The sequence below is a fragment of the Streptomyces sp. NPDC058663 genome (assembly GCF_042716745.1).
Taxonomy (GTDB): domain Bacteria; phylum Actinomycetota; class Actinomycetes; order Streptomycetales; family Streptomycetaceae; genus Streptomyces.
In genome coordinates, this window is record NZ_JBHXRV010000019.1 from 77922 (window position 1) to 132685 (window position 54764).

General features: G+C 72.3%; 57 protein-coding genes (2 of these 57 cut by a window edge). 18 read left to right on the forward strand and 39 right to left on the reverse strand.

Annotation, left to right across the window (positions count from 1 at the left end; all coding sequences use genetic code 11):
* The 7 genes from ACFWVV_RS16125 to ACFWVV_RS16155 form a co-directional block, all read right to left on the reverse strand.
* Positions 1-106: the 5' end (the start) of a sugar phosphate isomerase/epimerase family protein gene (locus ACFWVV_RS16125; RefSeq protein WP_384352697.1), read on the reverse strand. Its footprint begins 899 nt before the window's first position; only the first 106 of its 1005 coding nucleotides appear in the window; its start codon is at positions 104-106; its stop codon lies beyond the left edge, outside the window.
* A 15-nt stretch (positions 107-121) separates the two neighbouring features.
* Positions 122-1258: a Gfo/Idh/MocA family protein gene (locus tag ACFWVV_RS16130; protein ID WP_384352820.1), complete on the reverse strand. Its 1137-nt coding sequence runs from the start codon at positions 1256-1258 to the stop codon at positions 122-124.
* A gap of 155 nt (positions 1259-1413) precedes the next feature.
* A complete protein-coding gene (locus ACFWVV_RS16135; protein WP_384352695.1) occupies positions 1414-2472 on the reverse strand; it encodes a substrate-binding domain-containing protein in 1059 nt (352 codons plus the stop codon).
* Between the two features lie 83 nt (positions 2473-2555).
* Complete coding sequence (locus tag ACFWVV_RS16140) at positions 2556-3572, reverse strand: ABC transporter permease (protein WP_384352692.1); 1017 nt, start codon at positions 3570-3572, stop codon at positions 2556-2558.
* Positions 3569-5068 (reverse strand): sugar ABC transporter ATP-binding protein, encoded by a 1500-nt coding sequence (locus ACFWVV_RS16145; RefSeq protein ID WP_384352689.1) that lies wholly within the window; start codon positions 5066-5068, stop codon positions 3569-3571. The genes ACFWVV_RS16140 and ACFWVV_RS16145 overlap by 4 nt, the downstream gene beginning before the upstream one ends.
* 264 nt (positions 5069-5332) lie before the next feature.
* A complete protein-coding gene (locus tag ACFWVV_RS16150; RefSeq protein ID WP_384352817.1) occupies positions 5333-6517 on the reverse strand; it encodes an ROK family protein in 1185 nt (394 codons plus the stop codon).
* Between the two features lie 264 nt (positions 6518-6781).
* A complete protein-coding gene (locus tag ACFWVV_RS16155; protein WP_384352686.1) occupies positions 6782-7774 on the reverse strand; it encodes a beta-ketoacyl-ACP synthase III in 993 nt (330 codons plus the stop codon).
* A 222-nt stretch (positions 7775-7996) separates the two neighbouring features.
* Between ACFWVV_RS16155 and fdhD the strand changes: the two genes are divergently transcribed.
* Entirely contained in the window at positions 7997-8833 is an 837-nt protein-coding gene (gene fdhD, locus ACFWVV_RS16160; protein ID WP_384352683.1) for a formate dehydrogenase accessory sulfurtransferase FdhD, read from the forward strand.
* Between the two features lie 16 nt (positions 8834-8849).
* On the opposite strand, the gene ACFWVV_RS16165 is transcribed toward fdhD, so the two are convergent.
* The gene (locus ACFWVV_RS16165) at positions 8850-9257 is read right to left on the reverse strand and encodes a (2Fe-2S) ferredoxin domain-containing protein (RefSeq protein WP_384352680.1); all 408 of its coding nucleotides are present in this window, start codon (positions 9255-9257) and stop codon (positions 8850-8852) included.
* A complete protein-coding gene (locus tag ACFWVV_RS16170) occupies positions 9254-10279 on the reverse strand; it encodes a bile acid:sodium symporter family protein (RefSeq protein ID WP_384352677.1) in 1026 nt (341 codons plus the stop codon). Before ACFWVV_RS16170 ends, ACFWVV_RS16165 begins: the two co-directional genes overlap by 4 nt.
* Before the next feature lie 87 nt (positions 10280-10366).
* Between ACFWVV_RS16170 and ACFWVV_RS16175 the strand changes: the two genes are divergently transcribed.
* The 3 genes from ACFWVV_RS16175 to ACFWVV_RS16185 all read left to right on the forward strand — a co-directional run bounded on the left by ACFWVV_RS16175 (position 10367) and on the right by ACFWVV_RS16185 (position 15098).
* Entirely contained in the window at positions 10367-11272 is a 906-nt protein-coding gene (locus ACFWVV_RS16175) for a LysR substrate-binding domain-containing protein (RefSeq protein ID WP_384352674.1), read from the forward strand.
* 174 nt (positions 11273-11446) lie between these two features.
* A complete protein-coding gene (locus tag ACFWVV_RS16180) occupies positions 11447-13270 on the forward strand; it encodes an AMP-dependent synthetase/ligase (protein WP_384352671.1) in 1824 nt (607 codons plus the stop codon).
* Positions 13271-13496: 226 nt separating this feature from the next.
* Positions 13497-15098 carry an ABC-F family ATP-binding cassette domain-containing protein gene (locus tag ACFWVV_RS16185; RefSeq protein ID WP_384352669.1) on the forward strand — a complete coding sequence of 534 codons (1602 nt, stop codon included), beginning with the start codon at positions 13497-13499 and terminating at the stop codon, positions 15096-15098.
* Positions 15099-15222: 124 nt separating this feature from the next.
* Here the strand turns inward: ACFWVV_RS16185 and ACFWVV_RS16190 are convergent, their stop codons facing one another.
* Positions 15223-16014, reverse strand: coding sequence for a class I SAM-dependent methyltransferase (locus tag ACFWVV_RS16190; RefSeq protein ID WP_384352666.1), 792 nt, complete (start codon positions 16012-16014; stop codon positions 15223-15225).
* Positions 16015-16143: 129 nt separating this feature from the next.
* Between ACFWVV_RS16190 and ACFWVV_RS16195 the strand changes: the two genes are divergently transcribed.
* The 5 genes from ACFWVV_RS16195 (at position 16144) to ACFWVV_RS16215 (ending at position 20993) form a co-directional block, all read left to right on the forward strand.
* Positions 16144-16974, forward strand: coding sequence for an aldo/keto reductase (locus ACFWVV_RS16195; RefSeq protein WP_384352663.1), 831 nt, complete (start codon positions 16144-16146; stop codon positions 16972-16974).
* A 288-nt stretch (positions 16975-17262) separates the two neighbouring features.
* A complete protein-coding gene (locus ACFWVV_RS16200; protein WP_384352660.1) occupies positions 17263-17715 on the forward strand; it encodes an RICIN domain-containing protein in 453 nt (150 codons plus the stop codon).
* 117 nt (positions 17716-17832) lie between these two features.
* A complete protein-coding gene (locus tag ACFWVV_RS16205) occupies positions 17833-18738 on the forward strand; it encodes a serine protease (protein ID WP_384352657.1) in 906 nt (301 codons plus the stop codon).
* A gap of 168 nt (positions 18739-18906) precedes the next feature.
* Entirely contained in the window at positions 18907-19782 is an 876-nt protein-coding gene (locus ACFWVV_RS16210; RefSeq protein ID WP_384352654.1) for a serine protease, read from the forward strand.
* A 230-nt stretch (positions 19783-20012) separates the two neighbouring features.
* Positions 20013-20993 (forward strand): LysR family transcriptional regulator, encoded by a 981-nt coding sequence (locus ACFWVV_RS16215; protein ID WP_384352651.1) that lies wholly within the window; start codon positions 20013-20015, stop codon positions 20991-20993.
* Between the two features lie 99 nt (positions 20994-21092).
* On the opposite strand, the gene ACFWVV_RS16220 is transcribed toward ACFWVV_RS16215, so the two are convergent.
* Both ACFWVV_RS16220 and ACFWVV_RS16225 read right to left on the reverse strand, forming a co-directional pair.
* Positions 21093-21398, reverse strand: a complete 306-nt coding sequence (locus ACFWVV_RS16220) for a 4a-hydroxytetrahydrobiopterin dehydratase (RefSeq protein WP_384352648.1) — start codon at positions 21396-21398, stop codon at positions 21093-21095.
* A 123-nt stretch (positions 21399-21521) separates the two neighbouring features.
* Entirely contained in the window at positions 21522-22118 is a 597-nt protein-coding gene (locus tag ACFWVV_RS16225; RefSeq protein ID WP_384352645.1) for a GNAT family N-acetyltransferase, read from the reverse strand.
* A gap of 74 nt (positions 22119-22192) precedes the next feature.
* On the opposite strand from ACFWVV_RS16225, the gene ACFWVV_RS16230 reads away from it, so the two are divergent.
* Together ACFWVV_RS16230 and ACFWVV_RS16235 are read left to right on the forward strand one after the other, a co-directional pair.
* Entirely contained in the window at positions 22193-23014 is an 822-nt protein-coding gene (locus tag ACFWVV_RS16230) for a helix-turn-helix domain-containing protein (RefSeq protein WP_384352642.1), read from the forward strand.
* 199 nt (positions 23015-23213) lie between these two features.
* On the forward strand, positions 23214-23942 hold the full coding sequence (locus ACFWVV_RS16235) for a hypothetical protein (RefSeq protein ID WP_384352639.1): 729 nt from the start codon (positions 23214-23216) through the stop codon (positions 23940-23942).
* A 55-nt stretch (positions 23943-23997) separates the two neighbouring features.
* Here the strand turns inward: ACFWVV_RS16235 and ACFWVV_RS16240 are convergent, their stop codons facing one another.
* The 3 genes from ACFWVV_RS16240 to ACFWVV_RS16250 all read right to left on the reverse strand — a co-directional run bounded on the left by ACFWVV_RS16240 (position 23998) and on the right by ACFWVV_RS16250 (position 28187).
* Positions 23998-25383, reverse strand: a complete 1386-nt coding sequence (locus ACFWVV_RS16240; protein ID WP_384352637.1) for an amino acid permease — start codon at positions 25381-25383, stop codon at positions 23998-24000.
* Positions 25384-25464: 81 nt separating this feature from the next.
* Positions 25465-27633, reverse strand: coding sequence for an alkaline phosphatase family protein (locus tag ACFWVV_RS16245; RefSeq protein WP_384352634.1), 2169 nt, complete (start codon positions 27631-27633; stop codon positions 25465-25467).
* A 128-nt stretch (positions 27634-27761) separates the two neighbouring features.
* A complete protein-coding gene (locus ACFWVV_RS16250; protein ID WP_384352631.1) occupies positions 27762-28187 on the reverse strand; it encodes a hypothetical protein in 426 nt (141 codons plus the stop codon).
* Between the two features lie 153 nt (positions 28188-28340).
* On the opposite strand from ACFWVV_RS16250, the gene ACFWVV_RS16255 reads away from it, so the two are divergent.
* Positions 28341-29114, forward strand: a complete 774-nt coding sequence (locus tag ACFWVV_RS16255) for an MBL fold metallo-hydrolase (protein WP_384352628.1) — start codon at positions 28341-28343, stop codon at positions 29112-29114.
* Between the two features lie 41 nt (positions 29115-29155).
* Positions 29156-29785 (forward strand): DedA family protein, encoded by a 630-nt coding sequence (locus ACFWVV_RS16260; protein WP_384352815.1) that lies wholly within the window; start codon positions 29156-29158, stop codon positions 29783-29785.
* A gap of 130 nt (positions 29786-29915) precedes the next feature.
* Here the strand turns inward: ACFWVV_RS16260 and ACFWVV_RS16265 are convergent, their stop codons facing one another.
* The 5 genes from ACFWVV_RS16265 to ACFWVV_RS16285 all read right to left on the reverse strand — a co-directional run bounded on the left by ACFWVV_RS16265 (position 29916) and on the right by ACFWVV_RS16285 (position 34045).
* The gene (locus ACFWVV_RS16265; RefSeq protein ID WP_384352625.1) at positions 29916-30974 is read right to left on the reverse strand and encodes an MBL fold metallo-hydrolase; all 1059 of its coding nucleotides are present in this window, start codon (positions 30972-30974) and stop codon (positions 29916-29918) included.
* A gap of 49 nt (positions 30975-31023) precedes the next feature.
* Positions 31024-32298 (reverse strand): aminotransferase class I/II-fold pyridoxal phosphate-dependent enzyme, encoded by a 1275-nt coding sequence (locus ACFWVV_RS16270; protein ID WP_384352622.1) that lies wholly within the window; start codon positions 32296-32298, stop codon positions 31024-31026.
* Positions 32299-32466: 168 nt separating this feature from the next.
* Positions 32467-32676 carry a hypothetical protein gene (locus ACFWVV_RS16275; protein ID WP_384352620.1) on the reverse strand — a complete coding sequence of 70 codons (210 nt, stop codon included), beginning with the start codon at positions 32674-32676 and terminating at the stop codon, positions 32467-32469.
* Positions 32673-33464 carry an RNA polymerase sigma factor SigF gene (locus tag ACFWVV_RS16280; RefSeq protein ID WP_384352618.1) on the reverse strand — a complete coding sequence of 264 codons (792 nt, stop codon included), beginning with the start codon at positions 33462-33464 and terminating at the stop codon, positions 32673-32675. The genes ACFWVV_RS16275 and ACFWVV_RS16280 overlap by 4 nt, the downstream gene beginning before the upstream one ends.
* A gap of 320 nt (positions 33465-33784) precedes the next feature.
* Positions 33785-34045 (reverse strand): DUF4235 domain-containing protein, encoded by a 261-nt coding sequence (locus ACFWVV_RS16285; RefSeq protein WP_384352615.1) that lies wholly within the window; start codon positions 34043-34045, stop codon positions 33785-33787.
* Positions 34046-34359: 314 nt separating this feature from the next.
* Between ACFWVV_RS16285 and ACFWVV_RS16290 the strand changes: the two genes are divergently transcribed.
* Positions 34360-34749: a DUF2795 domain-containing protein gene (locus tag ACFWVV_RS16290; protein WP_384352613.1), complete on the forward strand. Its 390-nt coding sequence runs from the start codon at positions 34360-34362 to the stop codon at positions 34747-34749.
* Positions 34750-34866: 117 nt separating this feature from the next.
* Entirely contained in the window at positions 34867-36387 is a 1521-nt protein-coding gene (locus ACFWVV_RS16295; RefSeq protein ID WP_384352610.1) for a bifunctional phosphatase PAP2/diacylglycerol kinase family protein, read from the forward strand.
* On the opposite strand, the gene ACFWVV_RS16300 is transcribed toward ACFWVV_RS16295, so the two are convergent.
* The 11 genes from ACFWVV_RS16300 to ACFWVV_RS16350 form a co-directional block, all read right to left on the reverse strand.
* Positions 36365-37411 carry a cation diffusion facilitator family transporter gene (locus ACFWVV_RS16300; protein ID WP_384352607.1) on the reverse strand — a complete coding sequence of 349 codons (1047 nt, stop codon included), beginning with the start codon at positions 37409-37411 and terminating at the stop codon, positions 36365-36367. The genes ACFWVV_RS16295 and ACFWVV_RS16300 overlap by 23 nt on opposite strands.
* Before the next feature lie 5 nt (positions 37412-37416).
* On the reverse strand, positions 37417-37647 hold the full coding sequence (locus tag ACFWVV_RS16305; RefSeq protein WP_384352813.1) for a gas vesicle protein K: 231 nt from the start codon (positions 37645-37647) through the stop codon (positions 37417-37419).
* Between the two features lie 244 nt (positions 37648-37891).
* On the reverse strand, positions 37892-38107 hold the full coding sequence (locus ACFWVV_RS16310) for a gas vesicle protein (protein WP_384352604.1): 216 nt from the start codon (positions 38105-38107) through the stop codon (positions 37892-37894).
* Positions 38104-38964, reverse strand: coding sequence for a GvpL/GvpF family gas vesicle protein (locus ACFWVV_RS16315; RefSeq protein ID WP_384352810.1), 861 nt, complete (start codon positions 38962-38964; stop codon positions 38104-38106). The genes ACFWVV_RS16310 and ACFWVV_RS16315 overlap by 4 nt, the downstream gene beginning before the upstream one ends.
* 5 nt (positions 38965-38969) lie before the next feature.
* Positions 38970-39320: a gas vesicle protein gene (locus ACFWVV_RS16320; RefSeq protein ID WP_384352600.1), complete on the reverse strand. Its 351-nt coding sequence runs from the start codon at positions 39318-39320 to the stop codon at positions 38970-38972.
* A complete protein-coding gene (locus tag ACFWVV_RS16325) occupies positions 39317-40582 on the reverse strand; it encodes an SRPBCC family protein (RefSeq protein ID WP_384352597.1) in 1266 nt (421 codons plus the stop codon). The genes ACFWVV_RS16320 and ACFWVV_RS16325 overlap by 4 nt, the downstream gene beginning before the upstream one ends.
* On the reverse strand, positions 40575-41267 hold the full coding sequence (locus ACFWVV_RS16330; protein ID WP_384352594.1) for a DNA primase: 693 nt from the start codon (positions 41265-41267) through the stop codon (positions 40575-40577). The genes ACFWVV_RS16325 and ACFWVV_RS16330 overlap by 8 nt, the downstream gene beginning before the upstream one ends.
* 57 nt (positions 41268-41324) lie before the next feature.
* Positions 41325-41570 carry a gas vesicle protein GvpG gene (locus ACFWVV_RS16335; RefSeq protein WP_384352591.1) on the reverse strand — a complete coding sequence of 82 codons (246 nt, stop codon included), beginning with the start codon at positions 41568-41570 and terminating at the stop codon, positions 41325-41327.
* Positions 41571-41576: 6 nt separating this feature from the next.
* Positions 41577-42293 (reverse strand): GvpL/GvpF family gas vesicle protein, encoded by a 717-nt coding sequence (locus ACFWVV_RS16340; protein WP_384352589.1) that lies wholly within the window; start codon positions 42291-42293, stop codon positions 41577-41579.
* Complete coding sequence (locus tag ACFWVV_RS16345; protein WP_384352586.1) at positions 42290-42709, reverse strand: gas vesicle structural protein GvpA; 420 nt, start codon at positions 42707-42709, stop codon at positions 42290-42292. Before ACFWVV_RS16345 ends, ACFWVV_RS16340 begins: the two co-directional genes overlap by 4 nt.
* A gap of 79 nt (positions 42710-42788) precedes the next feature.
* On the reverse strand, positions 42789-43154 hold the full coding sequence (locus ACFWVV_RS16350) for a gas vesicle protein (RefSeq protein WP_384352584.1): 366 nt from the start codon (positions 43152-43154) through the stop codon (positions 42789-42791).
* 138 nt (positions 43155-43292) lie between these two features.
* Here ACFWVV_RS16350 and ACFWVV_RS16355 point away from each other — a divergent pair, with 138 nt between their 5' ends.
* Positions 43293-44723, forward strand: coding sequence for an MFS transporter (locus tag ACFWVV_RS16355; protein WP_384352807.1), 1431 nt, complete (start codon positions 43293-43295; stop codon positions 44721-44723).
* A 107-nt stretch (positions 44724-44830) separates the two neighbouring features.
* On the opposite strand, the gene ACFWVV_RS16360 is transcribed toward ACFWVV_RS16355, so the two are convergent.
* The 3 genes from ACFWVV_RS16360 to ACFWVV_RS16370 all read right to left on the reverse strand — a co-directional run bounded on the left by ACFWVV_RS16360 (position 44831) and on the right by ACFWVV_RS16370 (position 48226).
* Positions 44831-46702: a transketolase gene (locus ACFWVV_RS16360; protein WP_384352581.1), complete on the reverse strand. Its 1872-nt coding sequence runs from the start codon at positions 46700-46702 to the stop codon at positions 44831-44833.
* Between the two features lie 487 nt (positions 46703-47189).
* Positions 47190-47525: a hypothetical protein gene (locus ACFWVV_RS16365; protein WP_384352578.1), complete on the reverse strand. Its 336-nt coding sequence runs from the start codon at positions 47523-47525 to the stop codon at positions 47190-47192.
* Positions 47526-47695: 170 nt separating this feature from the next.
* A complete protein-coding gene (locus tag ACFWVV_RS16370; RefSeq protein WP_384352575.1) occupies positions 47696-48226 on the reverse strand; it encodes a phage holin family protein in 531 nt (176 codons plus the stop codon).
* A 150-nt stretch (positions 48227-48376) separates the two neighbouring features.
* Here ACFWVV_RS16370 and ACFWVV_RS16375 point away from each other — a divergent pair, with 150 nt between their 5' ends.
* The gene (locus ACFWVV_RS16375; protein ID WP_384352572.1) at positions 48377-49189 is read left to right on the forward strand and encodes a methyltransferase domain-containing protein; all 813 of its coding nucleotides are present in this window, start codon (positions 48377-48379) and stop codon (positions 49187-49189) included.
* A gap of 107 nt (positions 49190-49296) precedes the next feature.
* Positions 49297-49665 carry a VOC family protein gene (locus ACFWVV_RS16380; RefSeq protein WP_384352570.1) on the forward strand — a complete coding sequence of 123 codons (369 nt, stop codon included), beginning with the start codon at positions 49297-49299 and terminating at the stop codon, positions 49663-49665.
* Positions 49666-49790: 125 nt separating this feature from the next.
* Here the strand turns inward: ACFWVV_RS16380 and ACFWVV_RS16385 are convergent, their stop codons facing one another.
* From ACFWVV_RS16385 to ACFWVV_RS16405, 5 genes are all read right to left on the reverse strand, one after another.
* Positions 49791-51761, reverse strand: a complete 1971-nt coding sequence (locus ACFWVV_RS16385) for a DUF5107 domain-containing protein (protein ID WP_384352568.1) — start codon at positions 51759-51761, stop codon at positions 49791-49793.
* A 161-nt stretch (positions 51762-51922) separates the two neighbouring features.
* Entirely contained in the window at positions 51923-52489 is a 567-nt protein-coding gene (locus ACFWVV_RS16390; RefSeq protein ID WP_384352567.1) for a GNAT family N-acetyltransferase, read from the reverse strand.
* A gap of 70 nt (positions 52490-52559) precedes the next feature.
* A complete protein-coding gene (locus ACFWVV_RS16395; RefSeq protein WP_384352565.1) occupies positions 52560-52958 on the reverse strand; it encodes a hypothetical protein in 399 nt (132 codons plus the stop codon).
* Positions 52959-53137: 179 nt separating this feature from the next.
* Entirely contained in the window at positions 53138-54100 is a 963-nt protein-coding gene (locus tag ACFWVV_RS16400) for an LD-carboxypeptidase (protein WP_384352562.1), read from the reverse strand.
* A protein-coding gene (locus ACFWVV_RS16405) for a prolyl oligopeptidase family serine peptidase (RefSeq protein ID WP_384352559.1) crosses the window boundary here: on the reverse strand, positions 54097-54764 show its final stretch. The gene runs 1333 nt beyond the window's last position; 668 of the gene's 2001 nt are visible here — the last part of the coding sequence; its start codon lies off the right edge, out of view — the gene reads right to left on this strand; it ends in the stop codon at positions 54097-54099. The genes ACFWVV_RS16400 and ACFWVV_RS16405 overlap by 4 nt, the downstream gene beginning before the upstream one ends.

Consider the following 54764-nt stretch of genomic DNA (forward strand, 5'->3'; position numbering starts at 1 on the left):
AAGCGAGTTCGAGACCGTCGTAGCCGAAGTCGCGGGCGTGGGCGCAGACCTGTTCGAGGGGGAGGTCGGCCCACTGGCCGGTGAAGAGGGTGAACGGGCGGGGCATGACAGAACCTCCTGGTCAGCGCGCGACGGGTGTGTAGACGGCGTTCCTCTCCGCGCTCTCCTCCACCGCGGCCAGCACCCGCTGCACCTGGAGTCCGTCGGCGAACGACGGCTCGGGGTCCGTGCCCCGTGCGACTGCGGTCAGGAGGTCGCGGGCCTGGTGGACGAAGGTGTGCTCGTAGCCGAGCGCGTGGCCCGGCGGCCACCAGGCCTTGAGATAGGGGTGGCCGGGCTCGGTGACCAGGATCCGGCGGAAGCCGGCCGTGGCGGCGGGTTCGGTGTGGTCGTGGAAGGAGAGCTCGTTGAGCCGCTCCATGTCGAAGGCCACCGAGCCCTTTTCCCCGTTGAGTTCGACGCGCAGTGCGTTCTTGCGGCCGGCCGCCATGCGGGTCGCCTCGAAGGAGACGAGTGCCCCGGAGGCCATCCGGCCGGTGAACAGCGCCGCGTCGTCGACGGTCACCTCACCACGGGGCGGCGCTCCCGCCCGCCCGGCCGCCTCCGGATCGGGGCGCAGCCGTACGAAGGTCTCGGTCAGCGCGGAGACCCCCACCACCGGCTCCCCCGCCAGGTACTGCGCGAGGTCCACGATGTGCGCCCCCAGGTCACCCAGTGCGCCGGAGCCCGCCCGGTCCCGCTTCAGGCGCCAGCCCAGCGGGGCGTCCGGGTCTACCAGCCAGTCCTGGAGGTAGCCGAGCCGCAGATGGCGCAGGGCGCCGAGTCTGCCGTCGGCGATCAGCGTACGGGCGTGCGCGAGGGCGGGCACCCGCCGGTAGTTGAAGCCGACCATCGCCAACTGGCCTCGGGCGCGCGCCTGTCGGGCTGCTTCGGCCATCACCTCGGCTTCCTCGACGGTGTTGGCGAGCGGCTTCTCGCACAGCACGTGCTTGCCGGCCGCCAGTGCGGCGACCGCGATCGCCGCATGGCTGTCGCCCGGGGTGCAGATGTCCACGAGCTGGACGTCGTCGCGGGCGATCAGTTCTCGCCAGTCCGTCTCCGTCGCCGCCCATCCGTGCCGGTCCGCCATGGCCCGTACGGCGGTGGCGTCGCGCCCGCAGACCGCCGCGAGGACCGGGCGTACGGGCAGGTCGAAGACCCGGCCCACCGTGCGCCAGCCCTGGGAGTGGGCGGCGCCCATGAAGGAGTAGCCGACCATGCCGATGCCGAGCGGCGGGGGGCCTGCACCCGCTTCCGGCGTCGTGCCCGCCGGGTCCGCGGGTTCCTCCGTCCGGTCGCTCCGGTTCGTCCCGTCCGTGCCGTCCATCCGGGTTCCTCCTCGCTGTGCGTACGGTGCGGCCTTGCCGGGCGGGATCAGGTGAACGCCTGCGGCAGGTACTCGTCGACGTTGTCCTTGGTGACGACAGCCGAGTAGAGGGTGATCAAGGCCGGTATCTCCAGCTCCGACATGCCGCCGACGCCCTTGCCCTGGCCGAGCGCTCGCGCCAGGTCGATCGCGGAGGCCGACATCGTGGGCGGGTAGAGCACGGTTGCCTTGAGGACACCCGTGTCGGCCTTGATGGCGTCCATCGCGGACTTGGCGCCCGCACCGCCGACCATCAGGAAGTCCTTGCGGCCGGCCTGCGCGATGGCGCGCAGGGCGCCCACGCCCTGGTCGTCGTCGTGGTTCCACAAGGCGTCGAACTGCGGTTGCGCCTGAAGGAGTTGCGCCATCTTGGCCTGCCCCGACTCAACGGTGAAGTCCGCTGCCTGACGGGCCACCTTCTTGATGTTCGGGTAGTTCTTGAGGGCGGCGTCGAAGCCCTCGGTGCGGAGCTTGGTGAGTTCGAGGCTGTCGACCCCGGCGAGTTCGATGACCTTGGCGTTCGGCTTGTTCTTGAGCTGTTCGCCGATGAAGCGTCCGGCGTTGAGGCCCATGCCGTAGTTGTCGCCGCCGATCCAGCAGCGGTAGGCCTGCTGCGAGTCGAAGACCCGGTCCAGGTTGACGACGGGAATGCCCGCCTTCATGGCCTGGAGCCCGATCGCGGTGAGCGCCTTGCCGTCGGTCGGCAGGATGACCAGGACGTCGACCTTCTTGTTGATCAGGGTCTGTATCTGGCCGATCTGCGCGGCGGTGTCGTTGGAGCCCTCGGTGATGTCGAGGGTGACGTCCGGGTACTTCTTGGCCCGCTCGCGGGCGTTCTCGTTGATCGCGTTGAGCCAGCCGTGGTCGGCCTGCGGCCCGGCGAAGCCGATGGTGACCTTCTTTCCCGGCTTGTCGTCGGCGACGGGCTGGTTGTTGGTTGCCGGGGCGTCCGGCTTGCTGGGCTCGTTGCTGGTGCAGGCGGACAGGAGGGCGGTCGCCGAGACGGCGGCGCCGCCGAAGAGGATTCCTCTGCGGGTGGTTCCCGGGCTCGCGGAGTTTCGTGGCATGGCGGTGGAACCCTTCGACTCGGGCGGTCAACTGGATTGACGTGTACGCGTGTTGAGGTTGCGGCGGTGAGGGTGCGCGGAGGTTACGTGGCGTCGTCGCGGGCGGTGCGCCGCTGGACCAGGACGGCGGCCACGATGATCGCGCCCTTCGCGATCTGCTGGACGTCGCTCTGGAGGTTGTTGAGGGCGAAGATGTTGGTGATCGTCGTGAAGACGAGGACACCGAGCACCGACCCGACGACGGTGCCGCGCCCGCCGGTGAGCAGGGTGCCGCCGATGATGGCGGCGGCGATGGCGTCGAGTTCGTACAGGTTGCCGTTGGTGTTCTGGCCGGAGCCGGAGAGGACGACCAGCATGAACGCGGCGATTCCGCAGCACAGGCCGGACAACAGGTAGAGGTAGAGGCGCTGGCGGCGTACGTCGATGCCGGCCAGCCGGGCCGCTTCCGCGTTGCCGCCGACCGCGACGGTGCGCCGCCCGAAGGTCGTACGGTTGAGTATCAGCCAGCCCACCACGGTGACCAGCGCGAACACGATGACCAGCGGCGGGACGCCGAGGAGGTAGGAGTCGGGCACCCCGAGGTCGAGCACCGCGTCCACGGTGACGATCTGGGTCCTGCCCTCCGTGATCTGGAGGGCCAGTCCACGCGCGGAGGCCAGCATCGCGAGGGTGGCGATGAAGGGCACCAGCTTGCCGTAGGCGATGAGCAGCCCGTTGACGAATCCGCAGGCCGTGCCGACGAGCACGGCGGTGAACAGGATGCCGGCGAACCCGTACTCCTGGGTGGCGACGGTGGTCGCCCAGACGGAGGCGAGTGCGACGATCGCGCCGACCGAGAGGTCGATGCCGCCGCTGGTGATGACGAAGGTCATGCCGACGGTGACGACGCCGATGATGGAGGCCTGGGTGAGGACGAGCTGGAGGTTCCCGGTGTCCAGGAACTGGTCGGGCTTGGTGACGCCGCCGACGGCGATCAGCACGGCCAGGACCCCGAGGAGGGAGAGGTTGCGGACGTCGAACCGCAGCCCGGAACCCGGCCAACTCCCTTTGTTTTGCGGTGGTTCGAGGTCCTGCGGTGGCTTCACCTGGGACTGGGTCATGAGGCCGGGCTCCCTTCCATGACGAGGTCGAGCACGCGGTGCTCGTCGAGTGCGCGCGCGGGCGCGGTGTGGACGACTCGGCCTTCGCGGAGCACCAGTACGCGATCCGCGAGCCCCAGCACTTCGGGGACCTCGCTGGAGACCAGGAGCACGGCCAGGCCCTCGTCGGCGAGGCGTCGGATCACCGCGTAGAGCTCGGCGCGGGCGCCGACGTCGACGCCGCGGGTCGGCTCGTCGAGCAGCAGCACGCGGCAGCCGCGCAGCAGCCAGCGGGCGAGTACGGCTTTCTGCTGGTTGCCGCCGGACAAGGTACGGATCGGGGCATCGGGGTTGTCCGGGCGCAACGACAGCTCACGGGTGGCCAGTTGGGACTGGCGGCGCTCGGCCCTGCGGTCCACCCAGCCGCCGCGGGAGAAGCGGGACAGGGAGGACACGGAGACGTTCCGGGTGACGGATTCGAGCGTGAGCAGCCCCTGTGCCTTGCGCTCCTCGGGTGCGAGCCCGATGCCCGCACGGACCGCGGCCCGCACGCTTCCGGTGCGCAGCTGCTGCCCGTCCACCGTCACCTGGCCGGCCGTCGGCCTGCGCGCTCCGTAGATCGTCTCCAGGATCTCCGAGCGCCCCGATCCGACGAGACCGGCGAGGCCGACGATCTCACCGGGGCGGACATCGAGGTCGAGCGGCTCGAACTCGCCTGTACGGCACAGTCCTTGCACGCGCAGCACCGGCTGCTCGGAGGGGTCCGCCGGTGCCTGGTCCCGTTGCTCGGGGAAGACGTACTCGACGTTGCGGCCGGTCATCATGGCCACGATGTCGCGGGTCGGGGTGTCGCGTGCGGGCAGGCCGACGGCCACCGCGCGGCCGTCCTTGAGGACGGTGACCCGGTCGCCGATGCGGCGGATCTCCTCCAGCCGGTGCGAGATGTAGACGACGGCCACCCCGTCGGCGGTCAGTGCGGCGACGATCCGGAAGAGGTTGTCGACCTCGTCGGGGTCGAGGGCCGCGGACGGCTCGTCCATCACGATCAGGCGTACGTCGTGGGAGAGGGCACGGGCCATCGAGACGATCTGCTGCTGGGCCGCCGAGAGGGTGCCGACCAGCCGGGCGGCGTCGATCTCGGGGTGGCCGAGGCGGCCGAGGAGAGCGTCGGCCGCGGCGCGCGCGGCCCGCCTCCGTACGACGAATCCGGCCGCGGTGGGCTCGTGCCCGAGGAAGACGTTCTCGGCCACGGACAGGCCCTCCACCAGATCGAGTTCCTGGTAGATGGTGGCGATGCCCAGCCGCATGGCCGCGATCGGGGACTTCAGCCGGACCTCGCCGCCCGACCAGGTGATGTGCCCGCCGTCGGGCTGGTGGGCCCCGGCGAGGACCTTGATGAGGGTGGACTTTCCCGCACCGTTCTGCCCGAGGAGGCAGTGCACTTCGCCCGGCAGAACTTCGAGATCGACACCGTCCAGGGCGCGGACGCCGGGGAACGACTTGGTGATGCCGGACATGGTGAGGAGAGGGGCGGACGTATCGCCGGGGGGACCCGGTGGTGGTGCCGGTGGTGCCGCGTGCTCTGGTGCCATGACGATTCCCCTCGGCGGATACGGCCGTGAGCGGACAGGGCTGTGCCAGGTACGGGTGGTGCGGGCGGTTCGGGTACACGGGCGGTTCGGGTACACGGGCGGTGCGGGTGGTACGGGCAGTGCAGGTGGTGCAGGTGGTGCAGGTGGTGCGCATGGGACTGGCGTTGCGGGGGTTGTACGCGGTCGGGGTCAGGCCGGGGAGAAGACGTGGTCGCTGATCAGCCGGGCCGCGCCGATCACGCCCGCTGCGGGCCCCAGCTCGCCCAGCACGATGGGGAGGTTGCCGGTGGCCAGCGGCAGGGACTGGCGGTACACCTGGGTGCGCACGCTGGCCAGCAGGTTGTGGCCCAGGCCCGTCACGCCGCCGCCGATCACCACCAGGCCCGGGTTGAAGAAGCTGACCAGGCCGGCGATGACCTGGCCGACCCGGTTGCCGCCCTCCCTGATCAGTTCGAGGGCGGTGGCGTCCCCGGCCGCCGCGGCGGCCGCCACGTCGACCGCGCTGAGCGAGCCGGCCGCGTCGAGGCGTGCCGCGAGCTCGGCGGACTGTCCGGCGCGGGCCGCGCTCTCCGCATCCCGTGCCAGGGCGGCACCGCTGAAGTGGGCCTCCAGGCAACCCTTGTTGCCGCAGGCGCAGGGGCGCCCTTCCGGTTCGACCTGGATGTGGCCGATGTCGCCCGCGCTGCCGGTCGTCCCCCGGTAGACCTCGCCGCCGACGACGATGCCGCAGCCGATGCCGGTGCCGATCTTGACGCAGAGGAAGTCCCCGACCGAGCGGGCGACTCCGGCGTGCTGCTCGCCCATCGCCATCAGGTTCACGTCGTTGTCGACCATCACGGGGCAGCCGAGTTCCTGGCTCAGTGCCTCGCGGACCGGGAAGCCGTCCCAGCCGGGCATGATCGGCGGCGCGACGGGCACGCCCTCGGGGAAGCGGACGGGGCCTGGGACACCGATGCCCGCACCGTCGAAACCACCGTCGGCGAGCCCGGTCGCCCTGAGCTTCGACGCCAGGGCGAGGACCTGCTCGAACACCGCGACAGGACCCTCCCTGACGTCCATCGGGTGGTTCAGGTGGCCGAGTACCTCCAGCTCCGCGTTGGTGACGGCGACATCGATCGAGGTGGCCCCGATGTCGACGCCGAGGAAGCGGAGCGCCGGGGCGAGCCGGATGTTGTGCGAGCGGCGCCCGCCCCTGGAGGCGGCGAGCCCGTCGGCGACGACGAGCCCGGTCTCCAGCAGCCGGTCGACCTCGACGGCCAGCTTGGAGCGGGAGAGGTCGACCTGGTCGCCGAGCTGGGCCCGGGAGTTGGGCCCGCCGTCCCGCAGCAGCCGGAGCAGCCGCGCCTGGTGCGCGTTCGCGGGTCGGGCCGTCATGCGCCTCACGTGCCCCCTCCTGCCTCTACGACCGAGGCTGCAAGCCACAACTGGCTTGTTCCTGCGGTTCTTTGGAGGGGAACGTAGCAGCGGCTGCCGGGAGTGGGAAGAACTTGCGCGGGAATCGGGCACAACTTTCTCCTCCACGAGGACAAAGAGGCACCACGGCGGGGCTGACGGCAGGGGGCTACGGCCAGTGGCCTACGGGCCACGGGCCACGGGCCACGGGCTACGGGCCACGGGCCACGGCCTACGGGCCACGGCCTACGGGCAGCGCACGATCTGGCCCGCGTAGGAGAGGTTGCCGCCGAAGCCGAAGAGGAGCACCGGCGCCCCGGAGCGCAGCTCACCCCGTTCGACCAGCTTGGAGAACGCCATCGGGATGCTCGCCGCCGAGGTGTTCCCCGACTCGACCACGTCCCGTGCGATCACCGCGTTGACCGCCCCGATGCGCTGCGCCAGCGGCTCGATCAGCCGCAGGTTGGCCTGGTGGAGGACCACCCCGGCCAGTTCCTCCGGTGCGAGCCCGGCGCGTGCGCACACTTGCCGCGCGATCGGTGGCAGCTGGGTGGTGGCCCACCGGTACACGGACTGCCCCACCTGCTCGAAGCGCGGCGGCGTGCCCTCGATCCGTACCGCATGCCCCATCTCGGGCACCGAGCCCCACAGCACGGGGCCGATCGCCCCCGCGTGCGTACCGAGTCCGCCGAAGCCGGCCGTACCTCCCTCGGCGGATTCCGCGGGGCCGGACGCCTCGACGACCGCCGCTCCCGCCCCGTCGCCGACCAGGACGCAGGTGGAGCGGTCGGCCCAGTCGGCGATCTCGGTCATCTTGTCGGCGCCGATGACCAGGACACGGACCGCTGATCCGGCCCGCACTGCGTGGTCGGCCGTCGCCAGGGCGTGGGTGAAGCCCGAGCAGACCACATTGAGGTCCATCACCGCGGGCGAGCCCATGCCGAGCCGGGCGGCGACCCGCGCGGCCATGTTCGGCGAGCGGTCGATGGCGGTGGAGGTCGCGACCAGGACCATGTCGATGTCGCCGGGCGTGAGACCCGCCGCGGCGAGTGCCTTGGCTCCGGCCTGCGCGGCGAGGTCGTCCACCGGCTCGTCCGGGCCCGCGACGTGCCGGGTCCTGATGCCGACCCGGCTGGTGATCCATGCGTCACTGGTGTCGACCAGCTTCGCCAGGTCTTCATTCGTGAGCACCTTGGCCGGCTGGTAATGCCCGAGCGCGACGATCCGTGAACCGGTCATGCGGCGACTCCACCCCTCATTGCGGACAGTCGGAGCGACCCAGTCTTCTTTGTGACTCACGGGTACGAGGGCGCGTGAATCAACAGCATTCGCCACCCAGACTTTGGAGCTTCCCGCCGACCCCACGGAGAATGGCACCCTCAGTACGCACACGCACACACACGTACCCCCTCCGCACACGCATACCGATGCGTCGTCACTCTCGGGCAGGACTGATTCACCATGGGCCGGGTCACCGCACGCCGCCGTGTCGTTCGCATCAGGGACGGAGCGGTGTCCTCCCGCCCCGACACGCTCGTGGCGGAGGAGCCGCTGGAGATCAGGCTCGACGGCAGGCCGCTGGCCATCACGATGCGCACTCCCGGTGACGACTTCGCGCTGGCCGCCGGTTTCCTGGTCAGTGAGGGCGTGCTCGGTGACGGCTCGGAGGTGGCGAACATCGTCTACTGCGCGGGGGCCACGGAGGACGGGTCCAACTCGTACAACGTGGTGGACGTACGGCTGGTGCCCGGCACTCCCGTCCCCGACATCACGCTGGAGCGCAACGTCTACACCACCTCCTCGTGCGGGCTGTGCGGCAAGGCCAGCCTGGACGCCGTCCGCACCACGGCCCGCTTCCCGATCGCGGACACTCCCCCGCTCCGGGTGACCCCCGAGCTGCTGTCCGCGCTGCCGGACCGGCTGCGTGCCGCGCAGCGGGTGTTCGAGACGACGGGCGGCCTGCACGCGGCGGCGCTCTTCTCCGAGACGGGTGAACTGCTCGACGTACGGGAGGACATCGGGCGGCACAACGCGGTCGACAAGCTCGTCGGCCGGGCACTGACGGACGGCAGGCTCCCGCTGTCCCGGGCGATACTCCTGGTGTCGGGACGGGCCTCGTTCGAGCTGGCGCAGAAGGCGGTGATGGCCGGCATCCCGTTCCTGGCGGCGGTCTCCGCGCCGTCCTCGCTGGCGGTGGACCTGGCGGCGGAGAGCGGGCTGACACTGGTCGGCTTTCTGCGCGGGGCCCACATGAACATCTACGCGGGCGAGGAACGGGTGGCCCTGCCGGAGCGCTGAGTCACCGGGCACCGCGTCAGCGCTTGGGGCTGCGCGTCTCGACGGGGGCGGGGAAGAACTGGAGCTCCAGGGTGGCGGGCGGCGGTGCGATGCCGGGGCCGCCCGCCGCGACCCAGGCCAGGATCTCGTCGGTGCTGTCGTCGTCCAGTGCCCAGCCGACCCACGCGGCTCTGCCGCCCCGGCGGCGGCCCTCGGTGGACGGCTGGACGACCACCACGTTGGCCTGCCCGCACGGGCCGAGGCAGTCGCTGGTACGCACCACGAGCCGGCCCGCTGAAGCGGCGGCGGCCTCGCGCATCCTGCGGAGCTGGCCGTCGTGGTCGGTGCCGGGGTTCTTGCGGGCGTCGCCGCAGCAGCAGCCCCTGCACACGGTGAGCGCGCAGGGGCGGGTGCGGGAGGCGAAGGAACGTATCGCTGAGGTCACTTGCCGATCTTGCCAGCAGTGAGGGGCATTCCCGCAACGGGCCCGGTGGTCGCTTCCGGGTCCCGCGCACGGCGTCTGGCGATCACCGCGCACACCATCAGCTGCATCTGGTGGAACAGCATCAGCGGCAGCACCGCCAGACTCGCATGCGCCCCGAACAGCACGCTCGCCATGGGCAGCCCGGCCGCCAGGCTCTTCTTCGACCCGGCGAACTGGATGGCGAGCCGGTCGCCGCGCGGGAACCCGAGCCGCCTGGACCCGTACCAGGTCAGCCAGAGCATCACCGCCAGCAGGGCCGCCTCGACCAGGAGCAGTGCGCCGAGCCTGGCGGGTGAGACCTGGCTCCAGATGCCGCCCACCATGCCCGCGCTGAACGCCGCGTACACGACCAGCAGGATGGAACCGCGGTCGAAGTACCCCAGCGCCTTCCTGTGCCGGCTCAGGAACCCGCCGACCCAGCGCCGCAGCAACTGCCCCAGCACGAACGGCACCAGCAGCTGCGCCACGATCCTGAGCACCGAGCCCCCGGAGAAACCGACCGCGTCGCCGCCGATGAGGGCGGCCGCGAGCAGTGGGGTGGCGACGATGCCGACCAGGCTGGAGAAGGAGCCCGCGCAGAGCGCCGCGGGGACGTTGCCGCGCGCGATCGAGGTGAACGTGATGGACGACTGGAGCGTGGAGGGCACCAGGCACAGGAAGAGCAGCCCGCTGTACAGCTGCGGGGTGAGCACGTGCGGGACCAGACCGCGCGCGGCGAGACCCAGCAGTGGGAAGACCACGAAGGTGGCGGCGAGGACGGTGAGGTGCAGCCGCCAGTGCCTGAGACCCGCCCAGATCTCCGCGGTGGACAGTTTCGCCCCATAAAGGAAGAACAGCAGCGCGATCGCCCCGGCCGTCACCTTGTCCAGCACACCGGCGGCGGTTCCGGAGACGGGCAGCAGACTGGCGAGGGCGACGGTGGCGATCAGCGCCAGGACGTAGGCGTCGACCGGCAGCCGGGGCGGCGGCTTGAGGCGGTTCATGCAGGGCATCGTCCCCCGCACCCGGCTCATCGGGAAAGGCGTACAACGTGGTGACTGTCATCACGGAACGCGATAGCGTGCCCGGTCATGTACGACCCGGCGCATCTTCGGACCTTCCTCGCCGTCGCCCAGACGCTCAGCTTCACCCAGGCGGCCCGCCGCCTGGGGCTGCGCCAGTCGACGGTGAGCCAGCACGTGCGGCGGCTGGAGGAGGGGGCCGGGCGGCGTCTTTTCGTCCGGGACACGCACCGGGTGGCGCTGACCGAGGACGGGGAGGCAATGCTCGGTTTCGCGGGGACGATCCTGGCCGCGCACGAGCGGGCGGCGGCCTACTTCACGGGCACCCGGCTGCGGGGGCGGCTGCGGTTCGGGGCCTCCGAGGACTTCGTACTGACCCGGCTTCCGGAGATCCTGGAGTCGTTCCGGCGCGATCATCCGGAGGTGGATCTCGAGTTGACGGTGGGACTCTCCGGCATCCTGCACCGGCAGATGGAGAGCGGGCGGCACGATCTGGTGCTGGCGAAGCGGCGGGCCGACGACACCCACGGGGAGCTGGTCTGGCGGGACACGCTGGCCTGGATCGGGGCGCCGGGGCTGCGGCTGGACCCGGACCGGCCTGTTCCGCTGATTCTCTTCCCCGCGCCGGCGATCACCCGGGCCCGCGCGCTGGAAGTACTGGAGGCGCACGGCCGGTCCTGGCGCATCGCCTGTACGAGCGGCAGCCTGAGCGGGCTGGTGGCGGCGGCGCGCGCCGGTCTCGGGGTGATGGCGCACACGCACGGGCTGATCCCGCCGGGACTCGCCCCACTGCGGCAGCGCGGAAGCGCTGGCGGTGGCGGTGGCGGTGGCGGTGGCGGTGGCACCCTTCCCGACCTGGGAACGGTCGATTTCGTCCTGCTGCACGGGCGGCGGCGGCCCGCGTCGCAGGAGGCCGCGGACGCACTGGCGGCGGCGGTCCTGGCAGGGGCGGACCGGCTGCACAGAGGCGGCTGAGAGAGGCCGAAATCGCACGTCCGTACGTGCCTGGTGGGTGCCACGTACAGATTCCGTGGAGATTCCCGTCGGCTCGACTTACCCCCGAGTAAGGTCGCCGTCCGAGCCTCCCGCACCGGGGCGCATTGGGGTACCGTCACCGGCGCTGTGCGGAGCGCTACAAGGAGCAGTCCATTGCGCGAGTTCACTGTCCCACCCACGGCTGCGTCTCCTCAGGTCGGTGGGCTGGCGGACGTGGTGTTCAGCCACGCCGAGCAGGACCCGCACCGGGTCGCGCTCGGCCGCAAGGGTGCGGACGGCCAGTGGCGGGACGTGACCTCGGCAGAGTTCCGCGACGAGGTGATGGCGTTCGCGAAGGGCCTGCTCGCCCAGGGCATACGGTTCGGCGACCGGGTCGCGATCATGTCCCGTACGCGGTACGAGTGGACGCTGTTCGACTTCGCACTCTGGGCGGTGGGCGCACAGCCGGTGCCGGTGTATCCGACCGCTTCCGCCGAGCAGGTCTTCTGGACGCTGCACGACGCCGAGGCGGTGGCCTGCGTCGTCGAGCACGAGGACCACGCGATGACGATCGCCTCGGTGATCGACCGGCTGCCCCGGCTGCACCGGCTGTGGCAGCTGGACACGGTCGCGATGGACGAACTCGTCTCCTCCGGGGCCCAGTTGGACGACGACGTGGTGCACAGGCATCGCCGCGCGGTCACCCCCGACACCGTGGCCACCGTCATCTACACCTCGGGAACCACGGGCCGCCCCAAGGGCTGCGTCCTCACCCACGCGAACTTCATGACAGAGACCGACACGGTCATCACCCGCTGGGAGCCGGTCTTCCGCTCCTCCCTGGGCGACGAGGCCTGCACCCTCCTCTTCCTGCCGCTCGCGCACGTCTTCGGGCGGATGGTGGAGGTGGCCGCGGTACGGGGCCGGGTCAAGCTCGGTCACCAGCCGGCCATGGCGGCCGCCGAACTGCTGCCGGACCTGGCGGCGTTCCGGCCGACCTTCATCCTGGCCGTCCCGTACATCTTCGAGAAGGTCTACCACGCGGCGCGGCGCAAGGCGGAGGCCGCGGGGAAGGCGGGGGTCTTCGACAAGGCGGTGGAGCTGGCGGTCCGTTACGCGGAGGCGATCGAGGACAAGGCCTTCGGGAGCGGCCCCGGCCCCTCCGCTGCGCTGCGGATGCAGCACCAGCTCTACGAGAAGCTCGTCTACGGCAAGGTGCGCGAGGCCATGGGCGGCCGGGTGCGGCACGCCATGTCGGGCGGCTCGGCGATGGAGCGGCGGCTCGGGCTGTTCTTCGCGGGATCGGGCGTGACGATCTTCGAGGGGTACGGGCTGACGGAGTCGACGGCGGCCGCGACGGCCAATCCGCCGGAGCGCACCCGCTTCGGCACGGTGGGACTCCCCCTGCCGGGCACCACGGTGCACATCGCGGAAGACGGCGAGGTGTGGCTGCACGGCGGGCACGTCTTCTCCGGCTACCTCAACGATCCGGCGGCGAGCGCGGCCGTCCTGCACGACGGCTGGCTGGCGACGGGGGACATCGGATCCCTGGACGAGGACGGCTATCTGACGATCACCGGTCGCAAGAAGGAGATCCTGGTGACGTCGAGCGGCAAGAGCGTGTCGCCAACGGGACTGGAGGAGCGGGTGCGGGCGCACCCGCTGGTCGCCCAGTGCATCGTCGTCGGCAACGACAGGCCGTACATCGCCGCGCTGGTCACGCTCGACCTGGAGGCGATCGAGCACTGGCTGGCGATGCAGGGGCGCGCGCCGCTGGCACCCAAGGACCTGGTGCGGGACCCGGACCTGGAGATGGAGGTGCGCCGGGCCGTGGTGGCGGCGAACACCCTGGTCTCCCAGCCGGAGTCCATCCGGACCTTCCGGATACTGGCGCAGCAGTTCACGGAGGAGCACGGGCTGCTCACTCCGTCGTTGAAGCTCAAGCGCAAGGCCATCGAGAAGGCGTACGAGGCAGAGGTGCACGCCCTGTACCGCTGAGGCGGGCGGCGTGCCTCTGAGGGGGCCCGGCGTGCCTCTGAGACGGCCGGCGTGCCACTGAGGGGCGGCCCTTGCGCCCGGCGCGACTCGGAGAGCACGGAAATGGCTCGCACGGCGAACGGCGGGGCCCGTATCGTGGTCGGCATGTCTACGCCCCGCATTTCCTAGCTGAGGACCCACACCCACGCCACCCGTGTGTCCTTTTGCTATTCCGGAGCGTAATCCCATGATCACCGCCCGTGGTGTCGACGTCCTTGTCGGCGCCCGCCTCCTGCTGTCCGACGTCTCCTTCCACATCGCCCCCGGCGACCGCATCGGCCTCGTCGGCCGTAACGGAGCAGGCAAGACCACCCTGCTGAACACCCTCTCCGGGCAGCTCGCGCCCGCCGCCGGCACGGTGACTCGCACCGGCTCTCTCGGCCATCTCGCCCAGGACTCGACGGCCGCCGACCCGAGCGTCACAGTGACCGACCGGATCCTGTCCGCGCGGGGCCTCGACCGGGCCGTGCGTGCGCTGCGCGCCGCCGAGGCCGCGATGGCCGCGGCCACGGCCCCGGCCGCCGAGCGGAAGGCGATGGCCGCCTACGCGCGCGCCGAGGCCGGCTTCCAGGCGCGCGGCGGGTACGCGGCCGAGGCGGAGGCCGCCCGGGTCGCCGCCGGTGTCGGACTGCCGGCATCCGTGGTGGGCAGGCCCGTCGGAGAGCTGTCCGGCGGCCAGAAGCGCCGTGTCGAACTGGCCCGCATCCTCTTCGCCGACCACGAGACCCTCCTTCTCGACGAGCCGACCAACCACCTGGACGCTGACTCGGTGGCCTGGCTGCGCACCTTCCTGCTCTCGCACCGGGGCGGACTCGTCGTGATCAGCCACGACACCGGGCTGCTCGCCGACACCGTGAACCGGGTCTTCCACCTCGACCCCGCGCGAGCCGCTCTCGACGTGCACCACACGACCTGGCAGGGCTACCTCACCCAGCGGGACGCGCAGGAGCGGCGGCGCGCCAGGGAGCGGGCCGCCGCCGAGCGGAAGGCGTCCGCGCTGCACCACCAGGCGGACCGGATGCGGGCCAACGTGGCGACCGCGGTCGCCGCGAAGAACATGGCCCGGCGCGCCGACCGCATGCTCGCGGACCTGGCCCCGGTGCGCCGTACGGAGAAGGTCGCCAGGATCCGGCTGCCCGAGCCCGCCCCGTGCGGCCGGATGCCTCTGGGGGCGATCGCCCTCACCAAGGCGTACGGCTCCCAGGAGGTGATCAGGGGCGTCGACCTGGCCGTGGACCGGGGCAGCAGGCTGGTCGTGCTCGGCCTCAACGGGGCGGGAAAGACGACCCTGTTGCGCCTTCTGGCGGGCCGGGAGACCCCGGACTCGGGCCGGGTCGTCCCCGGGCACGGGCTGCGGCTCGGCTACTTCGCCCAGGAGCACGACACGTTGGATCCGGCCCGTACCGTACGGGAGAACCTGGCGTCGGCGGCGCCCCACCTCACGGACGGGGAGGCCCGGCGGGTGCTGGGGGCGTTCCTGTTCTCCGGGGACGACGCCGACAAGCCCGCCGGGGTCTTGTCCGGCGGCGAGAAGACCCGGCTGGCGCTGGCGGGGCTGGTGCACTCCGGGGCGAACGTCCTCCTGCTCGACGAGCCGACCAACAACCTGGACCCGGCGTCCCGCGCGGAGGTGCTGGCCGCCGTCGACTCGTACCCCGGCGCGATCGTGATGGTCACGCACGACGAGGGGGCCATCGAGGCCCTGCACCCCGACCGGGTGCTGCTGCTCCCGGACGGGACCGAGGACATGTGGGGCCGGGACCATCTGGAACTGGTGCCGTTGTCCTGACGGGCAGGCGGGCAGGCGGGCAGCCGGGCGGGGAGGAGCTGCCCAGCAGCGGTAAGGGGTGGCCTCCTGGAAGCCACCCCTTACCGCCCGTCCTCGCACAGCAGGGGGCGCACCGTCCGCCTTCTCAGCGGGGCTTGCGTGCCTCGATGAGGAAGCGGGCGGTGTGCGCCACGAAGGAGCCGTCCCGGCGGATCTGCGCGTCCATCTCGCGCAGCCGGTCGCGGTGGGCGTCCACCGTGAAGCCGGGCACCATCCAGATCACCTTGCGCAGGAAGTAGACGACCGCACCGATGTCGAAGAATTCGGTCCGCAGCGACTCGGACCGCAGGTCGACGACCTCCAGTCCGGCCGCCTCGGCCTCCTCACGGGCCGTCTCGGGCCGGCGCCCGAGGCGCGCCTCGGGCTGTGGACCGAGGAAGTACTCGACGATCTCGAAGACGCTCGCCGGACCGACGTGCTGGGAGAAGTACGTCCCGCCCGGCGCCAGTACCCGCGCGATCTCCTCCCACCAGGCCTTCACCGGGTGCCGGCTGGTGACCAGGTCGAAGGCGCCGTCGGCGAACGGCAGCGGCGGCTCGTCGGCGTCGGCGACGACCACGGCACCCAGGGGGTGCAGCAGCCGTGTCGCCCTGGCCACGTTCGGCGGCCAGGACTCGGTGGCGACCGTCACCGGGGGCAGTTTCGGGGCGCCCGCGAGGACCTCGCCACCACCGGTCTGGATGTCGAGGGCGGCACGGGCCCCGGCCAGTCGCTCGCCCATCATGCGCTGGTATCCCCAGGAGGGGCGCTGTTCGGTGGCCCGGCCGTCCAGCCAGGAGAAGTCCCAGCCGTCGACCGGGACGGAGCCGGCTTCGGCGATCAGCTCGTCGAAACCGCGTGAGGCGGGGGAATCGGGGGAAGGAAGAGAAGCAGCCATATATGGATGATCTACGCATGAAATGATAAAAGCTACTCGGTGCAGCGAAATCCTCCGGGCCGGGAATGCGTGCCCGGTGATGATCGTTGATCCTGGAGACACCCCCGACGACGTAAGGATCGTTTCCTCGTGAGCAAGGTCCCCTCCCTGACCCTCAACAACGGCGTCGAAATGCCGCAGCTCGGATTCGGCGTCTGGCAGGTGCCGGACGACGAGGCGACGGCAGCGGTGAGCGCGGCTCTGGAGGCCGGTTACCGCAGCATCGACACCGCGGCGATCTACGGCAACGAGGAAGGCACGGGCCGCGCGCTCGCCTCCTCGGGGATCGCCCGTGACGAACTGTTCGTCACCACAAAGCTGTGGAACGACAAGCAGGGTTACGACTCCACCCTGCGCGCCTTCGACGAGTCGCTCGGCAAGCTGGGCCTCGACCACGTCGACCTGTACCTGATCCACTGGCCGGTGCCTGCCAAGGGCACCTTCGTGGACACCTTCAAGGCCTTCGAGAAGATCCTCGCGGACGGCCGCGCCCGGGCGATCGGTGTCTCCAACTTCCTTCCGGAGCACCTGGAGACGCTGCTGGCCGAGACCTCGGTGGTGCCGGCGGTCAACCAGATCGAGCTGCACCCCCAGCTCCAGCAGAGCGAGTCGCGCGCCTTCCACGCCGAGCACTCCATCGCGACAGAGGCCTGGTCGCCGCTCGGCCAGGGCAAGGGCCTCCTGGAGGTCCCCACGGTCCTCGCGGTCGCCCGCAAGCACGGCAAGACCCCGGCCCAGGCGGTGCTGCGCTGGCACCTCCAGCTCGGCAACGTGGTGATCCCCAAGTCCGTGACCCCGTCGCGGATCGCGGAGAACATCGACGTGTTCGACTTCGAACTGGACGCCGACGACATGGCGGCCTTCGCCGCCCTCGACGAGGGCAAGCGCCTGGGCTTCGACCCGGCGGTCTTCGGCGCCTGAGCCGCCCCGCTTCCCTCCTGCGCCCGGAGACCTCTCCTGCGACAGGCACGCGCCCCCGGCCCCCCTTACGGACCGGGGGCGCGCTGCGTCACCTCCGTCCCGGCTCGGCTTCCCGGCCGCTTCGCTCGCGCGGGCGGCGACCGCACGGCGGCCCTTCGGCACCTCGACAGCCACGGCCACAGCCCGCCGCTCCGCGAAGATCGTCATAGACTCGCCCCGCACGGACGGCCCGCCGCGGCGGGCCCTCCGCCCGCTCCGCCCCCGCTCCCCTGTCCGAGAGGCGTGTTCATGTCCGGCACCGAGCCCGTCCCCTCGGGCACGTTCCTGCTGCGCAACGCGGGCAGCGGTCTGCTTCTCGAAGGGCGCGGCGGCACCGGCGTTCAGCAGGGCCCCGACCGGGGTGCCGCCGCTCAGCGCTGGCGGCTGAGCCCGGTGCACGAGGGCAGCGGGCTGCACCACGTGGTCAACGAGGCGACCGGCAAGCGGCTGGACGTCGCCAACGCCGCCATCGAGAACGGGACCCGGATCCAGCAGTGGAGGGCCAACAACTTCGGCGCCCAGGAGTGGATCGTCGAACGGCATCCGGACGCCCCGGGGCGGGTGAGCCTGGTCAGCTGGATCAGCGGACTGCTGCTCGAGGTCGCGGACCGGAGTACCGAGGAGGGGGCACGGGTGCAGCAGTGGGAGGACACCGACTCCCCGTATCAGTGGTGGCAGCTGGAGCCGGTGGCCGGCAACTGAGCCGCGGGACGGGGAGGCTGACCGCGACACGGCACCTCCGCCCGGGGCGGCGCCCTTGCCCGGTGGGCTTCACTCTCCAAGAATGCCCCTGATATTCGCTCTCGGAGGGGGACCCGTATGAGAAAGCCTTTCCTCGGTGCGCTGGCGGCGCTGGCGCTTCTCGGCGCCGGCGCGGCACCCGCGGTCGCGGCCACGGGCCAGGACACGGCGGGCGCCACCGCGCAGTCCGCGTCCGCGCGAAGCGCCCAGGCCCTTCGGCACAAGCCGAAGCCCGAGCCGGTCGATTTCGCGGGGACGGTGGCGCTGAGCAACTGTTCGGGCTCGGTCGTCCGGATGCCGCAGTCCCGGCAGGACGACCCCGCACTGGTCCTTTCCAACGGTCACTGCATCACCGAGCAGGACATGCCCGGGGCGGGTGAGGTCGTGGTGGGGCTGCCGTCGAAGCGGACCTTCGCCCTGCTGAACGCCAGGGCCGAGAAGGTCGGCACGCTGACCGCGAGCAAACTGGCGTACGCGACGATGACCGACACGGACATCTCGCTGTACCGGCTGACGGACACCTATGCCGGCATCCAGCGGAAGTACGGGATCAAGGCGCTGGAGCTGGACACCAGGCACCCGAAGAAGGGCCGGGCCATCACGGTCGTCTCCGGTTACTGGAAGAAGACGTACAGCTGCCGCGTGGAGGGGTTCGTGTACCGGCTGAAGGAGGCCGACTGGACCTGGAAGGACTCGCTGCGCTACACCCCGGACTGCCGGACCATCGGCGGCACCTCCGGGTCGCCGGTGATCGACCACCGCACCGGCAAGGTGATCGCGGTGAACAACACCGGCAACAACGACGGTGAGCGCTGCACGTTCAACAATCCCTGCGAGGTCGACAGGCGCGGCAGGGTGACCGTGCGCAAGGACATCAACTACGCCCAGCAGACGTACGGCATCGCACGCTGCATCGCCCGCGACAGTCAGGTCGACCTGGACCGCCGGGGCTGCCGTCTGCCGGATCCCACCGACAAGTCCTAGGCACCCAGGGCCCGTTGGGGTACGGGAGGGCAGCACCACTCCCGTACCCCATGTGCACAGCAGCCTCACAGTCGCCCTCTTGTCCGACGCGACGAATCCCCGAACAATGCCCATGACAAACCGGTGCGCGAAAGCCCCGGTCACATAAGGCACTGAGGGGACCCCCACATGAAGAAGCCTCTCGTCGGCGCTTTCCTCGCCACCCTGCTCGTCGGGGCAGGCGCGGCACCCGCGTTCGCGACCGCCGGCCAGGAAGCGGCGCCGACCCGCACACCCGCGACCGCCAAGGCGGCAACGGACGTCAACGTGAAGGCGGTTGACTTCGCCGGAACGGTCGCGTTGAGCAACTGTTCCGGTTCGGTCGTGCGTACAGCCGCCTCGCAGCCGACCGACCCCGCCCTGGTGATGTCCAACGGACACTGCCTGGAGACCGGTTTCCCGGCAGCCGGCCAGGTCATCGTGAACAGGGCGTCGTCCCGCACCTTCTCGCTGCTCAACGGAGCCGCACAGAAGGTCGCCACCCTGCGGGCCAGCAAGATCGCCTACGGCACGATGACCGACACGGACGTCGCGCTGTACCAGCTGACCAGCACCTATGCGCAGATACAGAACCAGTACGGGATCAGGGCGCTGGAGCTCAGCGCGGTGCGCCCGGCGCAGGGCACGGCGATCACCGTGGTCTCCGGCTACTGGAAGAGGACGTACAGCTGCAACGTCGACGGCTTCGCGTACCGCCTCAAGGAGGGGGCCTGGACCTGGAAGGACTCGGTGCGCTACACCTCCGCCTGCAAGACCATCGGCGGCACCTCCGGCTCCCCGGTGCTGGACACCAGCACGGGCAAGGTCGTCGCGGTGAACAACACCGGCAACGAGTCCGGCGGACGGTGCACCGACAACAACCCGTGCGAGGTCGACGAGGCCGGAAGGGTGACGGTACGTCAGGGCATCAACTACGGCCAGCAGACGTACAACATGGTGCCGTGCATCGTGGCCGGCAGCAGGATCGACCTGACCCGCCCGGGGTGCGCACTCCCCAAGCCGTAACCGGCAGAACCCCCTGTCCCGGACCTCTCATGCCCGGTTGATCCGGGAGTGCGCGGCACCGGCCCAGCTTCGGCCCGCCCTGCGGAGCCCTGCGAGCCGGTGCCGTGCGCACGGGTGCGGGCAAGCCGGCCCGGACGAGCCGGTCCGGGCGAGCGCGGTCTCGCCCAACAACTCGCCGCAACTGGCGCACACGTATTGCCGGGGCAATGCGGGCCCCATAACTTGCCGGTATGGAGCTGGAGTTGCGTCATCTGCGGACCGTAAGAGCCATCGCCGACGCCGGGAGCCTCACCAAGGCCGCAGCCGCGCTGGGGCTCGCGCAGCCCGCGCTCAGCACCCAGTTGCGGCGCATCGAAAGGGCCCTTGGCGGTCCGTTGTTCGACCGCGACCACACCGGGTCACGACCGACCCCCCTCGGCGAACTGGTGCTGGACCGGGCGCGGATACTCCTCCCCGCGGTGCGGGAGCTCCAGGAGGACGCCGTCCGGTTCGCCAACAGCTGGGCGAATCTGGATCGGTTCCGGCTCGGCGCCACGCACGGTCCGCTGCTCGGCGGGCTGGTCGACCAGCTGGCCACGGCCCGCCCCGCCGTACCCGTGACGACGTACACCACCTGGTCCGTCGCCGAGATCAGCACCATGCTGGTCGAGGGGCGGCTCGACTTCGCCCTGATCGGCGCCTGCGGAGAGAGTCCTCCGCCCGCCACGGACCGGCTGACCTGGGAGCTGGTGGGGGTCGACCCGGTGTTCGTGATGCTGCCCGAGGGCCACCCGCTGGCGGCGGAAAGGGAGTTGGAGCTGTCGCGGCTGTCCGGGGAGTGCTGGTCGGACGTGCCGGGCGAGGGCTGCTTCGCGGACTGTTTCACCGCCGCGTGCGAACGAGCCGGTTTCACCCCGATCCAGGTGTACGAGACGGACACGGCGTCCTGCGTCCATCTGGTGCAGGTGGGGCGGGCGGTGGGACTGTGCCGGGCCACGTTCCCGCCGTCACCGGGGATCGTGACGGTTCCGCTTGCCGGGGCCCCGCTCTCCTGGCGGCATCTGCTGGGCTGGCACCCGGGCGCCCCCGCCGCCGAGGCCGCGCGGGCTGTCGCCGGGTACACAGCCACCGCATACACGCAGGCCGTCGCCCGCAGTGCCGCCTATGCGCGGTGGCTGGCTACGGACGTCCGCCCCGGCTTCGGAGCCCGGGGCGGAGCCTCGTACGCCTGAGGCGGCCGAGGTACGCGATCAAGGTCTCGTGCGCGTCGTGGTCGTCGAACGCGTCGTGCACCTGGACCAGCCTCCCGGCCCCTCCCCTGGCCGCCCCGTTCAGCCCGCCCCGTGTCCCGGTGCGATGTCCTCGACCCGGCGGGCCAGCTCGAAGTCCCGCTCGGTGACCGCTCCGCCCACGCTGTGCGTGTTCACGGACAGCGAGAGGGTGCGATAGCCGAGCACCAGGTCGGAGTGGTGGTCCAGTTCGTCCTGGATCGACGCCACCTGGACAACCATCGCGGCGGCCGCGAAGTGCGAGCCGAGCCGGTACGTCCGGGCGATCCGGCTCTCCTCCAGCGACCAGCCCGGGAGTTCGCGCAGCCGGTCCTCGATCTCCTTCTGCGACAACGGCTCAGTGGCCATGGCGGACCTTCCTTCCCTACCGCTCCGCGAACGGGCCGCGGAGCACCCTCAGCTGTTGCCGGTCAGCCTGCCACCTTCCGGCCGAGGGGGACGCGGGTGCGCGGCGGAGTCGTCCCGCAGGTCTCACTCCTGTGGCCACGCGTCGCCCTGCACGCGCGCGTGCAGGTGCTCGTCGTGCCAGCCGTCCGCGTGCAACAACGCGCTCCGCATGGTCCCCTCGTACGCGAACCCGGCCTTCTCGGCGACCCGGCAGGAGGCGGGGTTGGCGGTGGAGTGGGTGAGCCGCACCCGGTGCAGGCCCAGTTCCTCGATGGCCCAGCGGCTGATGCGTACCGTCGCTTCGACGGCCGCCCCGCGGCCCCGTCCTCCGGGCAGCACCCAGTAGACGACCTCCCCCGTGCCCTGGGGCAGCGCGAGGTCGGCGATCCCCGCGGCGCCCCGCACCTCTCCCCCGCCGGGTTCCGCCAGTGCCCACAGGGCCGCCCGCTCGCTGCGCCACCTCTCCTGCCAGCGGGCTATCCGGCGCTCCGCCTCCGCCCTGTCCACCGGTCCCGGCCGGTTCCAGTGCTGGATGTCCGGGTCCTGTGCCGCCTCGACGAACTTCGGTGCGTCCGAGGTGCGCCAGGGCCGCAGCTCCAGCCCTCCCGGCAGCGCCAGCACCGGCTGTTCGCTCGACCGCATCCGTCCGGCGGGCACCACATCTGCTGTTCCATAAGTCATCGGCACATCCTGCCAAAGCCTCCGGCGAAGCCCCGGCCCGCACGCTCCGCGCCTGCTGCGGATACCGTCGGGGCATGACAACCCTTGTTCTCGAAAAGCGAGTTGGCGCCCTGCTGCGCCACTGGCGCGAGACCCGCCGTATCAGCCAGCTGGAACTGGCGCTGCGGGCCGACTCCTCCGCCCGCCACATCAGCTTCATCGAGACGGGCCGCTCCCGGCCGAGCGCCGAGATGGTGCTGCGGCTCGCCGAGCATCTGGACGTCCCGGTGCGCGAGCGCAACGACCTGCTGCTGGCGGCCGGTTACGCGCCACAGTTCGCGGAGACCCCGCTGGACGACCCGTCGATGGGTGCGCTGCGGGCCGGCATCGACCAGCTGCTCCAGGGGTACGAGCCGTACCCGGCGCTGGTCGTCGACGGCACCTACGGGATCGTCGCCGCCAATCGGGGCATCCAGCTGCTTCTCGGAGGAGTCGCCGCGCACCTGCTGTCCGCACCGAACGCGATGCGTCTGTCCCTGCACCCCGAGGGTCTCGCCCCGCGCATCCGCAACCTTCCCCAGTGGCGCGACCACCTCCTGCACCAGATGCGGCGGCAGATGGCCCTGGACAGGTCGGCGCCGCTGCGGGCGCTCTACGAGGAGGTGGCGGCCTATCCCGAGCCGCCGGTCCGCCCGGGCGAGCCGCACCCGGCGGAGCCCGCGGCCGCGCCCTTCGCGCTTCCCCTGCGGATCGAGCACGACGGGCAGGTGCTGTCCTTCGTGTCGTCCATCTCCACCTTCAACACCCCGATGGACGTCACGGTCGCGGAGCTGGCGATCGAGACGTTCCTGCCCGCCGACCGTGCCACGGTCGACCACCTGCGGGCGATGACGGGCGGGGAAGCTGCGGCGCGGTGATCCGGGGCGGGGAAGCGGCGGCGCGGTGATCCGGGGCCAGGATGTGGGCATTCCTCCTGGCCAGGGCCGCAGGGTGTGCGCGTACGGGTGAATCCTTCCGGTGCGACGGCCCGGTGGCGGGGGCGGCGGCGACGGGCGGTGCTCGGATGGGCCCCGACATCTGGCCAGGCCGTGCCACGGCCCTATCGGAGGGACCTACATGCCCGCCCCTGCCTCCCGCACCGCCCGCCGTCGCCGTATCAGCACCACCTGTGCGCTCGCCGCCGTACCGCTGCTGCTCCTCGGCGGCCCCGCGGTCGTGCACGCGGCGGCCACGGCGGGAGACCGCCCGGGCAGCCCCGCCTCCGACGACCAGCAGCCGGCGCTGTCCCTCTCGCTCACCGACGGCGTCGAGACCGTCGGCGCCGGCACCGAGGTCGGTTACACGGTGACCGTGCACAACCGGGGCGCCGCCCACCTCGTCGGACTGCGGATCGAGCAGCAGCTCCCCGCCGGCGCCTCTGCCGCCGGGGCGGGTCAGCGGGCGAAGGTGCGGGACGGCAAGGCGGTGTGGACGGCCGATGTGCGGGCGCACGGCAAGACGGTGCTGACGTCGTCGGCGCGGGTCGCCGCGAAGGAGACGGGCGCCCTGCGGGCGGCGAGCACGGCCTGTGCGTACCTGGCCGGGTCGGCGGTGCCGGTGGTGTGTTCCAGCGACATGGACATGCTGCCCTCGGGTGCGAAGGCGGGGGGCGTGGGGCTGGCCGGCCCGCAGGCGACGGCCGCCGGTCCGCAGGCGACGGCCGCCGGGCCCCGGCAGGAGCCGGCCGGGGCGGTTCTGGGGATGGACCGGCCGCTGGCCGTCGGTGTGCTGGCCGGGGTGGCGGTACTCGCGGGCGGCGGGGTGTGGGTGCTGCGGCGGCGCGGGCGGACCGCACGGATGTTCTGAGCGCCCCGGGAGCGGTCCCCGCAAGGCCCGCCGCCGCGCCCGCCGCCGCCGGGGATCACCCGGCGTGTGCCGTCCGCTTCTTGCGGGCCGCCATGACCGCGTACACGAGGACGCCCACGAAGAGGAACAGCACTCCCTGATAGACCGCCGCGTAGCCGGACCCCGCCACCAGCCACATCGAGAAGCCGGCCGCCAGCGCCGCCAGCACCCCGTCGCGGATCAGCCGGCCGCGGTCGACCCGCGCCGACTGCCCGGACAGCAGGAAGTACAGCTGGGCCGCCGTCGCGAGGAGGTAGGGGACCGTGGCGGTGAACGTGGTGACCAGGACCAGGACCTCGAAGACCCCCTCCGAGCCCGCCGTGTAGTTGTAGACGGTCAGGAGCGAGGCGAGGACGACCGTGACGATCACACCGACCGTCGGGACGCCCCGCCGCTTGGTCGCGAAGACCGCGGGGAAGAGACCGTCGCGCGCGGCGGCGTACGGGGTCTGGGCGCTCAGCAGCGTCCACCCGTTCAGCGCGCCCAGGATCGAGACCACTGCCGCGCAGGCGACGACGGTGCCGCCCCACGTCCCGCCGAACATGTGGTTCACGGCGTCGGAGAACGGCGCCCCGGAGTCCACCAGCTTGTCGTGCGGGACGTTGCCGAACACCGACAGCGTGCCCAGCAGGTAGACGAACGCGGCACCGAGCGTGCCGAGGATCGTCGCGCGGCCGACGTTGCGGCGCGGGTCGCGGACCTCGCCCGCGCTCACGGCGGCGGACTCGACGCCGAGGTAGCTGAAGAGCAGGATCGCCGCGGACGCCGAGATCGCACCGACCGCGCTGCCGCCGCTCGCCTGGAACGGGCCGAGGTTGTCCGTGCGGAAGGTGAACAGTCCGCCGACCGCCACCAGCAGCAGGGGTGCGAACTTCATGACGGTGGCGACGACTTGGACCGCACCCACGTACCGGGTCCCCGCGAGGTTCGCGGCGGCCGGCAGCCACTGGATGACCAGCGCGGCCAGCATCATGGCCGCCTTGGAGTCGCCGAGCGGGACCAGTACGTCGAGATAGCCGACGGCCGCCACGGCGAGCGCCGCGTTCGACACCCAGGCGGTGATCCAGTAGCTCCAGGCGGCCAGGAAGCCGGCGAAGTCTCCGAACGCCTCCCGGGCGTAGACGTAGGGGCCGCCCGTCCGGGGGTGCTGGTGGGCCAGTTTGCCGAAGACCAGCGCGAGGCAGATCGCACCGAGGGTCAGGACGCCGAAGGCGAGAAGGCTGATGGTGCCGAAGGGGGCGACCGAGGCGGGGAGCAGGAAGATCCCGCCGCCGATGATGTTCCCCATCACCAGGGTCGTGGCGACCCCGAGGCCGAACCGGCGGGAGTGCTTGCTCGCGCCTTCGGGGCTTTCGGTGGGATCAGCCGGAGCCGGCTGCGGAACGGTTCCGGGGTCGTGCATGGGGTGGTGCCTCTCGCCGTACGAAGAGCCCAGGGTCGCCGGGCGACAGCCATGGTCGGGTACGGGCAAGGCTGCACCAAATCAGGCTCTTTCGTCCTGTACGGCGCGGTCCGTGGCGGGAAAACCTCCTTCGACCGGGTCGTTCCACCGGGATTCCTGCGCGCCGTCCAGCGGTACCTGCGGGCCCTGGCATTCGCGCAGCCAGCGGCGGAGCACCTGGTGGACGGCTTCCGCGCCGACGATGTCCTCGCCCTCCGGGACCGGCCGGGACAGGGCGAGTGGCCACAGCAGGAAGGGGCGGGTCTGTTCGCCGCCCAGGCCCCCGTGCGAGCCGATCTGCTCCTCGAAGGCGTGCACCTGCCCGGTCTTCGGGTTGTACGAGGAGTTGACCATGAGGTCGGCGGTGTGCGGGAAGCCGTCGGTACGGCGGATCGCGTCGGCGGCGCCCTTGCCGAAGTGCCGCAACGGGCCCTCGCCGTCGCGCAGTTCGGCCAGCGGGACCTCGGCCCCGCCGGGGCCGAGCAGGAGGGCCCCGTGCGCCTCGCTGCGTACGAGGACGAAGCCGATGCCGGGGTGGTCGGTCAGCGTGCGCAGCAGGGCGGGGTGGCGGCGGTCGACGTCCTCGCGGGTGGCGCGTCCCGGGAGGTCGGGAAAGCTGATCAGGCCGAGGTTGCCGGAGGCGAGGACGATCGGATCGGAGTCGGCCGCGGGGGTGCCTGGGGCGCGCGGGGGCGCGCCGTCCTCGGTGCCGGAGGCGGGGCGGTGCAGTGCGATGCGGACGGCGTCGCGGGCCTCGGCGCCGCTCCTGGTGCGCTGGGCCCGCTTGGGGACGTCCAGGCCGCAGCCGGCGCGGACGTAGTCGCGCAGGGTGAGGCCGAAGCGGCCCTCGAAGGTTTCGCCGGGGCTCTGCCCGTGGTCGGAGAGCAGGACGACGCGGTACGCGCGCGGGGCGTGCTCGGCGACCTTGACGAGGAGGGCCAGGGACCGGTCCAGACGGCGGAGGATCGTGTCGGCGTCCTGGCTGCGCGGCCCGGAGTGGTGGGCGACCTCGTCGTAGGCGACCAGGTCTGCGTAGATCGCGGTGCGGCCCGCCAGCAGGTCCCCCATGACGGCGGAGACCACGACGTCGCGCTCGACGACGGTGGCGAAGGCGCGGATGAAGGGGTAGAAGCCGCCGCGGCCGACCCTCGGGGTCTCCTCGCGCAGCCGGGAGCGCACGGAGGAGTGGATTTCGCGGGCGACCTCGGCGACGAAGGACATCGCGGTGCGCACCGCGTTGGCGGGGTCGGAGAAGTAGGTGAAGTATCCGGCCCGGGAACGGTTGTTGGGGCCCCGGCGGGCGGCGATGGACAGGACCAGGGCGAGCTGGTCGGCGCCGCCGGAGAAGAGGTTGCCCCGGCTGGCGCCGTCGTAGCTGAGCAGGCCGCCGTCGCCGGTGCGCTCGATGGCGCGCTGCTGGAGTTCGGCGGTGGAGGCCGGGCTGGAGCAGACCATGGTCCGGCCGGTCTCCTTCTCGTACCACCGGAAGGCGGGGACGTCGTGGTTGGAGCCGTGCAGGATGCCGAGCTGGCTGGCGCCGGTCTGGCTGGACCAGTCGGTGTGCCAGGGGGTGAGCCTGTGGCTGGCGACCGTGTCGCCCTGCGGTGCGACGAGGCTCGCGACGGTGGGCATCAGGCCCTTGTCCAGGGCGCGGCGCAGAGTGTCGTGGCCGAGCCCGTCGAGCTGGACGAAGAGAGTGCCCGGCATGCCGTGCCTGCCCTCGTCGCGCCGGCCGCCGCGGCGGCGCTGGGCGAGCCGGGAGAGCCGGTACCGGTACGCCTCGTCGTCGCGGACGGCGAACGCGGTGGAGGTCGCCGAGGCGACGGCGGACATCACGGCGGCGACGACGACCGCGGTCCGCGGGTCCATCTCTCCGCTGCCGTCGGGGATGAGGCCGAGGGCCAGGAGCAGCACGGAGCCGTTGAGGAAGAAGACGAGCAGGCCGAGGAGGAGGGCGGGTACCAGGAGGAGGGCCCGCACGGCGAGCGGCCACACCAGGGCGGACAGCAGGCCGAAGGCGCCGGCGGCCCAGGCCGCGGTGAAGGCGATCCCGGTGAAGGACTCCGAGTCGTCGCGCTGGAGCTGGAAGTCGGGGAGGATTCCGGCGAGGGCCAGCATGGTGAGGGTGGACGCCGCCCAGACGGTGATCACCCGTAGCAGGGTGCCGCCCGCGTGCCGCCAGCCCGCTCTTCGCCCTCGCCCCTCGCCCACCACGCCGTACCCGCCTCTGTTCCCGTGGGCCCCGTCCGTCCGGGCCTGTGCTGCGGCCAGCCTGTCACAGGGCGCGCGCGGTGCGGCCGGACACCGGGAGGTACCGGGTCAAAGGCCTCGCGGGAGGATCAGCAGCCGTCGTAGCCGGCCGTCGGCATGGACAGCCGCCGGTGCACGTCGGCCTTCATCGCCGCACTGTAGAGCGGCTCGTCGAGCCCGGCCTCCTCCACCCGTACGCCGCGTCTCTCGCACTCGGCCAGGAAGTCGCGGGCCGAGCGCAGGGCACGGTCCAGCACGCGGGCGTTGGGCACGACGAAGAAGTCGACGTGTCCTGCCTCGACGTCGGCCCACAGGGCGCGGTGGCCGCAGGGCAGCCCGTTCAGGAGGAGCCGGCGGGTGACGGCGTACCCCTTGTCGGCGGCCCAGCGCACGCACATCGCGTGCTGGCTGCGGGTGTCGACCAGGAAGGGGTCGTGGTCGAGCTCTTCGAGGGGGGTCAGGGCGGCGATGACCGCCACCCGTACCTCGCCGGTGTCCCTGTCCGCGTCGTCCATGACCCGCCCCTCTTCCCGCCACTGGCGCCGCACCCGACCCTACTCCGGCACGGCCCCGCGCGAGGAGGCGCGTGACTACGGCGCGAGGGGCGCCCCGTAGGGTGGACGGGCGTCTGCCGAAGGAGCCAGGAACACTGTGAAGCCCGGTGAGCTGTGAACCCCGCGGGAACCGTCGTCACCTGGTGGGGCCATGCGACCTGCACGGTCGAGGACTCCGGGGTACGGCTGTTGACCGACCCCCTGTTCGTACGGCGCTTCGCGCATCTGCGGCGGCGCAGGGGCGCGTTGCCCGCGGCGCAGGCGCTGCGGGCCGACGCCGTGCTGGTCTCGCATCTGCACTCCGACCATCTCCATCTGCCTTCGCTGGCCCGTCTCGCCCCCGGCACCCCGGTGGTCGTGCCGCGCGGCGCGGTGCGGCAGGTGGCGGCGCTGCGCAGGTTCCGCACGACCGAGGTGGGGCCGGGTGAGACGGTGCGGGTCGGGGGGCTGAGCGTACGAGCCGTGCACGCGCAGCACGACGGGCGGCGGCTGCCGCTCGGGCCGCACCGCTGCCCCGCGCTGGGTTACGTCGTCGAGGGGGCGTCCGCCACCTACTTCGCCGGGGACACCGGGCTGTACGACGGCATGGCGGAAGCGGTCGGCCCGGTGGACACGGCGCTGCTGCCGGTCGGCGGCTGGGGGCCGAACCTGGGCCCCGGCCACCTGGACGCGGGACGGGCGGCCCAGGCCCTCGCCCTGCTGGCGCCGCGGCACGCGGTGCCCGTGCACTACGGGACGTACTGGCCGATCGGCCTGGACGGGGTGCGACCGCACGAATTCCACGCGCCGGGCCACGAGTTCGTGCGCAAGGCCGCCCTGCTGGCACCGGAGGTGGCGGTGCACCGGCTGGAGCACGGCGAGAGCGTGACGACGGAGGGACCCGCGTGAGCGGGCGGTGGAGTGCCGTGCGCGGGGACGCCGGGCAGTGGCTGGCGGACGCGGCGCAGGCGGTGGGCGTCACGGTGCCGCCGGAGGCGACGCAGCAGGCGCTCGGCTACCCGGCGCTCTTCGCCCTGGTGACGCTGGGAGCGCTGGTGCCCGTGGTGCCGACGGGGGCGCTGGTGAGTACGGCGGCGGTGGTGGCGCTGCACCAGAGCGTTCCCGCCCTGTCCCTGGCGCTCGTCTTCGTGGTGGCGGCGACCGCCGCCTTCGTCGGCGATCTGGCGCTGTACTGGCTGGGGGTGCGCGGGGTGCGCTCCGAGCACGGTTCGAAGTGGCTGGACGCGCTGCGCAAAAGGGCGCCGCGGGACCGGCTCGAACAGGCCCAGGGAAAGCTGGAGGAGCACCGCTCGAAGGTGCTGACCCTGTCCCGGCTGGTGCCGGCCGGGCGGATTCCGGTGATGCTGGCCTGTCTGCTCGCGAAGATGCCGCTCCGCAGGTTCGCCCGGGGGGACGTCCCGGCCTGTCTGGCGTGGGCGGCGGCGTACCAGCTGATCGGGGTGCTGGGCGGCGCGCTCTTCGCCCGCCCGTGGCAGGGGGTGGTGGCGGCGATCGTGGTGACGCTGCTGATCAGCGCGGTGCCCTCGCTGTGGCGGCGCGTGCGGAAGGCTGCGGCCTGAGGGTGCGGGCCGGGCGGGCGCGGGACCGGGCTGGCGCCGGCCGGGCTGGCGCGGGCCAGGGCGGGCGCGGGCCCGCACCCTCGGGTCGCTCGGTTGGTACGGGTGCTTCGGGGCGCTCGGGTGCTCCGGGTCAGCTCAGTACGCGGGAGGCGCCGACCGGCAGGTCCCACAGGTCCTCGCGCGGGCGGCCCGCCCGTTGCCAGGCGGCGCGGACCCGGGTGAGGGGTTCGAGGACGGGTTCGGCGGAGAGCACGAAGGTGCCCCAGTGCATGGGTGCCATCTGCCGTGCTCCCAGGTCCCCGCACGCCCGCACGGCTTCCTCCGGGTCCATGTGCACGTCGCGCAGCCACCAGCGGGGGTGGTACGCGCCGATGGGGAGCAGTGCCAGATCGAGGCCGGGGTGGCGGTCGCCGATCTCGCGGAACCAGTGGCCGTATCCCGTGTCGCCGGCGAAGTAGACGCTTTGGCCCCGCTGGTCGCTGAGCACCCAGCCGCCCCAGAGGGTGCGGCAGGTGTCGGTCAGGGAGCGCTTGCTCCAGTGGTGGGCGGGCACGAAGTCGAGCCGCACGCCGTGCAGTTCGGCGCCTTCCCACCAGTCCAGTTCGGTGACGTGGGTGAAGCCCCGGCGGCGGCACCAGCGGGCGAGGCCCGCGGGGACGAACAGCGGGGTCTCGCGCGGCAGTCTCCTGAGGGTGGGCGCGTCGAGGTGGTCGTAGTGGTTGTGGCTGATGACGACGGCGTCGACGCGCGGCAGGTCCTCCCACCGGACGCCCACCGGGGTGATCCTGGCGGGCGTGCCGAGGATCTTCCTGGACCAGACGGGGTCGGTGAGCACGGTGAGCCCGCCGATGCGCACCACCCAGCTGGCGTGGCCCGCCCAGGTGACGGCGACGGTGCCGGCTTCCACCACCGGCAGCGGTCCCGGCGCGAACGGCAGGCTGCCGACGTCGCGCAGTCCGTCGCGGCCGGGCCTGATGGCTCCTTCGCGGGCCAGCCTGGCGAGCGCGTGCACACCGGGGAGCGGTGCGGTGAGGCGGTCGGCGAAGGTCCGGGGCCAAGGGGTGGTGCGGACTTCGCCGAGGGGGCGGGTACGGGAGGAACGCAGGGGTGGCCGGGATCGTTGCACGAGGTCCGACGCCCGGTCCGCGGAGCGCTCCGAGGGGTCGGTGAGTTCGGTCTGTTCCGTCATCGCAAGGCTCCGTTCGGTGCGTATGCAGGGGGCGTACCCGGCTGCCGGATCAGCCCAGTTCGGCCAGGGCAGCGCCCAGGTGGTTCAACGCCTGCTCCACATGAGGCAGTTCAAGCGGCGCCTGTGCCGCGAGTGACTCGCCCCGCTGCCGGGAGGTCGCGCCGAGCAGCGGTGCCGTCGAGATCCGTGCGCGCAGCGAGCCCAGCGGGTCGCCGAACCGGTGCCCGCCGGGAACCGGGGTGCCCAGGCGGCGGGTGAGGTACTCCTCCAGCTCCATCGAATCGGTGACGCCCCGGGCGGCCAGCCCCTCGCGCAGCGGTTCCAGGTCCGCGTAGAGGTGACGCCCGGCCGTGGGGGGCCTGGCCAGGGCGCCGGCGGCGAGCAGCGTCCGGTGGACGGCGTGCTGTACGCGCGCGTGCAGCGAGGCGGCGGCCCGTGCGCGGGCCACGACCGGCTCCGGGTCGTGCAGGGCGTACGCCGCGGCCTCGGCGAACGGGGCCGGCACGGTGGCCCCGAGCGCGACCAGCGCGTCGAGGGCGCGGGCGCCCAGCCGGGACCCGTACTCGGTGTCCGGCAGCCGGGCGACGGCGACGTGCCAGGCGGTGGGCAGGAGGGCACCGGCCAGGTCGGTCAGGACGACGACCTGCTCGGGGAACATCGCGGCCGGACTGTGGAACACGGGCTCAGGGGGGTACGGGGCCCCGGCGGGAGACGGCCTCCCACCCGGTCCGTCGTCCTGGCGGTGCACGGTGTCGCGCCAGGTCTCGTCGCTGATCACCAGCAATCCCTCGGCGAGCGCGGCCTCGCACGCCTGGTGCACCACCTCGGGCGGGGCGACGGTCGCGGTCGGGTCGTCCGGGACGGACAGCAGCAGGAGACGGGGGTCCCCGCCTTCGGCTCGCACCCGCCGGACGGTCTCCAGCAGGGCGTACGGGTCGGGGACGCCACCGCACTCGGCGGGGGTCGGCACGTGGTACGAGGCACGGGCCCCGCCGCCGACGAGGCGCACCTGCGGGGCCCACCAGGCCGGGCACGGGCGGGGCAGCAGGACGTCTCCGCCGACGGCGGCCATCAGGGCGAAGAGCAGCGGCGGCGCGCCCGGCGCGGCGATCACGTCGTACGGTTCGACGCTCAGCCCGCGCCGGAGCCAGTGGCCGGTGGCGGCGGCCCGCAGTGCCTCCGAGCCCCCCGGGGGTTCGGGCGTGGTGCGGGTGGCGGCCGCGGCCAGCGCGGCGGCGAGTTCCGGGAGGACGGGGAGGCCGGGGGGCGGGGCGGGCGGCCCGTACCTGACCCTGCCCTGGTCCTCGGGGAGGATCCGCTGCATGAGGGCCTCTCGGGGAGGGGAAACCTACTCGGGGGTCGACCCCCCAAGGCCCTTTATAAGTGGGGTTGGGTGCGGACGCACGGGGACGGACGGAGGGGAGGGCGGGGCCGGACGGGCCTGCCTCCTACGGGCCGGCCCCGCACGGGCCTGCCACGCCGGGCCCTTCTCCTAGGCGTCCGTCTCGTACGGGAGGCCGGCCGGTGTGCGCCACGGACGTGGGGCAGGCCGGGAGCGCAACGGCACGTCGCACAGCACCGGCTGCCGTCGCCCGTCCCGGGCGTCCCGCCCGTCCCGCCCGGCGCGTCCACCGGATCGTCCGACGGAGCGGCTGGCGGGCCTGCCGGCGGACCGGGCGGCGGGGCCCGCACGCTCGCTCACGCCGCTTCCTTCAGGGCCTGCGCCCGCAGCTGCGTGCAGCACCTGTTGATCAGCCGGGACACGTGCATCTGGGACAGGCCGAGGTCCTCCGCGATGCTGCTCTGCGTCATGTCGCGGAAGAACCGCATGTAGAGGATCTTCCGCTCCCGCTCGGGGAGCTGCCGCAGTCCGGGCTTGACCGCCTCGCGGTCGACGATCACGTCCAGGGCCGGGTCGGGCCCTCCGATGGCGTCGATGAGGGAGTAGCCGTCCGCGCTGCCGGAAAGTTCGGCGTCGAGCGACAGGGCGGTGAAGGAGTCGAGGGCCTCCAGGCCGGACAGCACCTCGGCCTCGCTCATGCCGGCCTGGGCGGCGATCTCGGCGACGGTCGGCGTGCGGCCCACCATCGTCTGGGCCAGTTCCTGGTGCGCGGCCCGCACCCGGTTGCGCAGGTCCTGGACGCGGCGCGGCACGTGCAGGGTCCACATGTGGTCGCGGAAGTGCCGCTTGATCTCACCGGTGATGGTCGGCACGGCGAAGCTCTCGAACGCCGCCCCGTGTGCCGGGTCGTACCTGTCGACAGCCTTGACCAGTCCGAGGGCGGCCACCTGGCGCAGATCCTCCAGCGACTCGCCGCGGTTGCGGAACCGGCCCGCCAGCCGCTCGGCCATCGGCAGCCACGCGTTGACGATCTCCTGCCGGATCACCTCGCGTTCGTACCCCTCGGGCAGACCGGCCAGCCGCTGGAACGCGGCGGCGGTGTCGGGGGCGTCGTCGTGCGGGTGCTTGCCTGACGTTCGAGTGCGCATCGTGTTGCTCCCCTGGGACCTCTGAGCGGTGCGGACGGAATGGGTGTCACCGCTGGGAGAGGAGAGCCGGAGCCGGGTGCCCGCCGGATTGCACAGCACACGCCCGGAGCGCCTGCACCGCTCCCACGGACGTGCCTCCGGTCCGAAGCACGGGGTTCGCCTGCCCTGGCGCGCGCGGGGCAAACGGGCGGCGCAGGGATCTGTGACGGGCGGCACATCGGCGGGAGCCGCCCGGAACACTCACGGGCGGGCGGGCGGTCCGGGGGCCAGGGGGCCGACGGCCCGGGACACCCGTGGAGGGGCGGCCCGGGACCGCGGGGTCAGTCCGGCCAGTAGCCGGTGAGACGCCGCACGACGGTGGCCCCGCTGCGCTCCACCGTCGTCCGTACGACGGCGAAGATGGCGCCCTCCAGGGCGACCGCGGGCAGGATCTCGCGCCAGCGGCGGTCGCGGTCGAGGCCGTCCGGGGCGTCGTCCTCGCCGGTGACGACCTTCCAGGTCTTGCGGAACGCGGCCCCGGCGAGCATGCCGCCCGCCAGGCCGAAGATCATGCCGAGTGGCTTGTAGAGCACTTTGCCCACGTCGGACTTCCTCCTTTGCGTGGCGGCCGTGCGGGCCGCCGGAATGCCGTCCGGGATCGGGTTCCGGGCTCCTCGTCGAGGACCCGCACTCCGGGCGCGGATTCCGCCACCGCCGTCCCTGACGGTCGCGGCACCGCGCCCGGAGCCCATCCCTATCCCAGTGGCCGTACGGCCGCGATCCGGGTCCCCCGCATCCGCCGGGCCAAACCCCTTCGGTTCGGCGGGACATGGGAATCGGGGGCCGTGCCCGTGTTTGGGAGCGCTGTGCCGGGTACCCGCCCGGGACCCCCGAAAGATCATGGAGTGATGCATTTATGCAGCGAGGCAGCGACCGCGTCAGCCGACGTCAGGACGACGAGATGAAGCAGGAGCTGCAGGGGCTGCTGCGGTCCGGTCACCCGACCAGGACCGAGGAGTGGCTGGACCCGGAGCCGGTGGCCGACGACGATCCCGTGCTGGCTTCGGATCCGGCGCCGCGGCCGGGTCCCGACGGCGAGTTCGAGAAGGTGCGGTTCGAACTGGCCCGGCACCTGGGCCGTACGCAGTTCCCTGCGGACCGGGACGGCGTGGTCTCGATGCTCCGGCACGGGCACGCGCCCGACCGGCTGTGCGAGGTGGTGGCGGCGCTGCCCGAGGAGGCGGTGTTCGACAACGTCCAGGCGGTCGCGGTGGCGGCCGTACCCGGGGCCCGCACCCACGGCTGAGCGCGCCGCCCGCGGCCGGCGGCCCCGGCACCGGGGCCGCCGGTGGGGATCGCGGCGGGCCCGCGCGAGGTGACTCAGGTCCCGGTTCGGACCCGCTGCGGCGGGTAGCCGGGTGCCATGTCAGAGCCCGTTGTCCAAGCCCCTGCCCGTGCCGCATCCGGTCGCATCGCCGACTGGCTGACGGCACGGGATCATGCCGTCTTCCATGCCGTTGCCGCACGCCACTGGCCGGGAGCCGACCGGGTGCTGCCCCGGCTCAGCCAGAGCGCCAACCACGGGCTGCTGTGGTTCGGGGCGGCAGCCGGCATCGCCGCGTTCGGCGGCAGCACCCGCTCCCGCCGCGCCGCGATCCGCGGCGTGGCCTCCCTCGCGCTTGCCTCGGCCACCGTGAACACCGTCGGCAAGCGCTCCGTACGCCGGATAAGGCCGGTGCTGGACGCCGTACCGCTGATGCGTCAGCTCAAGCGGCAGCCCATCACCACGTCCTTCCCGTCCGGCCACTCCGCGTCCGCCGCCGCGTTCGCGACCGGTGTCGCCCTGGAGTCCAAGGGCTGGGGCGCCGCCGTCGCACCGGTGGCGGGCGCGGTCGCGCTGTCCCGCGTCTACACGGGCGCGCACTTCCCCAGTGACGTGCTGGTCGGCGCCGCGCTCGGGGTGGGCGCCGCCTTCGCCATACGGGGTCTGGTACCGACCAGGGACCAGTTGCCCTCCCCCGGCCGCCCGCACACCGACGCGCCCCGGCTGCCCGGCGGGCGGGACCTGATCGTGGTCGTCAACAAGGCATCCGGCAGCGCCGCCGCCAAGGCCGCTCTCGTACGGGAGGCCCTGCCGGAGGCCGAAGTCCGCGAGGTGGACCCGTCCGACCTGTGCGCCGAGATCGACAAGGCCGTGGAGGGCGGCAGGGCGCTCGGCGTGTGCGGCGGGGACGGCACCGTGAACCGCGCCGCCGTGGCCGCCGCCGGAGCCGGGATCCCGCTCGCCGTGTTCCCCGGCGGCACCCTCAACCACTTCGCGTACGACCTGAACATCGAGACCGTGCAGGACACCTGCCGGGCGGTGGAGGCGGGCGACGCGGTGAAGGTGGACCTGGGCCGTTTCACCCCGGGCCCCGGCCCCGACGGCGCCCCCGGATACTTCCTCAACACCTTCAGCCTGGGCGTCTACCCGGAGATGGTCCGCATCCGCGAGCACTGGTCGCCGCGCATCGGCGGCTGGCCCGCCGGAGTGCTCGCCGCGTACGAGGTGCTGCGCAGGGAAAGGCCGTTGAAGGCCGAGGTGCGGGGCAAGAGCCGCGGCATGTGGATGCTGTTCGCCGGCAACGGCCTGTACCAGCGGATGGGTCCGACGCCGGGCCGCCGCTTCGACCTCGCCGACGGGCTCCTCGACGTGCGGGTGGTGCACGGGGGGCGGCTGCCGGGGCTGCGGCTCATGCTCGCGGCGCTGTCGGGGCCGCTGAGCCGCTCGCCGTTCCACGCGGCGGGGCGGATGCGGCGGGTGCGGGTCGCGGGCCTGGAGCCGGGGACACCGCTGGCGTTCGACGGCGAGGTCGTGGAGGCCCCGTCCGCCTTCGTCGTCGACAAGGCGGACGAGGCGCTCACCGTGTACCGGCCGCTGCCTACCGTGCAGACGGCTCTGTAGAGCCGGTCCGCTGCCCCGGGACGAGTTCGCCGTCGGCGTCCTCGTCCGTGGGGGCCTCCGTCACATCGAGGAAGACCTGGTCGGCCTCCGGCCAGGTCTTCCGTATGCGCTGCTTGATGCGCTCGGAGACCAGTTCGACCTGCTCGCTCTCCAGGCCGGGCATCAGGTCGATGCGGGCGGCCACGAGGGTCGACTCCATGCCCAGGCGCATGGTGAGCAGCGACGCCACCCGGTCGATCTCGGGCTGTTCGTCGAGGAGGCCGCGGATGCCGTCGCGGAGTTCGGGGTCGACGGCCTCGCCGATGAGCTGGGCGCGGGCGTCGGAGCCGAGCCGGTAGGCCACGTACACCAGGAGCAGTCCGATGGTGAGCGAGGCGGCGGCCTCGTAGGCGACCTGGTGGGTCACCATGTGCAGGATCATGCCGGCCATGGCGACCAGGACGCCGACCACGGCGGTGCCGTCCTCGGCGATGACGGTGCGCAGCGCCGGGTCGTTGCCGAGGCCCTTGCCGGGCTGCTTGCGGACCTGCCACAGGGCGCGGGCCAGCGAGGTGCCCTCGGCGACCAGGGCCACGAAGAGGACGACGAGGCCCGCGGCGTAGCCGTCGGTGGACCCGGCCGCCGACGGGGCCCTGAGGGCTTCGATGCCCTGGTAGAAGGAGAACCCGGCGCCGAGTACGAAGATGCCGACGGCCGCGAGCAGCGACCAGAAGTAGCGCTCCTTGCCGTAGCCGAAGGGGTGCCTGCGGTCGGCGGGGCGGCGGCTGCGGCGCAGCGCGGCGAGCAGGAAGACCTCGTTGATGCTGTCGGCGACGGAGTGGGCCGCCTCCGACAGCAAGGCGGGCGAGGAGGCGAGGAGGCCGCCGACGGCCTTGGCGGCGGCGATGACCAGGTTGGCCGCCAGGGCCACCAGGATCGTGACGCGGGTCTTGCGGTCGGATTCACCGGTCGCGGGCTCGTGTGCGGATGCGCCGCTCGCGGGCTCGTGCTCGGATGCGCCGCTCGCGGGCTTGGGTGTGCTCACCGCGGTCAGTTCCGGGGAAGGAGGGGGCCGAGGGGGCCCAGGTCGATGTTGAGGTCCTCGGGCTCCAGGCCGAACTTCTCCCGGAGGATGTCCATCCGGTCCTCCAGCAGCATCAGCGTCATGCCGATCCGCTCCTCCTGGTCCTCGGTGAGCTCGCCGGTGTCGACGCGGCGCAGTGCCTGGCGTTCCATGAGCTGGCGGAGCAGCTCGACGACGGTCAGGACGAGTTTGGCCAGGTCGCGTTCGACGGTGTCGGCGTCGAGCTCGACCTGCTTGCGGCGGGCCTCGTCACCGGTGGTGGCCGGGGCGGCGCCGGTGGAGCCGAGACTGATGTTGCCGGCCCTGCCGGTTGCCACCGCCTCGTCCAGGTCGGCGGTGGCGAATTCCGCGCTCGTGGTGGTACCGGGCATGTCGGTGAGGGCGGCGAGGATGTCGTCGTTCACGGCAGCTCCCTTCCTCTCCATGTCGGGGTCGGGCATGTCAGTTCATGTCCTCGAAGGGCGAAGGGACGTTCTCGCTGACCGAGCTGATGAGGGCGTTGAGGTCGATGCGCACAAGATCGACGTCCGCGATCCGCAGGGTCAGGTCGCCGGAGAGCACCACCCCGCCGCCGAGGAGCCGGTCCAGCAGGTCGACGAGGGCGATCTCGCGCTGGGCGAGCGCGTCGATGTCGTGGTCGTCGGTGTAGTGGCTCATACGAGTCGTCCCTTTCCGCCGTCCGGCTCGTCGCCGATGTCGGCGAAGGAGTACGGGGCCCAGGGGCCGGTCAGCTCCAGCCGTACCCCGCTGCCCTCCTGTGGAGTGAGCGCCCGCACCTGCTCGACGAACGCCTCGCTGCCGGTGCGCGGCACCAGGTAGGCGGCGTTGAGCACGTTCTGGCCGCTCTGCCCGGAGAGCCTGCCGTCCTGGAGGCGGTGCAGCAGTGCGTGCTCGGCGGACTCCGAGAGCTCCGCGTGGACCTTGCGGCACAGCGCGTCGGCCCTGCGGGAGTCGGTCTCGCGGGAGCGCTTGCGGGCGAGCCGCTGCTGGAGGTAGCTGCGTCCGGCTCCCGGGCTGTCGGGGGCGGGCGGCGGCGTGGCCTCGGCGGCGGGCTTCGGCGCGGCTTCGGCGTACACCTTGACCCCCCACTCGACCCGCCCGTCGAGGCGCTCCAGTGCCCGTACGAAGCGGGCGCGGCCGTCCTCCAGGAGTCGCCGGACCCCGTCGTCGTCGCGGCACACGGTCGCCAGGCGCAGCGGCAGCGGGGTCGTGACGGTGGTCAGGGCGGTGACGACTGCCTGGTGGTTGCGGGCGGTGCCCGCGAGCCAGTCGAGGTCTTCGAGGTGGGCCTTGAGGGGCGCCTCGTCGAAGTCGGCAGCCGGCACATGGCTGACCACGGCGACCAGGTCGCCGTGGCGCAGCAGCCGGGGCGGTTCGCCGTCCAGGCCGCGCCCGCCCTCTTCGGGGAGGATTCCCTCGAAGGGGCGGGTCACGGCGTAGACGTAGCGGAGCTCCGCGGCCGAGGTGTCCTGGAACACCTCGTCGGGGCCGATGCTGCTCTGGTTGCCTGTCATGTCTGTCATGACTGTTCTGCTTGCCCGTCCTTCGCCTTTTCAAGCTCGGGGGCGGAGGCTTCCAGGTCGGCGATGCGCCGCTTGAGGCGTTCGTTCTCCTCGGCGATCTCGCGGCGCCTGGCTCCTGAGGAGAGCGAGGGGTCGTCCTCCCACCAGTCGATGCCCATCTCCTTGGCCTTGTCGACCGAGGCGACGATCAGCCGGAGCTTGATGGTCAGGAGCTCGATGTCCAGGAGGTTGATCTTGATGTCTCCTGCGATGACGACGCCCTTGTCCAGGACCCGTTCCAGGATGTCGGCGAGGTTCGCCCCGCCACCCGACCCGTACGGGTCGGGCATTCTGGCGGCAGTGCTCATCGGTTGCCCTTGTCTCCGGAGTCGGCGTACTCACGCTGCTTGCGGGAGTCGGCGTCCTCCTCGTCGTCCTCGACCAGTTCGGCGTCCTCGTACTCCGCCTCCGGGTCCTCTTCCTCTTCTTCCTCGTACTCGGCCTCGGGCGCGTCGTCCTCCTCGCCCTCCTCCTCGTACTCCGCCTCGGGCGCGTCGTCGTCCTCGGCACCCTCCTCGTCGTACTCGGCCTCCGGCTCGCCGTCCTCGTCCTCGGCGCCGTCCTCCTCGTACTCGGCGTCGGGGTCGTGCTCCTCGTCGCCCTCCTCGGCCTCTTCCTCGTCGTACTCGCCCTCGGGGCGGTCGGCGTCGGATTCGGCGTCCTCGGGGGCGTCGCCCTCGTGGCCCTCCTCCTCGGCGCGGGCCTCTTCCTCGCGGGCCTCTTCCTCCTCGGCGAGGGCGTCCTCGTGGGTCTTGACGACCTCGCCGTCCTCGATGGATCCGCGCCATCCGTCGTCGATCTCGCCCTTCATCGAGATGTGCCGGGCGTAGTTCTTGAGGTCGAGCCTGGCCCGGCGGCCCTGGGCGCGCCAGATGTTGCCGGTCTTCTCGAAGAGCCCCTTGGGGTAGTACTCGATGACCAGCAGCACACGGGTGAGGTTGTCGCCCAGCGCGTGGAAGGTGACGACACCCTTCGTGGTGCCCTTGGCGCCCTCGGAGGTCCAGGAGAGCCGCTGGTCGGGGATCTGCTGGGTGGTGTGCGCCTTCCAGCTCCGGTTGGACCAGAAGACCTTGAGCTTCCAGTCGGAGGTGGTGTCGTCGGCGGTGGTCGCGCTCTTGACGCCCTTGGCGAAGGTGGAGAAGTCCTCGTAGCGGGTCCACTGGTCGTAGGCGACCCGGACGGGCACGCCGACGTCGATGGTCTCCAGGATGACGATGGGCTTGCCGCCACCGCCGCCCTTCTTGCGCTTGCCCTTGCCACCGAACAGGCCGGAGAACGCGTCCTTGGCCTTGTCCTTCACGTGACCCGCGCCGAGCTCGACGGCGGTGCGCATCGGGCCCTTGCCCTCGGCGATCTTCTTTCCGCCGTCCAGGGCCAGCTTGGCGAAGCCGGGGCTGTTGCCCTCGGCTATGTCGTTGAGCTTGGTGGTGGACTCGCCGAGCTTGCGGCCCGCGCCTGTGAGGATGCGGGTGACCTGCGCGGCCAGGTAGGCCTGCGCCTCTTCCTTGAGACGGTCGGTGATCTCGGTGTCCGGCTTCAATGCGCCGGCTGCGCTCTTGAGGTCAGCCACGGTCCTGGCCCCCCTTCGCACCGCTCGTCCTGCGGGCGGCCGTCTTCTTCGCGGTGCCGGTGGCGCCGGAGGCCGTCTTGCGGGCGGTGCCCGTGGTCTTCTTCGCCGTGCCGCCCGCCGTCTTCTTCGCCGTACCGGAGGAGGCGGTCTTCTTGGCTGCGCTCCCGGCGGTGCCGGTGGACTTCTTGGCCGTACCGGACGAGGACGAGGAGCCGGAAGACCCGGAGGAGGACGAGGAGCCGGAGGACTGCTTGCGGGGGCGGGGCCTGCGGCGCGGTTCCTCGCGCTCCTCGGCCTCCTCCTCGCCGTCGTACTCCTCTTCGTCCTGCTTCTTGTCGTCCTTCAGGCTGCTGATGTCGGGAACGATGCCGGCGGCCTTGTCCTGCACGTTGAGCGTGCGGTCGTGCAGCTTGTCGGCGAGTCCGCTGAGCTGGCGGTTGATGATCGCGCCGGTGGCGGCCTTGCCGACGCCGCGCATGTCCTCGCGCAGCTGGTCGCCCATCTCCTTGAACTGCGGGTTGTTCTGCAGCTGCGAGGATGCGAAGTCCATCAGGGCCTTCGGGCTCAGCTGCAGCTTCTTGCCCGCGACGAACGTGCCGACGGCGAAGGCGAACTTGAGCTTCTTCGTCCGCCCCAGCAGATAGCCCGCTCCAACGGCGAGCCCCAGGCCGAGCCTGTTGTTCATGTCGCTCCTGCTTTCCGGTCGGTGGTCGGGTCCTGGCCGGGCCGGGCCCGGCCGAGGTCAGTTCCCAGGAGCCATCCGCTGCTTCTGCTCCAGCCGGTCGAGGAGTTCGTCCTCCCGGCGGTCGAACTCCGCCTCGTCGATCTCGCCGGCCTCCAGGAGCCCCTCAATGCGACGGAGTTCGCCCTGAATGGCCGACGGGTCGTAGTACTGCTTCTCCGCTTCCGCGACCACCTGCCGCAGCACCCAGCCGGTGCCGCGGACAGGGGCCATCGGAAGCAGCAGCAGCTCTCCCAGGAGACCCATGGCTGCTCATTCCACGAAGCTGTAGGGGGGCAGCGGTCCGTTCACCTGGAGGACCAGGTGCGGGGCCTCGCGCTGGAGCGCGTCCACCGCTTCGCTGAACGAGGCGGCGTCCTCGCGCCCCACCAGGAAGGACACGTTGGCCAGCCAGCCGGTGCTCTCGGGGCCGGGGCTGACGTCGACCGCCGCACCTTCCAGGGACTGGCGCACCAGATCCGCGTCCTGCTTCTCACGCTGCTGCACCGCCGCCACGACGCGCTCGCCGAGCTGCAGCTTCTGCTCGTAACTGCCGCCGCCCGCAGCCCTGTTGGCCTCGTTCAGCGTGCGCAGTTCGGCGTTCTCGGCCAGTACGTGGTGGAGTACGGCTTCTTCGTCGTGGGTGGCCTTGATGTTGTACTCGACCTTGCCCTCGAGCGCGTCGAGCCGCTCCAGGTAGTGCTTCTCGCGCTCGGCGAGGACGGTGTGCACCGCGTCGTCGTCGGGCGAGACACTGCCGAAGCGCATCGGCAGCACCGCGCCGGCCGCGCCGGCCTCGGAGAGCACGCTCTGATGGGCGAGCAGTTCACGGCGCTTGGGCCGCAGGTCCTCGGGGGCCTCGCTGACGACGGCCGTCAGTTCGCCGGTCCTGATGAGGCGGACGGGCCGAGGCGGGTCGCCGACTCCGCCCATCTGCTCGGGGAGCCCGGGGTGGGCGGCCCTGGTGATGCCGTACACGTAGGTGCTCATTCCTGCTCCTCCTTACGACGGGTGGTGGTACGCCGGGCCCGCGGCTTCGACTCGCTGCTGCCCTCACGCGCCTGCTGGAACGCGCCGGATATGGTCTCGGCGGCTCCGGACAGGGCGCCCTTGGTCTTGCCGGACGCGCCCTTCTCCATCATGTCGCCGGTGATGTCGGTCAGACCCGACGGCTTCTTGGCGCCGGTCTCCAGGTCGAGGCGGTTGCAGGCCTCGGCGAAGCGCAGATAGGTGTCCACGCTCGCCACCACGACACGGATGTCGATCTTCAGGATCTCGATGCCGACCAGGGAGACTCGGACGAACGCGTCGATGACGAGCCCCCGGTCGAGTACGAGTTCGAGAACGTCGTAGAGGCCGCTGGTACCGCCGCCGCCTCCACCTTGCTGTGCCGGAACAACGGACATGTCGACCGGTCCTCCTTCTCTTGTCGGTGCGCGGGCACCTCTCGGATGCGTGAGCACCCCTCGGGTGCGTGAGCCGCTCCTACTTCTTGTCGGCCCTGCCGCGTTCGTAGCGGCCGACGCGGCGATATCCGGTGAGCTCGCCGTCCGGGTCCAGCTGGACCTCGTACGACGCGATCAGGCTCATGGTGTCGGGGACGCGCTCGAGTTCGAGCACCTCCACCTTGAGCACCCAGCCGTCCTCCGTCTGCTCGAAGGAGGACACGGATTCCGCGGGCATACCGGTGAGTTCCGATATCTGCTCGCGAGCTGCGCGCAGCACTTGCATCGGACCCGGCTTACGAGCCGATTTCGGCTCTTCGCGTGGCTCCTCGCGCTGCTCTTCGCCCTGTTCTTCGTCGGCCTTGGCTGTCGATTTCTTCGGAGTGTTCTCTGATGTATTTGCCATGTCTGCCTCGGAGGTGCGTGTAACCCTGCACGTCTGGCGCAAACCCTCCACACCGTTGAGTTGTTCGAATCACCCCCGGGTACCTGTCGCGCCATGACGACGGCACACGGCGCGGAGTACCCATAGGTCCGCACGCGCATCCCCGCGCGACTGGACCGACTTCCCTGGTCACCCTGGCACTGGAGGATCATCGTCGGCCTCGGCACGGTGTGGATCCTCGGTGGCCTGGAAGTGACCATCGTCGGCAATATCGTCGTCGGGCTCGCCGGAGAAGGCAGCGGCATCGACATCACGACCGCACAGGTGACGACCACGGCCGCGGCGCTCTATGTGGCGGGGCCGTGCGTGGGCGCACTCTTCTTCGGCCGGCTCACCGACCTCTTCGGCCGCAAGAAACTCTTCATCATCACGCTCGCCGTCTATCTCGCGGCCACCGCGGCGACGGCCCTTGCGGAATCCGCCACGTTCTTCTTCGTGTGCCGCTTCTTCACCGGTTTCGGCATCGGCAGCGAATACGCGGCGATCAATTCCGCCATCGACGAACTGATTCCGAGCAGGCTGCGCGGCCGCATCGACCTGATCATCAACGGCACCTTCTGGGCGGGGGCGGCGCTGGGCGCGCTGGCCTCCGTCGCCCTGCTCGACACGGACCTCTTCCCGAAGGACCTGGGCTGGCGCCTCGCGTTCGGGCTCGGTGTGGTGCTGGGCCTGGTGATCCTGCTCGTACGGCGCCACGTCCCGGAGAGCCCGCGGTGGCTCATGGTGCACGGCAAGTCGCAGGAGGCGGACCGCATCGTCTCGGAGGTGGAGCACAAGGTCGCCGAGGAGGCCGGGGAGCCGCTGCCGGAACCCGAGGAGGAGATCACCGTCAGGCAGCGCGGCTCGATCGGCTTCCTGGAGATCATCCGGACGGTCTTCTCGCAGTACCGCAAGCGGGCGGTCCTGGGCCTGTCCCTCTTCATCGGGCAGGCGTTCCTCTACAACTCGATCACCTTCGGGTACGCGGTCATCCTGGAGAAGTTCTTCGACGTGGGCACGGGCTCCGCGGCGTACTACTTCGCGGTCATCGCGGTCGGCAACCTGCTGGGCCCGCTGGTTCTCGGGCACTTCTTCGACTCGGTGGGCCGGGTGCCGATGATCGCCGGGACGTACATCCTGTCGGGGCTGCTGCTGTTCGGCACCGCGGCGCTCTTCCAGAACGGGGCGCTGACGGCGACGACGATGACGGCGTGCTGGTGCGTCGTCCTCTTCTTCGCCTCCGCCGGAGCGAGTTCGGCGTACCTGACGGTCAGTGAGGTCTTCCCGCTGGAGACGCGGGCGATGTGCATCTCGTTCTTCTACGCGGTGGGCACGGCGCTGGGCGGGATTACCGGGCCGCTCCTGTTCAACGGGCTGGTGAGCAGCGGGAAGCCGGGGAACACGACGCTGGCGTTCTGCATCGGGGCGGCGCTGATGGTGGCGGCGGGACTGGTGGAGGCGTTCATCGGCGTCAAAAGCGAGCGCCGCAGCCTGGAGTCCATCGCCACCCCGCTGAGCGCCGTACCGTCGACGGGCGGCAAGGCGGCGTAGGGACGGATACCGCTGAGGGCGGCGGGGCCCGGTCGTGAGGCCCTGCCGCCCTCCTGCTTTCCGTACCGGATACCGTGCTCGGCTGCTTTCCGTACCGGTTGCCGCGCTCAGCGCACCATTGCCTTCTCCACCAGCAGGCGTGCGGCCGCGGCCACCGATTCGGCGTCGATGCCCGCACCGTGCAGCTGCTCGTCGGGGCTGGCCGATCCGGGCATGTGCGAGACGGCGAGGCGGACCAGGCGCGGGGTGGGCCGGCCGTCGGCGAACGCCTCGGCGACGGCGTCGCCGAGGCCGCCCTCCGGCCGGTGGTCCTCCACGGTGACCAGGCAGCCGGTCTCCTCGGCGGCGGTCCACAGCGCCGGTGCGTCGACCGGCTTGACGGAGTACAGGTCGATCACCCGTACGTCGATGCCGTCGGCCGCCAGCAGGTCCGCGGCCGCCAGCGCCTCGGGCACGGTCGTCCCGGCGGCGACCAGGGTCAGCCGGTCCTGCTCGCCGCGCCGCAGCACCTTGGAGCCGCCGACCGGGAACTCCTCGTCCGGGCCGTAGATCACGTCGCTCTTGGCCCTGCTGGTGCGCAGGTAACGGATGCCCTTGATGTCGGCCATGGCCGCGACCAGCTTCGCCGTCTGGTTGGCGTCGCACGGGCACAGGACGGTGCTGCCGTGCACGGCGCGCATCATCGCCAGGTCCTCCAGGCCCATCTGGGAGGGCCCGTCCTCACCGATCGCGACCCCGGCGTGCGAGCCGACCACGTTGAGGCCGGCCCGGCTGATCGCCGCCATCCGCAGGAAGTCGTGGGCGCGGGTGAGGAAGGCGGCGAACGTCGCGACGTACGGAACGTGGCCGCGCACCTGCATGCCGACGCCGGCCGCGACGAGGAGCTGTTCGGCGATGTAGCACTCGAAGTAGCGGTCGGGGTGCTCCTTGCCGAAGTACTCGGCCCGGGTCGAGTCGCCGACCTCGCCGTCCAGGACGACCACGTCGGCGCGCGCGGAGCCGAGCGCGGTGAGCGCCTCACCGAACGCGTCGCGTGTGGCGACCTGGTCGCCGCCCCCGCTGGTGGCGTCGTAGCGCGGCAGCGACAGGCCGCCGCCCGGCGCCGTGTGCGGCTCCGGGGCGTCCACCGGACCTGCCACGTCGACGTGCAGGGCACGGACCCCGCCGAGTTCGGCGATGGCGGCGGTGGCGTCGGGGAGGGGCTTGCCGTGCTTGCCCTCCTGGTCGGCGACCTCGTGGACGCCCTTGCCCTTGACGGTGCTCGCCAGGATCGCCGTGGGCCGGCCGGTCGTCGCGCGGGCCTCGGCGTACGCCCGGTCCACGGCCTCGGTGTCGTGGCCGTCGACCTCCACGGTGTGCCAGCCGAACGCGTCCAGCCGGCGGGCGTAGCCGTCCAGGTCCCTGCCGAGCCGGGTGGGGCCGCGCTGGCCGAGCCGGTTGACGTCGACGATCAGGGTGAGGTTGTCGAGCTGTTCGGCAGCCGCGTGCTCGACGGCCTCCCAGACCGAGCCCTCGGCCATCTCGCTGTCGCCGCTGATCACGTACACCCGGTTGGGGACCTTCTCCAGGCGCTTCGCGGCGAGTGCCACGCCCACGCCGACCGGCAGCCCCTGCCCGAGTGAGCCGGTCGCCACGTCCACCCAGGGCAGTCGCGGCGTCGGGTGCCCTTCGAGCCGGCTGCCCTGGCTGCGGAAGGTCAGCAGCTCCTCGTCGGTGATCGCGCCCGCCGCCCGGTAGAGGGCGTACAGCAGGGGCGAGGCGTGGCCCTTGGAGAGGATGAGGTGGTCGTTGCCGGGGTGGTCGGGGCGGTCGAAGTCGAAGCGCAGATGGTTCGCGAGGAGTACGGCGCCGAGTTCGGCGGCCGACATCGACGAGGTCGCGTGGCCGGACCCGGCGGCGTCCGTGGCGCGGACGGAGTCCACCCTCAACTGCTGTGCGAGTTCTGCGAGTTCGGTAGCGGTCAGACCTTCGGCTGGCATGTCTCTCCTCTGCGGCGCGGCGGCGTGGTGGCAGTGGGTGGAGGTGGTTCGCGGACCGGTACCGCGTGCCCTCCCCCGGCCCGCCCAAACGCCGTGATCGGTGTGTTTCCGGACGTCACCGCGGGTTACCCGGGACAGTGGCAGTTCTCCTCGTCCGGAAGGAGCACCTCCCATGACCGCGTTCGGCTGCTTGCTTTCGCGCGAGGAGTCCGGGTAGTGCTGCCACAGGTTCAGGAGCCTTGAGATGAGGCTGACCCAGGACGCCCACCGGCCTGACCCCACTTGGCGCCCGACGCTGCGCACCCGGCTTTCGTACCTCATCGCCCGCATGCGGTCCGTCCTCGCGCGGCGGCGGAACGCGTGACGGGGCCGTGACCACCGCGAGTGCTTCCGGGACGGCAGACGGCGAGCCCCTCCTGCCGCTCGAACAGCTCGAGGTGACGTGTTCCTCGATGCCCACCGACGCCCCGCTCCCCGGGGGCGGGGGTCAGACCGTCCAGGGGACGCGGCAGGTGTGCGGCCCCGTGCCTTCCGGGCACAGGCCGTGCAGCACCGCCTTGCGGATGGCCCGCCAGTTCTTCAGGGAGCACTCCAGGCGGATACGGAGCTCGACCGGCGCGCGGGCGCCGCTGTCCTGGCCCGGGTGCTCGATGGCCCACTGTTCGGCGAGGAAGTCCAGCCCCTCGGCGGTCGTGGTACCGCTGGGGAAGGTGTGGGCGACGCACAGGTCGACGATCCGGGCGTTTCGCGGGCGTACGGCCCGGTGGACGAGACCGGTCACCCACTCCAGGCCCTCCTCGTCCGCGTACAGTCCGAAACTCATCGCGCGCTTCCCCATGGACAGCGGTTTCCTCACGTCAGGGCGGTGTGTCCGCGTGGGCGCGTACGGTGGCGCACGCGCGGCCGGAGGGGAACGATGCCACCGCGCCGCCCCCTCCGCGAGCGCATTTCGGCAGGCCCCGGCAGGGGTGGTCGCGGAACCGCGGGGGCCCGCTACTTCCGTCCCACCTCAGGGGCGTTCCCCGGTACCGGCGGCGCCCCGGGTACGGAGGTGACGGCCGAGGTCGCCGCACCGGGTTCGGCCCCGGGGGCCACGTCCAGCCCGCCCGCACCCGCACCCGCACCCTTGCCCGGCCGGGCGCGGAACACCGCGTCGGCACTCCGGTGGGCACGGTCCGCCGTCTCCGCGCCCGGCCGGGGCCTGGCCGCCCCGTGCAGCATCACGGCCGCGCCCAGCAGTACCGCGGCGACGATCAGCGCGGATGCCCACATCGGCAGCACGAGGCCGAGCGCCAGCACCGCCCCGGCCACCATTGCCGCCCCGCCGTAGAACCCCGCCGCGCCCGCACCCGCGTACAGGCGCGCCGGGCGGCGCTGTTCCCTCATCCCCTCGCGCAGTTCCGCCGCGACGGCATCGCGCACCACTTGGGCCATCTCCTGCGCCGGATTCACGTGCGGTGGCGCGCCCGTGACTCCACCCAGGCCCTTGCCCGGGTCCGGCCTCGTCTCCCTCTGCGTACTCATGTAAGGCGCGTACCCGGCCGATACCCGCCTACGCACAGCCCTTCCCCCGCAAGCGTCGTGTCCACATAGCAAAACGCTGGTCTCACCATGCAACACACGCGCGTACGGTGAACCCACTCACCGCCGACACCGCGCGAACGGGGTTCCGCCATGCCGAAAGAGACCGCCGTCTACACCCACGGCCACCACGAGTCCGTACTGCGCTCGCACACCTGGCGCACCGCCGAGAACTCCGCCGCCTACCTGCTGCCCCACCTCCGCCCCGGCGCACGCGTGCTGGACGTAGGGTGCGGCCCCGGCACCATCACTGCCGATCTGGCACGGCTGGTCGGCCCGGACGGCCGGGTGACCGGCGTGGACGCGGCACCCGGGATTCTGGAGCGGGCCCGCGCCACAGCGGCCGAACGCGGCCTGCGCAACACCGAGTTCGCCTCCGCCGACGTGCACGATCTGCCTTTCCCTGACGACGCCTTCGACGTGGTCCACGCCCATCAGGTGCTCCAGCACGTCGGCGACCCGGTCGGCGCACTGCGCGAGATGCGGCGGGTCTGCCGGCCGGGCGGCCTGGTCGCCGCCCGCGACGCCGACTACGCGGCGATGACCTGGTACCCCGGATTCCCGGTACTGGACGACTGGCTGGACCTGTACCACCGGGTGGCCAGGGCGGGCGGCGGCGAACCGGACGCCGGCCGGCGGCTGCGCGCCTGGGCCCGGCGGGCGGGCTTCACCGACGTCCGTTCCTCGGCGGCGAGTTGGTGCTACGCAAGCGAGGAGGAGCGCGGCTGGTGGAGCGGCCTGTGGGCGGACCGGACCACGGATTCCGCGTACGCGGCTCTCGCCGTGGCGGGCGGGCACGCGACCGAGGGGCAGCTCGAGGAGATCGCCGACGCGTGGCGGCAGTGGGGCGCCCACGAGGACGCCTGGTTCATGGTCCCGCACGGCGAGATCCTCTGCCGTGCCTGACGACCGGTGCAAGGGCACACCCCCGCGCCCCGGCACCCGGCACCCGGCACGGCGGTTTACCCGCGAACCGATCACACCTCCGCTGCGCCCCAACTACCCTCGCCACCATGGAAATCCTGGGCACCACGCTGCGCATCTACCTCGACGACCTCGCCGCACTGGACACCACGGCAGCCTTCTACGAACGCATCACCGGCACCCCGGCGCAGCGCTTCGAGCGCGGCGGGGTGTCGGTCGCCGCCGTCGGCTGCTTCCTGCTGATGAGCGGTCCGCGCGAGGAGATCGACCTCTTGCGCAAGGTGGCGGCGACGGTCGCTGTGGCCGACGTGGAGCAGGCCCATCTCACCCTGACGGCCGCCGGGGCGCAGGTCATCGCGGGCCCGGTGGCGACGCCGGTGGGCCGCAACCTGATCGCGCTGCACCCCGACGGCTCGGTGTTCGAGTACGTGGACCGCGGCGGCCCCCAGGCGCAGTGAGGGGTCCGGCGAGAACACGGCCGGGGTGCTGCGGCGGGAGCACGACGGTCTGGTGCGGCGGGAGCACGGCCGGGTGAGCGGCCCGCAGGGCGGCCGCCAGGCCACCCGTCACCCGTCTCGCCGCGTCACCCCTCCCCCGCCCGCAGCCGGAAGTCGTAGTGCGCGGGCACCGGTTCGTCGGTGAGCGTGGCCCATACGTCGCTGAGGACGGTCGAGCCCTCGCGCAGGTCGGCCACCTCGAAGCCCGCGTCGAACACCGCCCGTGCGGCCTCGGTGTCGCCCTCCGCCGCCAGCAGGACCGCCTCGACGAGCCGGAACCTGCCCTTCGCCCTGGTCCCGGGGTGCACGCCTGCCCAGACGGTACGGGCCTGTCCCGGGCGGCCCGCGGCCAGCAGCGCCTCGACGGCCTCCCGGCCGAGAGCTGCGGTGGCGGCCGTCCACTCCTCGCTCTCGCCCCGGTCCGCGCGGAGTCCCGCGAAGGCTTCGGCGTACAGGTCGGCGGCCCGCTCCCCGTTCCCCGCCTCCCGGTCGGCGAGTGCCAGACAGCGCAGCAGCGGCCAGCGGGACGCCGCCGTCCTGAGGCCGCGCTCCCAGCTGCGCACCGCCTGGGCGAGGTCGCCCGCGTGCCACTGCGCGACTCCGAGGTGGTACTCGGTGAGCGGTTCGGCGGGAGCGGTCTCCAGCATGTCGCGCCAGTGCGGGGCGACCAGGGTCGGGCCCGGCGGGGTGGCTCCGCCCGGCTGCGGGAAGACGCCGGTGCGCAGCAGCTCCAGCCAAGGCGCCTGCTGTTCCCCCAGGGTGGACTCGCGGAACGGGATGCCCGGCAGCTCGTGCCCGGCCCGCAGGACCTCCAGCGCGCCCCACCCGGAGCCCGTCGCCAGGATCTCGCCCGGCGGGAGGTCCGCGTGCGCCAGCCAGGCGGTGCGGGCCTCTTCGACGGCGTCCCGCGGCAGCGCTGCCTCCAGGGCGTGCTCCGCCGCCGCCCGCGCCGCGGCCCAGTCCTCGCTGTGCACGGCCGCCGGGTTCGCCGCGAGGGGCCCGTACGCCTCCAGCCAGCTGAATTCCGCGCCGGGGTCGAGGGGCACGTGCTCCAGCTGGGTACGGGCGAGCCCGGCCTGTATCTCGGCGTAGCCGGGCGCGCCGGGCTCGGTCAGCCACTCCTGCCAGCGGCGTCCGCCGTCGCCGGTGCCCCAGAGGAAGAGCTTGCGGCCGCGCAGGGTGTCCGTGGAGGTCTGCACGAGGCCCCGGCCCGCCCCGTCCAGCGCGGCGATCCACTTCCGGGACTGCTCGGGCACTTCGTAGAAGTAGTCGGCGGGGGCGTCGCCGCGCGCCGGGTAGCTGCGGTCGACGTCCTTCGGGCGGGGCACGGGTACCCGGCTCAGGGTCTGCTCGTACCCGAAGTGCCAGGCCTCGTCGGCGGGGGCGAGGACCCGGGTGCGGTCGGTCTGCTCGACGGCGGTGTTGGACCACCAGTAGGCCGGCACGGACCGCTCGTGCGGATTGCGGATCCGTACGCCCACGTACAGGAAGGCGGAGTCGGCGGGCAGCCACAGGTCCACCTGGAACGGCAGGTCGCGCAGCCGCTCCCACTCCCACAGCCGGACCATGTCGCCGCCGTCGGGGGCGGGCACGACGGCCGCGTGCAGGGGTGCGCAGGTGAGGGTGGTGTGGCCGGTGGCGCCGATGTTCCACTCGATGCCGCCGGAGAACCAGGCCCCGTTAAGGGCGAAATCGGCCGGCTGGAGGACAGGGTTGCGATGGACGAGTTCGCGGCCGGAGGCCTTGTCGTGGAGGGAGTGGATCCGGCCGCCGAGGCCGGGCAGTACGGTCACCCGCAGCCGGGCGTTCTCGATCACCACGGCGTCGAAGTCGGTGTCGGTGCGCTCGCGCCCGTATCCGTCGAGCGTCCTGACCGGCAGCGGCGTACGCGGCGGGGCGTGCCCCAGCTGACGGGCCATGTCGCGCGGCATCGTCTCCTTGGCCCGCTCGTCGAGGACATGGACCCGGTCGAGGGCGCACAGGGCCGGCAACGGGTTCTCCGGGCCCAACGGGGCCGCGGGCAGGGTCAGTACGGCACGTCGCACCGTCGTGGCCAAAACAACCTCACTCGGATCCTGGCATGTCCGCGCGCACCGGGCACGCGCCTCATGCTCATCCATCCGAACACGGCGGGTACCGCCCTGACCAGGGGTTCCGGCAGTCAGGATTGAGCAAAGGCGGCCCCGGGCAGGGGCGCTGGTGACGCCCCCGGCAGCCGTCACGCCGTGCGGGGCCGCAGCTCCGGTGCGGTGAGCGCCCAGCGCTCGTGGTCGCGCCAGGCCCCGGCGAGGAAGAGGAAGTCCGGCGAGTAGCCCTCGTAGCGGAAGTGCGCGCGCCGGACGAGGGCGAGCGAAGCCGCGTTGCCGGGCTGGATGTTGGCCTCCAGGCGGTGCAGTCCGAGCCGGCCGAAGGCGTGCTCCAGGACGAGGGAGAGGCCCTCGGACATCAGGCCGCGGCCGGTGGCGTGGGCGAACGCGCCGTAGCCGAGGGTGCCGTTCTGGAAGGCACCCTCGACGATGTTGTTGATGTTGATGAAGCCCGCGATGCGGCCGTCGTCGCGGGTGCAGACGAGGAAGCCCGCGCGGGTCGGGTCCTGGATGAGGGTGCCCGCGTAGCCGCGGTAGGCCTCGGTGTGCTCCGGCGGGGCGAGCCAGGGCCGGTGCAGCTCCCGGCTCTCGCGGACCCGTGCGGTGAACTCCTCGGCGTCGTCGAGGCGGAACGGCCGGATGGCCACCCGGGGCCCTGTGGCGAGGTGGATGACGGTGCGGGCGACGGGTTCGGACATCCGGCCAGGCTACGTCGGGGTGCGCCGGGGCCCGCGCCGGGATCAGGGGCCAGGGACCGGAGGTCCGGGGTCAGGGGCACCTCTCGTTGGTCTTGACCACGCCCAGGTGAAGCGTGCCGCCGCTCAGTCTGGTGCCGCCCTTGGGCGACTGGGAGCAGACCTTCCAGTTGGGCGGCCAGAGCACCTTGCGGCGCTGTCCGCTGAGGTCCCTGAGGTCGAGGGCGGTCTCGGCGCTCACCGTGGAGTAGACGCGGAAGAGGTTGCGGCCCACGAAGTTCGGCAGCGGGTCGGGCGTGTCCCTGGCCACTGCGCGGACCGTGCCCGGGGCGGGTGCCGTCGCCACGGAGGCCGGTGCCGTCGCAGGGGTCGCCACGGAGGCCGGTGCCGTCGCCGCCGTCGCCGCCCCCGCGGAGGCCGCCGTCAGAGCCAGTACCGCACCGGCCGCCACCGTCGCCGCACGCTTCCGCATCACTGGAGCCTCCTGGAGCAGTCGCCGCACAGCACGCCCGGCGCGGCTGTCGCGTCGTCGGTAACAGGATGGGGGGATCCCGGTCAGCGGGGGCGGTGGGCGCGCCGTACGGGTGACCCCCGCGGCCGCTGCCGGCCGTCGAAGATGCTGCTGCCGGCCGTCGAAGCGGTGCCGGCGCCTCAGATCAGCGCCGGTGCCTCCAGTTTCAGGACCCCCGCGTCCGCGTCCAGTACCGCCGGCACGCCCAGCGGGACCGTCAGGGCCGTCGCGCTGTGTCCAAAGCCGAGTTCCTCGACGACGGGTACGCCCAGCGTGGCCAGCCTGTCGTGGAGCACGGGCCTGATCTGCGTCTCGTACGGGCCGCAGTCCACCCACGACCCCAGCGCGATCCCCGCCACCCCGTCCAGCCATCCGGCGCGCAGCAGCTGGGTGAGGACGCGGTCCAGCCGGTACGCCTCCTCGCCGATGTCCTCCAGGAGCAGCAGTCCGCCGCGCGCCGAGGGGCGGGCCGCCGGGGTGCCCAGGCCGGTGGCGAGCAGCGAGGCGCAGCCGCCGAGGGTGATGCCGCGCGCCCGCCCCGGCACCATGGTCCTGGCGGTCGCCAGGCCCAGCGTCTGCACGCTCTCCGGTTCGAAGAGGGTGGCCCGCAGGGACTCCTGCGTCGGGCCGTCCTTGAGGAAGCCTAGCGCGGCCGTCATCGGCCCGTGCAGGGTGGAGATCCCCATCCGCACGGCGAACGCCTCGTGCAGCGCGGTCACGTCGCTGTACCCCACGAAGGCCTTCGGCCGGCCCTGGGCCGCGGTGGCCGCCCGCAGCGCCGCCCAGTCGACGAGGTCGGCCATCCGCTGCACCCCGTACCCGCCCCGCGCGCACAGCACCGCCGCCACGGACGGGTCGCACCACGCCTCGGTCAGGTCGCGGGCACGGTCCGCGTCGTCGCCCGCGAGGTATGCGAACTGCCGGTGGCGGTCCCTGACATGGGGCATCACCACGGGGTCGAGCCCCCAGCCGCGCAGGATGCCGAGCCCCTCCTCCAGCCGGTCCTCGGGGACCGGCCCGCTCGGGGCCACGATCGCGACGCGTGCGCCGGGGCGCAGCCGGGCGGGGCGGGACAGCTCTCCCAGGGGTGCGCCGTGTGTCACTTGTCGAGCTCCAGTCGGGGTACGTCGGTGCGGTCAGCGCCGAACGCCTGTGCGTACAGCGAGAGTTCGGCCTCCAGGGCCCGTACCAGGGTGTCCGCCCTGCGGAAGCCGTGGCCCTCGCCCTCGAAGGCGAGGTAGGCGTGCGGGATGCCGCGCCCCGCCATCCGGGCGAGGAACCGCTCCGCCTGCGCGGGCGGGCAGACCGGGTCGTCCAGCCCCTGGAGCAGCAGGAAGGGCGCGGCGATCCGGTCCGCGTGCTGGAGGGGCGAGCGCGTCGTGTAGAGCTCCTCACTGTCCGCGAGCGGCCCGATCAGCGACTCCAGGTAGTGGGACTCCAGGTCGTGGGTCTCCCCGGTGGCGAACGGGAGCAGGTCGAGCACCGGGTACTTGAGGGTGCCGCAGGCGTAGATGTCGGTGCCGGCGAGGGATGCGGCGGCGGTGAAGCCGCCCGCGCTGCCTCCCCGGACGGCGAGTCTGCGCCGGTCGGCGGTGCCCTCGTCGGCCAGGGCGAGGGCGACGGCCGCGCAGTCCTCGACGTCGACGACGCCCCACTGGCCGCGCAGCCGGTCGCGGTATTCGCGTCCGTAGCCGGTCGAGCCGCCGTAGTTGACCTCGGCGACGCCGATGCCGCGGGAGGTGAAGTAGGCGATTCCCAGGTCGAGTA

What these genes read in the sequence shown, in the direction of transcription:
- ACFWVV_RS16130 (WP_384352820.1), bottom strand. Translation starts at nt 1,258, where the DNA reads ATGGTCGGCTACTCCTTCATGGGCGCCGCCCACTCCCAGGGCTGGCGC.
- ACFWVV_RS16135 (WP_384352695.1), bottom strand. Translation starts at nt 2,472, where the DNA reads ATGCCACGAAACTCCGCGAGCCCGGGAACCACCCGCAGAGGAATCCTC.
- ACFWVV_RS16140 (WP_384352692.1), bottom strand. Translation starts at nt 3,572, where the DNA reads ATGACCCAGTCCCAGGTGAAGCCACCGCAGGACCTCGAACCACCGCAA.
- ACFWVV_RS16145 (WP_384352689.1), bottom strand. Translation starts at nt 5,068, where the DNA reads ATGTCCGGCATCACCAAGTCGTTCCCCGGCGTCCGCGCCCTGGACGGT.
- ACFWVV_RS16150 (WP_384352817.1), bottom strand. Translation starts at nt 6,517, where the DNA reads ATGACGGCCCGACCCGCGAACGCGCACCAGGCGCGGCTGCTCCGGCTG.
- ACFWVV_RS16155 (WP_384352686.1), bottom strand. Translation starts at nt 7,774, where the DNA reads ATGACCGGTTCACGGATCGTCGCGCTCGGGCATTACCAGCCGGCCAAG.
- fdhD (WP_384352683.1), top strand. Translation starts at nt 7,997, where the DNA reads ATGGGCCGGGTCACCGCACGCCGCCGTGTCGTTCGCATCAGGGACGGA.
- ACFWVV_RS16170 (WP_384352677.1), bottom strand. Translation starts at nt 10,279, where the DNA reads ATGAACCGCCTCAAGCCGCCGCCCCGGCTGCCGGTCGACGCCTACGTC.
- ACFWVV_RS16175 (WP_384352674.1), top strand. Translation starts at nt 10,367, where the DNA reads ATGTACGACCCGGCGCATCTTCGGACCTTCCTCGCCGTCGCCCAGACG.
- ACFWVV_RS16185 (WP_384352669.1), top strand. Translation starts at nt 13,497, where the DNA reads ATGATCACCGCCCGTGGTGTCGACGTCCTTGTCGGCGCCCGCCTCCTG.
- ACFWVV_RS16190 (WP_384352666.1), bottom strand. Translation starts at nt 16,014, where the DNA reads ATGGCTGCTTCTCTTCCTTCCCCCGATTCCCCCGCCTCACGCGGTTTC.
- ACFWVV_RS16200 (WP_384352660.1), top strand. Translation starts at nt 17,263, where the DNA reads ATGTCCGGCACCGAGCCCGTCCCCTCGGGCACGTTCCTGCTGCGCAAC.
- ACFWVV_RS16205 (WP_384352657.1), top strand. Translation starts at nt 17,833, where the DNA reads ATGAGAAAGCCTTTCCTCGGTGCGCTGGCGGCGCTGGCGCTTCTCGGC.
- ACFWVV_RS16210 (WP_384352654.1), top strand. Translation starts at nt 18,907, where the DNA reads ATGAAGAAGCCTCTCGTCGGCGCTTTCCTCGCCACCCTGCTCGTCGGG.
- ACFWVV_RS16215 (WP_384352651.1), top strand. Translation starts at nt 20,013, where the DNA reads ATGGAGCTGGAGTTGCGTCATCTGCGGACCGTAAGAGCCATCGCCGAC.
- ACFWVV_RS16220 (WP_384352648.1), bottom strand. Translation starts at nt 21,398, where the DNA reads ATGGCCACTGAGCCGTTGTCGCAGAAGGAGATCGAGGACCGGCTGCGC.
- ACFWVV_RS16225 (WP_384352645.1), bottom strand. Translation starts at nt 22,118, where the DNA reads ATGACTTATGGAACAGCAGATGTGGTGCCCGCCGGACGGATGCGGTCG.
- ACFWVV_RS16230 (WP_384352642.1), top strand. Translation starts at nt 22,193, where the DNA reads ATGACAACCCTTGTTCTCGAAAAGCGAGTTGGCGCCCTGCTGCGCCAC.
- ACFWVV_RS16235 (WP_384352639.1), top strand. Translation starts at nt 23,214, where the DNA reads ATGCCCGCCCCTGCCTCCCGCACCGCCCGCCGTCGCCGTATCAGCACC.
- ACFWVV_RS16240 (WP_384352637.1), bottom strand. Translation starts at nt 25,383, where the DNA reads ATGCACGACCCCGGAACCGTTCCGCAGCCGGCTCCGGCTGATCCCACC.
- ACFWVV_RS16250 (WP_384352631.1), bottom strand. Translation starts at nt 28,187, where the DNA reads ATGGACGACGCGGACAGGGACACCGGCGAGGTACGGGTGGCGGTCATC.
- ACFWVV_RS16265 (WP_384352625.1), bottom strand. Translation starts at nt 30,974, where the DNA reads ATGACGGAACAGACCGAACTCACCGACCCCTCGGAGCGCTCCGCGGAC.
- ACFWVV_RS16270 (WP_384352622.1), bottom strand. Translation starts at nt 32,298, where the DNA reads ATGCAGCGGATCCTCCCCGAGGACCAGGGCAGGGTCAGGTACGGGCCG.
- ACFWVV_RS16280 (WP_384352618.1), bottom strand. Translation starts at nt 33,464, where the DNA reads ATGCGCACTCGAACGTCAGGCAAGCACCCGCACGACGACGCCCCCGAC.
- ACFWVV_RS16290 (WP_384352613.1), top strand. Translation starts at nt 34,360, where the DNA reads ATGCAGCGAGGCAGCGACCGCGTCAGCCGACGTCAGGACGACGAGATG.
- ACFWVV_RS16295 (WP_384352610.1), top strand. Translation starts at nt 34,867, where the DNA reads ATGTCAGAGCCCGTTGTCCAAGCCCCTGCCCGTGCCGCATCCGGTCGC.
- ACFWVV_RS16310 (WP_384352604.1), bottom strand. Translation starts at nt 38,107, where the DNA reads ATGAGCCACTACACCGACGACCACGACATCGACGCGCTCGCCCAGCGC.
- ACFWVV_RS16315 (WP_384352810.1), bottom strand. Translation starts at nt 38,964, where the DNA reads ATGACAGGCAACCAGAGCAGCATCGGCCCCGACGAGGTGTTCCAGGAC.
- ACFWVV_RS16320 (WP_384352600.1), bottom strand. Translation starts at nt 39,320, where the DNA reads ATGAGCACTGCCGCCAGAATGCCCGACCCGTACGGGTCGGGTGGCGGG.
- ACFWVV_RS16330 (WP_384352594.1), bottom strand. Translation starts at nt 41,267, where the DNA reads ATGAACAACAGGCTCGGCCTGGGGCTCGCCGTTGGAGCGGGCTATCTG.
- ACFWVV_RS16335 (WP_384352591.1), bottom strand. Translation starts at nt 41,570, where the DNA reads ATGGGTCTCCTGGGAGAGCTGCTGCTGCTTCCGATGGCCCCTGTCCGC.
- ACFWVV_RS16340 (WP_384352589.1), bottom strand. Translation starts at nt 42,293, where the DNA reads ATGAGCACCTACGTGTACGGCATCACCAGGGCCGCCCACCCCGGGCTC.
- ACFWVV_RS16345 (WP_384352586.1), bottom strand. Translation starts at nt 42,709, where the DNA reads ATGTCCGTTGTTCCGGCACAGCAAGGTGGAGGCGGCGGCGGTACCAGC.
- ACFWVV_RS16350 (WP_384352584.1), bottom strand. Translation starts at nt 43,154, where the DNA reads ATGGCAAATACATCAGAGAACACTCCGAAGAAATCGACAGCCAAGGCC.
- ACFWVV_RS16360 (WP_384352581.1), bottom strand. Translation starts at nt 46,702, where the DNA reads ATGCCAGCCGAAGGTCTGACCGCTACCGAACTCGCAGAACTCGCACAG.
- ACFWVV_RS16365 (WP_384352578.1), bottom strand. Translation starts at nt 47,525, where the DNA reads ATGAGTTTCGGACTGTACGCGGACGAGGAGGGCCTGGAGTGGGTGACC.
- ACFWVV_RS16370 (WP_384352575.1), bottom strand. Translation starts at nt 48,226, where the DNA reads ATGAGTACGCAGAGGGAGACGAGGCCGGACCCGGGCAAGGGCCTGGGT.
- ACFWVV_RS16375 (WP_384352572.1), top strand. Translation starts at nt 48,377, where the DNA reads ATGCCGAAAGAGACCGCCGTCTACACCCACGGCCACCACGAGTCCGTA.
- ACFWVV_RS16380 (WP_384352570.1), top strand. Translation starts at nt 49,297, where the DNA reads ATGGAAATCCTGGGCACCACGCTGCGCATCTACCTCGACGACCTCGCC.
- ACFWVV_RS16390 (WP_384352567.1), bottom strand. Translation starts at nt 52,489, where the DNA reads ATGTCCGAACCCGTCGCCCGCACCGTCATCCACCTCGCCACAGGGCCC.
- ACFWVV_RS16395 (WP_384352565.1), bottom strand. Translation starts at nt 52,958, where the DNA reads ATGCGGAAGCGTGCGGCGACGGTGGCGGCCGGTGCGGTACTGGCTCTG.